Annotated in this window: 52 protein-coding genes and 1 pseudogene; 24 read left to right on the top strand and 29 right to left on the bottom strand. The window is 65.0% G+C overall.

The annotated features are described in order from the left end of the window. Positions 1 to 8 precede the first annotated feature (8 nt). The 11 genes and pseudogenes from E8E91_RS05390 to edd form a co-directional block, all read right to left on the bottom strand. Positions 9 to 1184 (bottom strand): annotated as a pseudogene (locus E8E91_RS05390) (IS3 family transposase). A gap of 148 nt (positions 1185 to 1332) precedes the next feature. Continuing rightward, positions 1333 to 2220, bottom strand: coding sequence for a D-hexose-6-phosphate mutarotase (locus tag E8E91_RS05395; RefSeq protein ID WP_280374993.1), 888 nt, complete (start codon positions 2218 to 2220; stop codon positions 1333 to 1335). Next, positions 2220 to 3353 carry a carbohydrate porin gene (locus E8E91_RS05400; RefSeq protein WP_280374994.1) on the bottom strand — a complete coding sequence of 378 codons (1134 nt, stop codon included), beginning with the start codon at positions 3351 to 3353 and terminating at the stop codon, positions 2220 to 2222. Before E8E91_RS05400 ends, E8E91_RS05395 begins: the two co-directional genes overlap by 1 nt. Positions 3354 to 3567: 214 nt before the next feature. Then, positions 3568 to 4716 (bottom strand): sn-glycerol-3-phosphate ABC transporter ATP-binding protein UgpC, encoded by a 1149-nt coding sequence (gene ugpC, locus E8E91_RS05405; protein WP_280374913.1) that lies wholly within the window; start codon positions 4714 to 4716, stop codon positions 3568 to 3570. Between the two features lie 23 nt (positions 4717 to 4739). Next, positions 4740 to 5585: a carbohydrate ABC transporter permease gene (locus tag E8E91_RS05410; protein WP_280372513.1), complete on the bottom strand. Its 846-nt coding sequence runs from the start codon at positions 5583 to 5585 to the stop codon at positions 4740 to 4742. Next, a complete protein-coding gene (locus tag E8E91_RS05415; protein WP_280374914.1) occupies positions 5578 to 6486 on the bottom strand; it encodes a sugar ABC transporter permease in 909 nt (302 codons plus the stop codon). The genes E8E91_RS05410 and E8E91_RS05415 overlap by 8 nt, the downstream gene beginning before the upstream one ends. Before the next feature lie 205 nt (positions 6487 to 6691). Further along, on the bottom strand, positions 6692 to 7945 hold the full coding sequence (locus tag E8E91_RS05420; protein ID WP_271470426.1) for an ABC transporter substrate-binding protein: 1254 nt from the start codon (positions 7943 to 7945) through the stop codon (positions 6692 to 6694). A gap of 278 nt (positions 7946 to 8223) precedes the next feature. Then, on the bottom strand, positions 8224 to 9663 hold the full coding sequence (locus E8E91_RS05425; RefSeq protein ID WP_280374915.1) for an ATP-binding protein: 1440 nt from the start codon (positions 9661 to 9663) through the stop codon (positions 8224 to 8226). After that, positions 9656 to 10387, bottom strand: a complete 732-nt coding sequence (locus tag E8E91_RS05430) for a response regulator (RefSeq protein WP_280374916.1) — start codon at positions 10385 to 10387, stop codon at positions 9656 to 9658. The genes E8E91_RS05425 and E8E91_RS05430 overlap by 8 nt, the downstream gene beginning before the upstream one ends. 87 nt (positions 10388 to 10474) lie before the next feature. Next, complete coding sequence (locus tag E8E91_RS05435; RefSeq protein WP_280374917.1) at positions 10475 to 11431, bottom strand: glucokinase; 957 nt, start codon at positions 11429 to 11431, stop codon at positions 10475 to 10477. Beyond that, the gene (edd, locus tag E8E91_RS05440) at positions 11428 to 13254 is read right to left on the bottom strand and encodes a phosphogluconate dehydratase (protein ID WP_280374918.1); all 1827 of its coding nucleotides are present in this window, start codon (positions 13252 to 13254) and stop codon (positions 11428 to 11430) included. Before edd ends, E8E91_RS05435 begins: the two co-directional genes overlap by 4 nt. Before the next feature lie 362 nt (positions 13255 to 13616). Between edd and E8E91_RS05445 the strand changes: the two genes are divergently transcribed. The 3 genes from E8E91_RS05445 to E8E91_RS05455 all read left to right on the top strand — a co-directional run bounded on the left by E8E91_RS05445 (position 13617) and on the right by E8E91_RS05455 (position 14800). Next, positions 13617 to 13745: a hypothetical protein gene (locus tag E8E91_RS05445; RefSeq protein WP_256873349.1), complete on the top strand. Its 129-nt coding sequence runs from the start codon at positions 13617 to 13619 to the stop codon at positions 13743 to 13745. 63 nt (positions 13746 to 13808) lie between these two features. Next, positions 13809 to 14234 (top strand): organic hydroperoxide resistance protein, encoded by a 426-nt coding sequence (locus E8E91_RS05450; protein WP_151132280.1) that lies wholly within the window; start codon positions 13809 to 13811, stop codon positions 14232 to 14234. Positions 14235 to 14482: 248 nt separating this feature from the next. Then, positions 14483 to 14800: a heavy metal-binding domain-containing protein gene (locus tag E8E91_RS05455; RefSeq protein ID WP_151132279.1), complete on the top strand. Its 318-nt coding sequence runs from the start codon at positions 14483 to 14485 to the stop codon at positions 14798 to 14800. A gap of 1 nt (position 14801) precedes the next feature. On the opposite strand, the gene E8E91_RS05460 is transcribed toward E8E91_RS05455, so the two are convergent. Then, on the bottom strand, positions 14802 to 16274 hold the full coding sequence (locus E8E91_RS05460; protein ID WP_280374919.1) for a lytic transglycosylase F: 1473 nt from the start codon (positions 16272 to 16274) through the stop codon (positions 14802 to 14804). A 33-nt stretch (positions 16275 to 16307) separates the two neighbouring features. Further along, positions 16308 to 17132 (bottom strand): polyphosphate kinase 2, encoded by an 825-nt coding sequence (gene ppk2, locus E8E91_RS05465; RefSeq protein ID WP_280374920.1) that lies wholly within the window; start codon positions 17130 to 17132, stop codon positions 16308 to 16310. A 691-nt stretch (positions 17133 to 17823) separates the two neighbouring features. Here ppk2 and E8E91_RS05470 point away from each other — a divergent pair. Continuing rightward, positions 17824 to 20553 carry a multicopper oxidase domain-containing protein gene (locus E8E91_RS05470; protein ID WP_348532203.1) on the top strand — a complete coding sequence of 910 codons (2730 nt, stop codon included), beginning with the start codon at positions 17824 to 17826 and terminating at the stop codon, positions 20551 to 20553. A 48-nt stretch (positions 20554 to 20601) separates the two neighbouring features. Beyond that, entirely contained in the window at positions 20602 to 21573 is a 972-nt protein-coding gene (locus tag E8E91_RS05475) for an SCO family protein (RefSeq protein WP_280374922.1), read from the top strand. 198 nt (positions 21574 to 21771) lie between these two features. Here the strand turns inward: E8E91_RS05475 and E8E91_RS05480 are convergent, their stop codons facing one another. Further along, a complete protein-coding gene (locus E8E91_RS05480) occupies positions 21772 to 22680 on the bottom strand; it encodes a LysR family transcriptional regulator (protein ID WP_280374923.1) in 909 nt (302 codons plus the stop codon). 160 nt (positions 22681 to 22840) lie between these two features. Between E8E91_RS05480 and E8E91_RS05485 the strand changes: the two genes are divergently transcribed. The 3 genes from E8E91_RS05485 to E8E91_RS05495 all read left to right on the top strand — a co-directional run bounded on the left by E8E91_RS05485 (position 22841) and on the right by E8E91_RS05495 (position 26101). Further along, entirely contained in the window at positions 22841 to 23485 is a 645-nt protein-coding gene (locus tag E8E91_RS05485; RefSeq protein ID WP_190827670.1) for a hydrolase, read from the top strand. A 65-nt stretch (positions 23486 to 23550) separates the two neighbouring features. Beyond that, entirely contained in the window at positions 23551 to 24108 is a 558-nt protein-coding gene (locus tag E8E91_RS05490) for an antibiotic biosynthesis monooxygenase (protein ID WP_280374924.1), read from the top strand. 154 nt (positions 24109 to 24262) lie between these two features. Then, positions 24263 to 26101, top strand: coding sequence for an amidohydrolase (locus E8E91_RS05495; protein ID WP_280374995.1), 1839 nt, complete (start codon positions 24263 to 24265; stop codon positions 26099 to 26101). A gap of 171 nt (positions 26102 to 26272) precedes the next feature. On the opposite strand, the gene E8E91_RS05500 is transcribed toward E8E91_RS05495, so the two are convergent. After that, on the bottom strand, positions 26273 to 27181 hold the full coding sequence (locus tag E8E91_RS05500; RefSeq protein WP_280374996.1) for a LysR family transcriptional regulator: 909 nt from the start codon (positions 27179 to 27181) through the stop codon (positions 26273 to 26275). Between the two features lie 96 nt (positions 27182 to 27277). Here E8E91_RS05500 and E8E91_RS05505 point away from each other — a divergent pair, with 96 nt between their 5' ends. The 5 genes from E8E91_RS05505 (at position 27278) to E8E91_RS05525 (ending at position 32569) form a co-directional block, all read left to right on the top strand. Then, the gene (locus E8E91_RS05505) at positions 27278 to 28144 is read left to right on the top strand and encodes a pirin family protein (RefSeq protein WP_280374925.1); all 867 of its coding nucleotides are present in this window, start codon (positions 27278 to 27280) and stop codon (positions 28142 to 28144) included. Between the two features lie 119 nt (positions 28145 to 28263). After that, entirely contained in the window at positions 28264 to 28950 is a 687-nt protein-coding gene (locus E8E91_RS05510; protein ID WP_280374926.1) for a hydrolase, read from the top strand. A gap of 56 nt (positions 28951 to 29006) precedes the next feature. Then, complete coding sequence (ycaC, locus tag E8E91_RS05515) at positions 29007 to 29627, top strand: isochorismate family cysteine hydrolase YcaC (protein WP_151132269.1); 621 nt, start codon at positions 29007 to 29009, stop codon at positions 29625 to 29627. A gap of 101 nt (positions 29628 to 29728) precedes the next feature. Further along, complete coding sequence (locus E8E91_RS05520) at positions 29729 to 31534, top strand: monovalent cation:proton antiporter-2 (CPA2) family protein (RefSeq protein ID WP_280374927.1); 1806 nt, start codon at positions 29729 to 29731, stop codon at positions 31532 to 31534. Positions 31535 to 31639: 105 nt separating this feature from the next. After that, positions 31640 to 32569 (top strand): LysR family transcriptional regulator, encoded by a 930-nt coding sequence (locus E8E91_RS05525; protein ID WP_280372549.1) that lies wholly within the window; start codon positions 31640 to 31642, stop codon positions 32567 to 32569. Here E8E91_RS05525 and E8E91_RS05530 read toward each other — a convergent pair. Together E8E91_RS05530 and E8E91_RS05535 are read right to left on the bottom strand one after the other, a co-directional pair. Beyond that, positions 32554 to 33072: a DinB family protein gene (locus E8E91_RS05530; RefSeq protein WP_280374928.1), complete on the bottom strand. Its 519-nt coding sequence runs from the start codon at positions 33070 to 33072 to the stop codon at positions 32554 to 32556. The genes E8E91_RS05525 and E8E91_RS05530 overlap by 16 nt on opposite strands. Before the next feature lie 90 nt (positions 33073 to 33162). Beyond that, positions 33163 to 34557, bottom strand: a complete 1395-nt coding sequence (locus tag E8E91_RS05535) for an EAL domain-containing protein (protein WP_280374929.1) — start codon at positions 34555 to 34557, stop codon at positions 33163 to 33165. 235 nt (positions 34558 to 34792) lie between these two features. Between E8E91_RS05535 and E8E91_RS05540 the strand changes: the two genes are divergently transcribed. Beyond that, the gene (locus E8E91_RS05540) at positions 34793 to 35257 is read left to right on the top strand and encodes a MarR family transcriptional regulator (protein WP_280374930.1); all 465 of its coding nucleotides are present in this window, start codon (positions 34793 to 34795) and stop codon (positions 35255 to 35257) included. Positions 35258 to 35277: 20 nt separating this feature from the next. Here E8E91_RS05540 and E8E91_RS05545 read toward each other — a convergent pair whose 3' ends face one another. Further along, positions 35278 to 36138, bottom strand: a complete 861-nt coding sequence (locus E8E91_RS05545; RefSeq protein WP_280374931.1) for a CAP domain-containing protein — start codon at positions 36136 to 36138, stop codon at positions 35278 to 35280. A gap of 330 nt (positions 36139 to 36468) precedes the next feature. Here E8E91_RS05545 and E8E91_RS05550 point away from each other — a divergent pair, with 330 nt between their 5' ends. The 9 genes from E8E91_RS05550 to E8E91_RS05590 all read left to right on the top strand — a co-directional run bounded on the left by E8E91_RS05550 (position 36469) and on the right by E8E91_RS05590 (position 45383). Then, positions 36469 to 36621: a PSPA7_2676 family Cys-rich small protein gene (locus E8E91_RS05550; protein ID WP_190827648.1), complete on the top strand. Its 153-nt coding sequence runs from the start codon at positions 36469 to 36471 to the stop codon at positions 36619 to 36621. 164 nt (positions 36622 to 36785) lie between these two features. Beyond that, positions 36786 to 37940, top strand: a complete 1155-nt coding sequence (locus E8E91_RS05555) for a methyl-accepting chemotaxis protein (RefSeq protein ID WP_280374932.1) — start codon at positions 36786 to 36788, stop codon at positions 37938 to 37940. Between the two features lie 178 nt (positions 37941 to 38118). Further along, positions 38119 to 38484 (top strand): response regulator, encoded by a 366-nt coding sequence (locus E8E91_RS05560; protein WP_280374933.1) that lies wholly within the window; start codon positions 38119 to 38121, stop codon positions 38482 to 38484. Positions 38485 to 38505: 21 nt separating this feature from the next. Beyond that, positions 38506 to 40332, top strand: coding sequence for a chemotaxis protein CheW (locus E8E91_RS05565; protein WP_280374934.1), 1827 nt, complete (start codon positions 38506 to 38508; stop codon positions 40330 to 40332). Then, positions 40319 to 40804, top strand: a complete 486-nt coding sequence (locus E8E91_RS05570; RefSeq protein WP_190827640.1) for a chemotaxis protein CheW — start codon at positions 40319 to 40321, stop codon at positions 40802 to 40804. The genes E8E91_RS05565 and E8E91_RS05570 overlap by 14 nt, the downstream gene beginning before the upstream one ends. Before the next feature lie 19 nt (positions 40805 to 40823). Further along, a complete protein-coding gene (locus E8E91_RS05575; protein WP_280374935.1) occupies positions 40824 to 42830 on the top strand; it encodes a methyl-accepting chemotaxis protein in 2007 nt (668 codons plus the stop codon). A gap of 48 nt (positions 42831 to 42878) precedes the next feature. Continuing rightward, positions 42879 to 43724, top strand: coding sequence for a CheR family methyltransferase (locus tag E8E91_RS05580; RefSeq protein ID WP_280374936.1), 846 nt, complete (start codon positions 42879 to 42881; stop codon positions 43722 to 43724). After that, positions 43721 to 44332 carry a chemotaxis protein CheD gene (locus E8E91_RS05585; protein WP_190827635.1) on the top strand — a complete coding sequence of 204 codons (612 nt, stop codon included), beginning with the start codon at positions 43721 to 43723 and terminating at the stop codon, positions 44330 to 44332. Before E8E91_RS05580 ends, E8E91_RS05585 begins: the two co-directional genes overlap by 4 nt. Positions 44333 to 44336: 4 nt before the next feature. Beyond that, complete coding sequence (locus E8E91_RS05590) at positions 44337 to 45383, top strand: chemotaxis response regulator protein-glutamate methylesterase (RefSeq protein WP_280374937.1); 1047 nt, start codon at positions 44337 to 44339, stop codon at positions 45381 to 45383. Between the two features lie 214 nt (positions 45384 to 45597). On the opposite strand, the gene dmpG is transcribed toward E8E91_RS05590, so the two are convergent. Genes dmpG through E8E91_RS05610 form a run of 4 tightly spaced genes read right to left on the bottom strand, consistent with a single transcriptional unit; the run spans position 45598 to position 49185 of the window. Beyond that, the gene (gene dmpG, locus E8E91_RS05595; protein WP_280374938.1) at positions 45598 to 46632 is read right to left on the bottom strand and encodes a 4-hydroxy-2-oxovalerate aldolase; all 1035 of its coding nucleotides are present in this window, start codon (positions 46630 to 46632) and stop codon (positions 45598 to 45600) included. Between the two features lie 13 nt (positions 46633 to 46645). Beyond that, complete coding sequence (locus E8E91_RS05600) at positions 46646 to 47554, bottom strand: acetaldehyde dehydrogenase (acetylating) (protein ID WP_190827629.1); 909 nt, start codon at positions 47552 to 47554, stop codon at positions 46646 to 46648. Positions 47555 to 47569: 15 nt separating this feature from the next. Further along, entirely contained in the window at positions 47570 to 48361 is a 792-nt protein-coding gene (locus E8E91_RS05605) for a fumarylacetoacetate hydrolase family protein (protein ID WP_280374939.1), read from the bottom strand. Beyond that, positions 48358 to 49185 (bottom strand): alpha/beta fold hydrolase, encoded by an 828-nt coding sequence (locus E8E91_RS05610; RefSeq protein WP_280374940.1) that lies wholly within the window; start codon positions 49183 to 49185, stop codon positions 48358 to 48360. The genes E8E91_RS05605 and E8E91_RS05610 overlap by 4 nt, the downstream gene beginning before the upstream one ends. Positions 49186 to 49482: 297 nt before the next feature. Between E8E91_RS05610 and E8E91_RS05615 the strand changes: the two genes are divergently transcribed. Then, entirely contained in the window at positions 49483 to 50256 is a 774-nt protein-coding gene (locus E8E91_RS05615; protein ID WP_280374941.1) for an SDR family oxidoreductase, read from the top strand. A 126-nt stretch (positions 50257 to 50382) separates the two neighbouring features. Here the strand turns inward: E8E91_RS05615 and E8E91_RS05620 are convergent, their stop codons facing one another. The 7 genes from E8E91_RS05620 to E8E91_RS05650 all read right to left on the bottom strand — a co-directional run bounded on the left by E8E91_RS05620 (position 50383) and on the right by E8E91_RS05650 (position 56174). Beyond that, the gene (locus E8E91_RS05620; RefSeq protein WP_280374942.1) at positions 50383 to 50841 is read right to left on the bottom strand and encodes a nuclear transport factor 2 family protein; all 459 of its coding nucleotides are present in this window, start codon (positions 50839 to 50841) and stop codon (positions 50383 to 50385) included. After that, positions 50838 to 51224: a nuclear transport factor 2 family protein gene (locus E8E91_RS05625; RefSeq protein ID WP_280374943.1), complete on the bottom strand. Its 387-nt coding sequence runs from the start codon at positions 51222 to 51224 to the stop codon at positions 50838 to 50840. Before E8E91_RS05625 ends, E8E91_RS05620 begins: the two co-directional genes overlap by 4 nt. A gap of 11 nt (positions 51225 to 51235) precedes the next feature. Beyond that, entirely contained in the window at positions 51236 to 52438 is a 1203-nt protein-coding gene (locus E8E91_RS05630) for an acetyl-CoA C-acyltransferase (RefSeq protein WP_280372566.1), read from the bottom strand. Positions 52439 to 52574: 136 nt separating this feature from the next. Continuing rightward, on the bottom strand, positions 52575 to 53033 hold the full coding sequence (locus E8E91_RS05635) for a MaoC family dehydratase (RefSeq protein WP_280374944.1): 459 nt from the start codon (positions 53031 to 53033) through the stop codon (positions 52575 to 52577). Between the two features lie 2 nt (positions 53034 to 53035). Next, positions 53036 to 53818 (bottom strand): SDR family oxidoreductase, encoded by a 783-nt coding sequence (locus E8E91_RS05640; protein WP_280374945.1) that lies wholly within the window; start codon positions 53816 to 53818, stop codon positions 53036 to 53038. A 14-nt stretch (positions 53819 to 53832) separates the two neighbouring features. After that, entirely contained in the window at positions 53833 to 55020 is a 1188-nt protein-coding gene (locus tag E8E91_RS05645; RefSeq protein ID WP_280374946.1) for an acyl-CoA dehydrogenase family protein, read from the bottom strand. After that, positions 55017 to 56174 (bottom strand): acyl-CoA dehydrogenase family protein, encoded by a 1158-nt coding sequence (locus tag E8E91_RS05650; RefSeq protein ID WP_280374947.1) that lies wholly within the window; start codon positions 56172 to 56174, stop codon positions 55017 to 55019. Before E8E91_RS05650 ends, E8E91_RS05645 begins: the two co-directional genes overlap by 4 nt. Positions 56175 to 56512: the final 338 nt, after the last annotated feature.

Below are 56512 nucleotides of genomic sequence, written 5' to 3' on the forward strand. Positions count from 1 at the left end.
TGAAGTGGTCAAGTAAAACTGGACACCGGTTTAGGTCTATCCAGCCAGCGCTTCGCGCTGTGCCGGTGTCTGGTAGCTGTTGTAGCTGTGTGGCCGTCGGTGGTTGTAGTAGTCGGTCAGGTAGCGCAGTACATCAGCCTCTGCTTCGGCTTGGCTGGCGTAACCCGAAGCCGGTATCCATTCGGATTTGAGGCTCCGGAAGAAACGCTCCATCGGGGCGTTGTCCCAGCAATTGCCGCGACGACTCATGCTCTGGCGGATTCGATGCCGCCAGAGCAATTGTCGAAATTCCTGACTGCTGTAGTGGCTGCCCTGGTCGGAGTGAAACAGCACGCCGGCGGGGCAACCGCGAGCCTCATAGGCCACGCGCAAAGCACGTCCGGTAAGCTGCGAGTCCGGACGATCGGACATTGCCCAACCCACAATCCGCCGCGCATACAGGTCCATGATCGCGGCCAAGTAGATCCAGCGCCCGCCGGCCCAGATGTACGTCACGTCACCGCACCACACCTGATTGGGGCCGTGGGTGCGGAATTGCCGGTCCAGTTCGTTCGACGCTTTGGCACTCTCACCCTCAGTTGGGCGGTAACGGTGTCGACGGCGTTGCGAGCTGAACAACTGGGCCTCTTTCATCAGACGGCCGGCCAGGAATCGACCCACTGCCCAGCCTTCCTGGCGCAAAGCCGCCGCGAGCGTCCGGGCGCCTGCCGAACGCCGACTCTGGACATGCAGCTCCACCAAGCGCTGTCGCAACCTGGCGTGCGGCTGATTACCGCGAGCTGCTGACTTAGCGGCGGCATAGACACTGCTGCGATTGATGCCGAACAGCCGGCAAAGCTCTGCCCGTGGATAGTGCTCACCCAATGACTCGACTAAGCGCACTAATCGAGGGCGTCTGACATCAAGAGAGCGGTAGCCTTTTTTAAGATCTCTTTCTCCCGCTCCAGCCGCCGCACCTGGGCCTCCAGCTCCTGGATTCGCCGCTGCTCCGGCGTCATGGCCTTGCTGTGCTCCGGCGTCTTGCCATGGCGCTCCAGGGTCAATTGCTCGACCCAGCGCCGCATGGCAGTTGGGCCTACCCCCATCGCCTTGCAGGCTGCCGGTATGGAATAGCCTTGATCGACCACCAGGCTGGCGGCCTCGAGTTTGAATTCCGGACTGAATGATCTTCTGCTCATGAACACCTCTTGCTTGGGCGCAGCTTAACGCCCTATCGGGGTGTCCAGAATCATTAGGCCACTTCAGGGGTGACTCGCGCCGGACAGCACAGAGTTACCGGATAGTTCGGACTGGCCCCCTCTCCCTTCAGGGAGAGGGTTGGGGTGAGGGCCCTCATCCAACCCACGCCTTCAAACCCAACCTCGCCTCCTCCCCCGCCACCAACTCCACACTGTCTTCCCCACAGGCCGCGCCCTGCACGGAGAGAAAGCCCAACCCCTCCGCCCAGCTCACTTCGGATAAAGGCCGGCTGCCGGGATGCCAGACCACGGTGTTCGGATTGTTCCCACCGTCGATGCACAAACGTCGCTGCCAACCGGCATCCTGAATCTTCACGCGACCGCCCTGCCGGAATACCCGGTGGCAACCATCGATCACGCGCAGTTCGCCCTCCTGCCGACAGGGTTCGCGGCTCAGCAGATCGCGCCCTTCGGCATCGTCCAGCCCGAGCAGGGCGACCCGCGCCACGTCGCTCACCCGCCAGTAGGCATGCAGCGCATGGCTGAGCACGCAGGGCTCGCTGTCGCGGTGGCGGGTGACCAGTTGCAGGCTCATGCGCTCGCCCAGTTCCGCCTCCAGTTCCACTTGCCAGTCGTGCAGATCGAGGCGCCAGGTCAGGCGCACGCCGTTGTCGTCGGCGGCCTTGTGGATAAGTCGCCAATCCGACAACCGCGCCCAACCGTGGTGGGGCCAGCCGCCTTCCATGGGGTGCCGGCCGAACCAGGGCCAGCACACCGGTACGCCGCCGCGAATGGCGCCAATGCGCGGCCAGCGCGTCGCGCACCAGAGCAACGGCCGCTCGCCGTTGGGCTGGAAGTGCAGCAACTGGCCGCCCTGGCGACTGAACACCGCCGAGCAGCGCGAATGCTCCACCAACAACAGCTCGCGGCCCTGGTGTTCGGCCCAGCGGAATGGCTGCCCGGCCGCCGGACGCAACAGGTCGGCAAAGGGATGGTCGACACCCTCCCCCGCCTTCACCCGATGCGGCCTGGCGCTGCGCATCACTTCCACCAGTACTCCAGCTGCACACCGAAGTTGGAGCCGTGCAGCGCGTCGCCGAAGGCACCGGTATCGGACAGCGCCGAACCTGCCGCCAGTTCGCTGGCCGCACGCTGGGCCGCTTCGTTCCAGCTGGCGTAGGTGTAATACAGGCGGATTTCCGGGCGCTGCCAGAAGCCGGGACCGGCCGGCGACCAGGTGGGCGCGATGGTGAACTTGGTCAGCTTGCGGGTGCCATCGGGTGCTTCCACCTGGTCCCGGCCGAGCTCGGTGACCAGCTTGAACTGCTCGGTGATGGCATAGACCGGACGCACGCCGACGGAGAGCCAGTTCTGGTCGTCGCCATCCGGGCGCTTGTCCTTCTGGTAGATCACCTCGAACTGGCCACCGAAGCGCGGCGTCACCTGCCAGTCGAAGAACTCCACCACGCGCCAGCTCTGGTTGCTGTTGTCCAGCGTGGGGTCGCCGGTGTAGCCAAGCGCGGTGCCCGGCCCACGGCCGTACTGCAGGGCGAAGGTGTTCACCCCGCCGAGGAATTCCTTCTGCTTGTGCTGCGCCGCCACCGACCAGCCGCTGTGGGCATCGGTGCTGTCTGGCTTGTCGAGGTAGCTGACGCCCAGCTCCACTTCGCCGCCGGGGTTGGTCTGGAAGCCGGCCACGTTGAAGTCGTGACGGTTGATGTAGGGGTCCTGGAAGACGTTGTCCTTGCGCGAGAACACGTAGCTGTACTTCAGGTCGCCAATGGCCACTTCGTCGAAGCCGAAGCCGGTGGCGCTCTGGTTCCAGTAGTAGTAGTCGGAGATGTGGATATCGTTCCGCTTGTAGAAGCGGCGCCCCGCCCAGAGGGAGCCGCCATTGAGCGCCGGCATGTTGCTCCACTCGGCGTACATCTGGTTCATCCGCGTGAAGCCGTGGTCACCGGTGAACTCGGGGGTGTGGCCGTATTCGTTGAACAGCTGCGCCATGCCCTCGACGCTGATCACCGAACCATCATCGAGCCTGGCGAGGTCCTGGCGCAGGTCCAGTTCGATGTATTGCTCGCACTCGTTCCCCAGACGGTACTTGGATTGCGCCCCCGGCAGCTGGAAGCAGGATTGCGTACCACCTTCGCTGGACCCACCGGCGCCGCTGCGCATGTAGCCGGTGAACTCCACCGCCTGCGCAACCCCCGAAAAAGCAAATAGCGCGCAGGGCAGTACCCACAAACCTTTGATCGTCGTGCTCATGTCCACTCCAGATTTTTATTGTTGTTGCGATGGATCGTTTCCGTGATGCCCGCGTAGGAGCGAGCTCTGCTCGCGAAAAAGCTCGGCTCCGTGCGCCCCCCCCCTTCGCGAGCAGAGCTCGCTCCTACAGGCCTTTCAGGCGCGCGACCCTGGCGGGCTCAGCCACGGCCGACTTTCCCGGCACACACAGCCGCTCGCCGCTCTGTGCGTCGAACAGCAGCACCTTGTCGGGCGCGAATTGCAGGTCGAGGGTGTCGCCCACGCGCGCTGGCGAATCGGGCGCCAGGCGGCAGCAGACCTTGGTCTGGTTGATCTCGACGAAGGCCAGGGTGTCCGGCCCGGTGGGCTCCAGCACCTGCACCTGCGCGCGAATCGCCGACAGGTCGCTGGCACCGACCAGCACCTGCTCCGGGCGGATGCCGAGGATCAGCTCGCGGCCTTCCAACTCACCGGCCACGTTGCCAAGGGGCAGTTCGCAATGGCCGTCGGCGCTGTCCAGCAGGCCCATCAGCCGACCGTCGCGGCGCTGCAGGCGCAGGGGGATGAAGTTCATCGGCGGCGAGCCCATGAAGCCGGCGACGAAGAGGTTGGCCGGGTCGTTGTAGATCTCTCGCGGGGTGCCGAACTGCTGGATGATGCCGTCCTTCATCACCGCCACCTTGTCGCCCAGGGTCATGGCCTCGATCTGGTCATGGGTGACGTAGACGGTGGTGGTCTTCAGCCGCTGGTGCATCAGCTTGATCTCGGTGCGCATCTCCACCCGCAGCTTGGCGTCGAGGTTCGACAGCGGCTCGTCGAACAGGTAGATCTTCGGCCGCCGCGCCAGGGCTCGCCCCATGGCCACGCGCTGCTGCTGGCCACCGGAGAGCTGGCTGGGCTTGCGCTGCAGCAGGTGCTCGATCTGCAGCAGCTTGGCCACGCGGGCGACCTCCGCATCGATCTCGGCCTGGGGCAGCTTGCGGATCTTCAGGCCGAAGGCGATGTTCTCGCGCACGCTCATGGTCGGGTACAGCGCGTAGGACTGGAACACCATGGCGATGTCCCGGTCCTTGGGGCTCATGCCGCTGATGTCCTGGCCGTCCACCATGATCGCGCCGCCGCTGATGCTCTCCAGACCGGCGATGCAATTCATCAGGGTGGACTTACCGCAGCCAGAAGGGCCGACGAGGATCAGGAACTCGCCGGAGTCGATGGACAGCTCGATGTTCTTCAGGGTGTCCGCCAGGCCGCTGCCGTAGGACTTGTTCACGTTGCGCAGTTCGAGGGTTGCCATGTCACTCTCCAATCTTGAGGGCGTCAGCCCTTGACCGCGCCAGCGGTGAGGCCGCGCAGGAAGTATTTGCCGGCGAATACGTAGACCAGCAGGGTGGGCAGGCCGGCGATCATCGCGGCAGCCATGTCGACGTTGTATTCCTTGACCCCGGTGCTGGTGTTCACCAGGTTGTTCAGGGCCACGGTGATGGGCTGGGTATCGCCACTGGCGAACACCACGCCGAAGAGGAAGTCGTTCCAGATCTGGGTGAACTGCCAGATCAGGCAGACCATGATGGTCGGCACCGACATCGGCAGCAGGATGCGCCCGAAGATGGTGAAGAACCCTGCTCCATCCAACCGTGCCGCCCGCACCAGGGCGTCCGGGATGCTCACGTAGAAGTTGCGGAAGAACAGCGTAGTGAAGGCCAGGCCGTAGACCACGTGCACCAGCACCAGGCCGCCGGTGGTATTGGCCAGGCCGAATTGGCCAAGGGTGAAGGACGCTGGCAGCAGCACCACCTGGAACGGCAGGAAGCAGCCGAACAGCAGCAGGCCGAAGAACAGCTGCGAGCCCCGGAAGCGCCACATGGACAGCACGTAGCCGTTCAGCGCGCCAAGCAGCGTGGAGATGATCACCGCCGGAACCGTGATCTTCACCGAGTTCCAGAAGTAGCCACCGACGCTGGCCCAGGCCTTGGCCCAGCCGATCACCGTGAACACGTCCGGAATCGACAGCAGGTTGCCGGTGCGGATGTCGTCGGGCGTCTTGAAGCTGGTCAGCAGCATCACCACCAGCGGCACCAGGTAGAGAGCACAGGCGAAGAACAGCGTGGCGTGGATGGCCAGGCGGCTGAAACTGAAGGCGGGTTTTCCGGCCAGGCTAGTCATGGCGCTTGTTCCTCAGTTCGGAATACAGGTAGGGCACGAGGATCGCCAGCACCGCGCCGAGCATGAGCATCGCGCTGGCGGCACCGAGGCCCATCTGGCCGCGGGTGAAGGTGTGGGCGTACATGAACATCGCCGGCAGGTCGGAGGCGTAGCCGGGGCCGCCGGCGGTCATGGCGGCGACCAGGTCGAAGCTCTTGATGGCGATGTGGGCGAGGATCATCAGTGCGCTGAAGAACACCGGGCGCAGGCTCGGCAGGACGATGCGCAGGTAGATGGTCGGCAGGCTCGCGCCATCCACCTGGGCGGCGCGGATGATCGACTGGTCCACGCCGCGCAGCCCGGCCAGGAACAGCGCCATGACAAAGCCCGAGGACTGCCACACGGCAGCGATCACCAGGCAGTAGACGACGCGGTCCGGGTCCACCAGCCAGTCGAGGCGAAAGCCCTCCCAGCCCCAGTCGCGCAGCAGCTTGTCCAGGCCGAGGCCAGGGTTGAGCAGCCACTTCCAGGCGGTGCCGGTGACGATCATCGACAGCGCCATGGGGTAGAGGTAGACGGTGCGGATGAAACCTTCGCGGCGAATGCGCTGGTCCAGCAGCACGGCCAGGAACACTCCGATCACCAGGCTGATGGCGATGAACAGTCCGCCGTAGACCAGCAAGTTGTGGCTGGCCACCCACCAGCGGTCGTTGTCCAGCAGGCGTTCGTACTGCTGCAACCCGACGAACTTGTAGCTGGGCATGAAGCGCGAGTTGGTGAAGGACAGCAGAAAGGTCCAGAGGATGTAGCCATAGAAGCCGACCAGCACGATCAGCACGCTGGGCGCCAGCACCAGCCGGGGTAGCCAGCGTTGCAGCGCGTCCAGCAGCGAGGCCTTGGCGAAGACTGCGGTTGAGCTCATGGGAGACTCCGTCATAGCGAGTTGCACGGATAACCCCCTCTCCCTTTGGAAGAGGGTTGGGGTGAGGGAAATCACCAGCGGTGCCGAACTACCCTCACCCCCCGCCCCTCTCCCAGAGGGAGAGGGGAGCAGATTGCGGCGCGGCCGATCCCGCGGCGCAGTCCTTGGAGACTGCACCGGCATAGGAATCAGGAGCCGGGGAGGCTTACTGCACCGCTTGGATCGCGGCGGCCAGTTGCTGCGCGGCCTTCTTCGGGTCGGCGGCTGAGTCGTTGAAGAAGTTGGTGACCACGTCGAACACCGCGCCCTGCACATAGCTGGAGGCGGCCATGCCGTGGGCCAGGCTCGGCTGCAGGCCATCACCCGCTGCGGCTTCCTTGAAGTCCTTCATGGACTGCTGGGCGCAGGCGTCGAAGCTCGACATGTCCTGGTCCAGGCGGACCGGAATGGAGCCCTTGTTCTGGTTGAAGAACTGCTGGAACTGCGGTTCGAGAACGGTGCGCGCCAGGTCGTTCTGCGCCTGGATGTTGGCCTCGTCCTTGAGCTTGAACATGGCCAGGGAGTCGATGTTGTAGGCAAAGCTGCCCTGGGTGCCGGGGAATGGCAGGCACTGGTAGTCCTTGCCCGCCACCTTGCCGGCGGCGGTCCACTCACTCTTGGCCCAGTCGCCCATGATCTGCATGCCGGCCTTGCCGTTGATGACCAGCCCCGTGGCGCTGTTCCAGTCGCGACCTGCGGCGTCCGGGTCGACATAGCCGTGCAGCTTCTTCAGCGCGGCGAAGACTTCCACCATCTTGTCGCTGGTGAGCGTGGCCTTGTCCTGCAGGACGAAGGCCTTGTGGTAGCCCTGCGGGCCCAGGATGCTGAGCACCAGGTCCTCGAACACGGTGCCGTCCTGCCAGGGCTGGCCACCGTGGGCGATCGGAATGTAGCCAGCGGCCTTGAGCTTGTCGGCGGCGGCGAAGAACTCATCGAGCGTGGTCGGCGGCGTCGCACCCGCCTTCTGGAACGCCTCGGGGTTTATCCACAGCCAGTTGACCCGGTGCACGTTGACCGGCACGGCCACGTAATGGCCGTCGTACTTCATGATGTTCGCCACCTGCGGGGAGAGCAGCGAATCCCACTTGCCCTCGGCGGACACGTCGTCCAGTTCGGCCAGCAGGCCCAGCTCGCCCCACTCCTGGATATCCGGCCCCTTGATCTGCGCGGCGGACGGCGGGTTGCCGGACACGGCGCGGGTCTTCAGCACAGTCATGGCCGCCTCGCCACCACCACCGGCAACGGCGAAGTCCTTCCAGGTATGGCCTTTCTCTTCGACGAGCTTCTGCAGGGTATCGGCGGCACGCTTCTCGCCACCGGAGGTCCACCAGTGCAGGACTTCCACTTCGCCGGCGAGGGCGGACAGCGGGAACAGGGAGGCGAGGGAAACGACAGCGGCCAGGCGGGAGATGGCATTCATGGATGGGGATACCTTCTTGTTTTTATGACTGTGCAAGTCGGTGCTTGCGCTTGCCTGCAGTCTAACCACGGCCTTCAAGCCCGCGGGTAACAAAGGGATAGTGGATGGTCACGGGGTGGTTACAAATGCCCTTGTAGGTTGGTGCTGAGCCTGCGAAGCCCAACAGGGAGCGCGCAGCGCTCCCCAGTTCCATTGGCGGAAACCTGGGGCCGGTTCTGCGAACCGGATGTTGGGCTTCGCTGCGCTCTGCACCAACCTACGAGACTCCCAGCGCTCGATTACCCAGCCTGCCTCGGCAACCACAGCGTCACCCGCAACCCGCCGTCGCGCAGGTTCTTCAGGCTCAGCTCGCCGCCATGGCTGTGGGCAAGGTTGCGCGCGATGCCCAGGCCCAGCCCATACCCCTGCTGATGCCCGGCAAGGCGGAAGTGGGGCTCGAACACCTGCTCCAGCTTCTGCTCCGGCACGCCGGGGCCTTCGTCGTCCACGTGCAGGACGAAGGCGTCGTCGCTGTCCTCGATCAGCAGGTGGGCGCGCTCTCCGTACTTCAGCGCGTTATCCACCAGGTTGCCGATGCAGCGGCGCAGCGCCAGGGGCTTGCCGGGATAGACGTCGGCCGCCTGGCCGTCAAGGGTCACTTGCCCGGTACCCAGGTAGGGCTCCACCAGGCCGTGCAGCAGGTGATTGAGGTCCACCTGCTCGATGTTCTCGTGGATGTCGGTGTCCTTCACGCACTGCAGCGCGCCTTTGACCAGCAGTTCCAGGTCGTCCAGGTCACGGCTGAACTTGGCTTGCGCGGCTTCGTCCTCCAGCAGCTCCACCCGCAGGCGCAGGCGGGTGATGGGGGTCCGCAGGTCGTGGGAGATGGCGCTGAACAGTTGGCTGCGTTCGTTGAGATAGCGACTGATGCGCTCGCGCATGCTGTTGAAGGCGCGGCTCACATCCGCCACTTCGCTGCCGCCGGCTTCGGGCAAGGGCTCCACTTCGGCCCCCAGGGACATTTCCCGCGCCGCCCGTGCCAGGCGCTTAAGCGGCCGGCTCTGCCAGTGCACCAGCAGGCCGATGAACAGCAGCAGGAAGCAACTGGTGAGGATGATGAACCACAGCTGCTGGGTCGGCAGGCCCTCGTCTTCCAGGCTGGCGTAGGGCTCGGGCATCAGCGAGGCGAGGTACAGCCACTCGCTGGGCCCGATCTGGATCTGGGTGACCAGGATGGGCGGATTCACCGGTTCCAGGGTCAGCGCGTAGTGGGCCCAGGAGCGCGGCAATTCATCGAGCTTGAGCCCGCTGTTGAAGATGCGCAGGTCGTTCGGATTGACGAAATGCAGGGACAGGTCCACCTGCTTGCCCAGCCGTTCGCGCAGCACCGATTCCACCTGCTCCAGCACCGCACGCTTGCGCGGGGTTTCCGGGAGCACGCGCATGTCCAGCGGTTTGTCGTTGAGGGAGACGAAGAAGCGCGTACCGCCCATGGAGCGCAACTGGTCCAGCACCATGGGGCGATAGCCGATCGGCAGCGAGCGGATGTAGCTGACGCTGGCGACCATGGATTGCGCCAGGCTGCGGGCGCTGGTGAGCAGGCCTTCCATCTGGCTGGCGCGCAGTTGCGAAACCCAGATGATGCTGGACAGTGCCTGGGCCAGCAGCACCACCAGCAGGGTGAGGAAGAGCATGCGCCCGAGCAGCGAGCGCGGGATCAGGCGCAGGCGGCTAGGCATGGTGGTGCGGCGTGACCTGGGCCGCCAACAGGTAGCCCGCGCCGCGCACGGTGCGGATCAGGCGCGGCGCCTTGCCGGTATCGCGCAGGCGCTGGCGCAGGCGGCTCACCGCCATGTCGACGATGCGTTCCAGGGGCATCACCTCGCGGCCACGGGTGGCGTTGGCGATGGTGTCGCGGTCGAGGATCTGTTGCGGGTGGTCGAGGAAGAGTTTCAACAAGGCGAAGTCGGCGCCGGAGAGGATCACTTCTTCGCCGTCGAGGTGGAACAGGCGGTGACTGATCATGTCCAGGCGCCAGTCGTCAAAGGCCAGTACCTCGACCACAGGGCGCTCCTGGCCGAAGCCGACGCGGCGCAGCAACGCCTTGATCCGTGCCAGCAGCTCGCGGGGGCTGAAGGGTTTGCCCAGGTAATCGTCGGCCCCCAGCTCCAGGCCGATCACCCGGTCGGCTTCGTCAGAGCTGGCGGTGAGCATGATGATCGGCACCTGGGACAGGCGCTGGTGCGCACGCACCCAGCGGCACAGGCTGAAGCCGTCTTCGTCGGGCAGCATCACATCGAGTATCACCAGGTCCGCCGCCTCCTCGGCCATGGCACGGCGGAAGCCCTCGCCATCGGCAACGCTGCGCACCTGGAAGCCGGCACGGCTCAGGTAGGTTTCAAGCAGTTCGCGAATTTCCTGGTCGTCGTCCACCAGGAGAATGGATTTTCCGGATTGGCTCACAGTGGCCGTCCTTTGTTGTTCTCTATCGCTTCGTAGGGTGCGCCATGCGCACCACGAACCTGGACGGTGCGCGCAGCGCACCCTACGTCATCGCGCGGTCTGCTGAAGGGCCACCCCCGCCCCTTCCAGACCTGGGTACTCGGCCGTCACCAGCCACACCGGAATCCCCTCGAAGTACCCGCTCATGCAGCCCTTGCTGGCGAAGTTGCGGGCGAAGCTGCTCTTCTGGAAGAACGCGGCGAAACGCGGCACCACGCCGCCGACTATATACACGCCGCCACGACCGCCAAGGGTCAGCACGTTGTTGCCGGCAACCCGGCCGAGCCAGCCGCAGAACAGCTCCAGCACTTCTTCGGCGAGCGGATCACCCGCCAGTGCCGCCGCGCTGACCTCGGCCGGCGACGCCAGGCGCGGAGCATGACCGTCCACGGCGCACACGGCACGATAGAGCTGCAGCAGGCCATTGCCGCTCAGCACATTCTCCGCACTGACATGGCCGAGCTGGTCATGGAGCTGCTGCCAGAGCGTCGCCTCGCGCAGGTTGCCCACGGGCAGGTCGACATGACCGCCCTCCCCCGGCAGCGCCTTCCAGCGTCCTTCACCCAGGGGCAGCAGGGTGCCGACGCCGAGGCCGGTGCCCGGCCCGATCACTACCGCCGGGCTGTCCGGGTCGGCAACGCCGGGGCAGATCTGCAGCTTTTCGTGCTCGCGCAGACGGGTCATCCCTAAGGCCATCGCGGAGAAGTCGTTGATCAGCAGCAGCTCGTCCACCTGCAGGGTGCGGCAGAACGCCGAGCGACTCAGCCGCCAGTGATTGTTGGTGAAGCGGAAATGCTCGCCACTCACCGGCCCTGCCACCGCCAGGCAGACAGCGCCCAGGCTGCCCACCGCCAGGCCAAGGCCGGCGAGGTAGTGACCGATGGCCTGCTCGGGACCGGCGAAGTCGGCCGTGGCCAGCACCCGTACCGACTCCAGTTTCTCGTCGCGCCAGAGCGCGAAGCGCGCGTTGGTACCACCGATATCCCCAACCAGCGCCAGCTTCACTTCAGGCTCTCCAGGTTGCGGGTGAAAGCGCTGGCGCCCTGCTCCGCCGTACTGAAGGACTCGCGCATGAAGGCGAAGAGCTCGCGGCCGGTGCCGACATTGGGCTCAAGGTCCCATTGCGCCGGTTCACGGGCATCGAACTCTACGGCGTCCACCAGCACTTCCAGGGTGCCGGTGGTGCCGTCCACGCGCACCAGGTCGCCGTCGCGCACCCGTGCCAGCGGCCCGCCGTCAAAAGCTTCCGGGCAGACGTGAATGGCTGCGGGAATCTTGCCCGAGGCGCCGGACATGCGCCCATCAGTGACCAGGGCCACCTTGAAGCCACGATCCTGCAGCACGCCGAGGAAGGGGGTCATCTTGTGCAGCTCGGGCATGCCATTGCTGCGCGGGCCCTGGAAGCGCATCACGGCCACCAGGTCGCGCTCCAGCTCGCCGGCCTTGAAGGCGTCGGCCAGGGTCTGCTGGTCATGGAAGACACGCGCCGGCGCTTCCACCACCTGATGCTCGGGGGCCACGGCGGATACCTTCATCACGCCACGGCCCAGGTTGCCCTTCATCACCCGCAAACCGCCCTCCGGCGAGAAGGGCCGCGCCACCGGGCGCAGGATGCTTTCGTCGAGGCTCGCTGCCGGACCGTCGCGCCAGACCAGCTTGCCGTCGTCGAGGAAAGGTTCGCGGGTGTAGTGGCGCAGGCCACGACCCATGACGGTGTTGACGTCCTCATGGAGCAGCCCGGCATCGAGCAGTTCGCGCACCAGGAAGGCCACGCCGCCGGCGGCCTGGAAGTGATTGATGTCGGCCTTGCCGTTGGGATAGACGTGGACCAGGGTCGGCACCACTTCGGAGAGGTCGGCCATGTCCTGCCAGGTGAGCTGGATACCCGCCGCCTGGGCGATGGCCGGCATGTGCAGGGTGTGGTTGGTGGAACCGCCGGTGGCGTGCAGGGCGACGATCGAGTTGATCAGCACGCGCTCGTCGACGATCTCGCCGATGGGCAGGAACTGCCCGCTCTGCCGGGTCAGGCGCGTGACCTGGTGCGCCGCCTCCACGTTGAGCGCCTCGCGCAACGGGGTGTTCGGATTGACGAAGGAAGCGCCCGGCAAGTGCAGGCCCATCACTTCCATGAGCATCTGGTTGGTGTTGGCGGTGCCGTAGAAGGTGCAGGTGCCGGGGCTGTGGTAGGCCTTCATTTCCGACTCCAGCAGCTCGTCACGGCTGGCCTTGCCTTCGGCATAGCGCTGACGCACCTCGGCCTTTTCCTTGTTGGAAAGACCGGAAGGCATGGGGCCGGCGGGGACGAAGATCGACGGCAGGTGGCCGAAGCGCAGCGCCCCCATCATCAGGCCGGGGACGATCTTGTCGCAGATGCCGAGGAACAGCGCGGCATCGAACATGTTGTGGGAAAGCGCCACGGCGGTAGACATGGCGATCACCTCGCGGCTGGCGATGCCCAGCTCCATACCCGGCTCGCCCTGGGTGACGCCGTCGCACATGGCCGGCACGCCACCGGCCACCTGCCCCACCGAGCCGATGTCGCGCAGGGCCTGGCGAATCTTTTCCGGGTAGTTCTCGTAGGGCTGGTGGGCCGAGAGCATGTCGTTATAGGCGGTGACGATGGCCACGTTGGCCGAATCCATCAGGCGCAGGCGCTGTTTGTCGCCACCTCCGCAGCCGGCCACGCCGTGGGCGAAGTTGGCGCACTGCAGCTTGCCGCGCTGGGGCCCGTCACTGGCCGCCTTGTGGATCATCGCCAGGTAGCGCTCGCGAGTTGCGCGGCTGCGCTCCACCAGACGCTCGGTTACCTCAAGTACGCGGGGATGCATGGGTTCAGCTCCAGGTAGCGGGTGAATTTGTTTTTATATAAACCACAATACTGCCATTACGATCAAAAATTCACTAGACAACGCAAAATATTTTGTTATTACAACAACAAAATCAAAAGAACCCGCTTCCATTCATATAGACCACCCGGAACGGTGGCGGCACGCAGCATAACCCCGCCCCCGCACCACCACCTATTCCACTCATGGTGCATTCCAGAGCCTTATGACCAGAACAACAGAGAGCTAGTGCGAAATGCTCTAAGAAATAACTTGCGCGCAAAATAACTCAGCAGTAACTTCTGCCTCACCAACTTACTTAGCGCACAAAACATTAACGAACAAACCAACACCGGAGACTCGCCATGAAAGCCCTGATCACCTTCACCGCCGTCCTCGCGTTTTCCTCCGCCAGCTTCGCCGACACCGGCAAGCCGGACAGCCGCCGCAGCGGCGCGCTGTACCCGGAATGGCTGATCAACCACGACGGCTGATCCACACAACCCGACCACCCACGCACACCACGCACTCCAAAACTGACTGAAAAGGAAACCATCATGAGCATCGAAAACGTTCTGTACCGCGCCTACGCAGAAGCCACCGGCGGCCGTGACGGCCGCGCCATCTCCTCCGACGGCGTACTCGACGTCAGCCTGACCACCCCGCGTGAACTGGGCGGCGCCGGCGGCGAAGGCACCAACCCCGAGCAACTGTTCGCAGCCGGCTACTCCGCCTGCTTCCTCGGCGCGCTGAAGTTCGTCGCCGCCCGCGACAAGCACAAGCTGCCGGCTGATACCTCCATCGAAGGCATCGTGGGCATCGGCGCCATCCCCACCGGCTTCGGCATCGAAGTGGAACTGCGCATCGACATCCCCGGCCTGGACCGTGAGGAAGCCCGCGCCATCGTGGACAAGGCCCACATCGTGTGCCCGTACTCCAACGCCACCCGCGGCAACATCGACGTGACCCTGACCCTGGTCTGAGTCGCGCAATCGACAAGGGCGGGCATCCCGAAAGGGGTGCCCGCCCTTTTTCATTGGTTGGAAATCCAGTTGTAGGAGCGAGCTTGCTCGCGAAAGATCGAGCGCAGGCTGTTCCCTGTAGGGGCGAATTCATTCGCCAGGCAGGCCGAAGGTCTGCCTTACAAGTCCGCGGGGGGCAGCTACGCTGCCCTTGGCGATTGAAATCGCCCCTACAGCCGGTCTCTATCAACAATGCCAAGGAGCGCAACATGATCCTTTCCACCACCCCCACCCTCGAAGGCCGTGCCATCCGCGAATACAAGGGCATCGTGGTCGGTGAGGCCATTCTCGGTGCCAATGTGTTCCGCGATCTGTTCGCCGGCATTCGCGACATCATCGGCGGACGTTCCGGTGCCTATGAAAAGGAACTGGCCAAGGCGCGGGAAATCGCTTTCGAGGAGCTGTCCGAGCACGCCGAGAAGCTCGGCGCCAACGCGGTGGTCGGCATCGACATCGATTACGAGGTGGTCGGGCAGAACGGCAGCATGCTGATGGTGAGCATCAGCGGCACCGCCGTGGTGATCTGATTCAGCCGCCCGTGGCCCTTCGCACCTGCTTGTCCCGCGCCAGCTTGTAGGCCACGTAGTACTTGTAGATGTTGCCCACGTAGTCGACCGTCTCGCGCCCGACCAGGCGCGCGGCGGCGTGCTCGACGTTGCCGAACCAGATGTTCTTGTCCAGGCCCGACTTCTCCGCCAGGCGGCGGAATTTGCGCAGGTTGCCTGGCCCTGCGTTGTAGGCGGCGAAGGTCATCAGGGTGCGGTTCAGCGGCGTCAGCTCGGGGTCGTTCAGGTACTTGTCGGCCAGCAGCCTCATGTACTTGCTACCGGCCTCGATGTTGCGGTCAGCGTCCTTGTCGATCTCCGCGATCCCCACGCTGGGATCGGCAGCGGTGCTGGGCAGCAGTTGCATTATGCCCACCGCGCCGCGATGGCTGCGGGCGCTCTGGTTGAGCTGGGATTCCTGGTACCCCTGGGCCATCAGCATCAGGTAGTCGAAGTCGTAAGTGCTGGCGTGCTTCTCGAAGAACCCCACCAGTTCGGCGAAGCGCTTCATCTCCTCTTCGTCGGTGGCGTCGTAGAGCTCCTTGCTGTTCTTCACGTACTTGTTGCGGATGGTGTTGCCGAAGGTCGTGCCCAACTTGTGGCCCTTGGCGAACTGCGCCAGCACCTTGAGCAGTTGTGGGCTGCCTTTGCGCACGGCCCAGGCGATCTGCGTGTCGTCACGGATCGGAAAGTCTTCGTGTATGACCAGGTTCGTGAGCATCGCCTTCCAGGTTTCGGCGATGTAGCGGTCCACCACGATGGCGTTGATCAATCCGGCATTGACCATTTCCAGCAAGTCTTCGGACTCCAGGTTCTCGTCGGCCGGTTTGATGACGATAGGCTCCAGCCCCTTTTGTCTGAAGCTCGTGTTGAGCTCGATGAGATGCTCGTAGTAGCTGCTGGAGGGCCGAACCATGACTTCCTTGCCGGCCAGGTCCTCCAGTTTGCTTATCTGCATGCTCTTCGGCCCGGTCACCACCACTTCGCGAATCCCACTGGCAAAGGGTTCGGAGAAATCCACCTGGGCCTGGCGCCTGTGGGTAACTGCCAAACCGCCCGCAGCAATGTCCCCTACTCCTTCGTTCAGCTTGGGAATCAGCTCGTCACGGCCGACAGGAATGAACAGCACCCGCCACTGCAGGGACTTGTTCTTGAAGCGGTACTGCTTGTTCAGCCACTGTTCGAGGCCTTTGCCGATCTCGTAGCTGATCCCACGCTGGCGCCCCCGGTCCACGGCGAAGAAAGTTTTGCTGTAGGGCACCAGGATGCGCACCAGGCGCCGCTCACGCATTCCCTCGAAGTCGCCCGTCCAGGCGGAGGGGACGGGCAGCACCATCGAATCCACTTCCGCCTCTTCCGCCGCGCTCAGCTCGACACTGGGCAGATCCTCCGCCCAACCTCCCCGTGCCAGCAGGACCACCGCCAGCACCAGCAGGAGGAAACGCACCGATTTCATGGGAACCGCCTTCGCCGCCCTGGGGCGGCGCGATCAGAAGATCTCTTCGACCTGCCGGAACGGATAAGACGCGGGCTTGTACTTGCCGAGCTTGCCGCGCTTGGGCAGCTCCACCTTCTGGTCGCGGGTCAGGTCCTTGTAGGGGATCTGCTTGAGCAGGTGACTGATGATGTTCAGCCGCACTCGCCGTTTGTCTTCCGAATGCGCCATGTACCAGGGCGCCCAGGACGAATCGGTGGCGGCGAACATTTCATCGCGGGCGCGGGTGTAGTCGTCCCAGCGGGCATATGACTTTAGGTCCATGGGCGACAACTTCCAGATCTTGCGCCCATCGTTGATGCGGTCCTTGAGGCGGCGGGTCTGCTCCTCGGCACTCACCTCCAGCCAGTATTTGACCAGGATGATTCCGGACTCGACCATCATCTTCTCGAACAGCGGCGTGACCGTGAGGAACTTGTGCGCTTGCTCCTCAGAACAGAAGCCCATGACCCGCTCGACACCGGCGCGGTTGTACCAGCTGCGGTCGAAGATCACGATTTCACCGGCCGCCGGCATATGGGCCAGATAGCGCTGGATGTACATCTGGGATTTTTCCCGCTCGGTGGGCGCCGGCAGCGCCACCACCCGGAACACGCGGGGGCTGACCCGCTCGGTGATGGCCTTGATGGTCCCGCCCTTGCCGGCGCCGTCGCGGCCTTCGAAAACGATGCAGACCTTGAGCCCCTGATCCACGACCCATTGCTGGAGCTTCACCAGCTCTACGTGGAGACGCTTGAGCTCGCTGTCGTACTCCTTGCGACCAAGTTCCACCTGCCCTGCCTTGTCTTCACTGGCCGACTTTTTCTTGCCTTTCGCCATGACCCGCTCCTTTGTGTGGGAATCCGATCATTACAAGCTAGCTGAGCATTGGCGCCTTGCAGGGCCATCCAGCAGCGCGTCGATCAATTCCCTGCGCAAGTGAGCAAAACGCCCTGTTCTGCTGGGCGGGACGCCCCCTCACCCCAACCCTCTCCCGAGGGGAGAGAAGTGTTCTTCCTGTAGGGGCGATTTCAATCGCCAAGGGCTGCGCAGCAGCCCCTCTCTGAACCCACTCCGTTCCTGTCGGCTTTCCCAACACACCGCCGGAATCCCGTCACAGGCAAAAACCGACGCCAAGTGATCGCCCCATAAAATCTTCAAATGCCCTGCAACCCCCAATCCTGGGGGTTCTACCGCTTGTGCCGACCTTTTGACCACTCGCCAAACGAGATTCATTCGACTCATTGACACACCTTGTTACACAGAAAAGGATTACCCCCGAGGCCTGCGTGCCACTACAGCCTCGCACCCGATGTCGCGTGCCGCGGCGCGGCCGTTTTACAACAGCATCGCCGACGACCTCCGCCCCACCCCGTGCCTCTATCCAGTGGCCCGACTCCTCTTTTCGGTGTGTTCCTCTCTCTTCGATAGCGAGGTGGGTATGTCTGCCCGGAATGCGCGTGCGATCTCGATCGCCCTGAACAGGGTGCCGAAGATCTTCAAATCCTCCGGCTTGTTCATTGGTGCGCTGATGGCGCTGGATCTCTACGCCGCGGTCGCCGTTCCCCTGGATCTGTTCGGGCCGCCACCGGCGGACGATCCGTCGCACTTCACGGGCCCACCGAAGAATCCTCAGGCGGCCCTGGACGCACTGGAAACCGCCGCACCGGCCAACTCCGGCGCCATCGAACTGCCCAACGGCGTGATCGGCGACCGCGATGCCACCCGCGTCGATAACGTGCTGCCACCGGCACGGCAGACCTCGTTCAACTACCCCACCAACGGCAAGCCGAGCCCGCTGTACGGCGCCCAGCCCTTCACCCAGCAGATGATGCTGTTCGAAGTGTTCGGCCTGGAGAAACTCGACCCCACCGCGCCGCAGCAATCCATCTCCTTCCCCGAACCGGGCATTGGTTCGGCCCCCGAGCAGGACCCGGGGGACGCCTCGCGCAGCGGCCCGTCCGGTGAAGACCTCGATGCCTTCCTCGGCCAACCGGGCCTGTCGCCCTTCCCGACCCAGTACGCCGACACCCTGGACCGCAACCCCTGGAGCACGAAGATCGAGGATTTCCTGCATCGGCAGATAGCCGGCTCCGCTGAGGGTCGCCCGCCGGGCATGGGCTGGTCGCATCAGCGCTGGAACGAGTTCTACCCGCAAGTGGAGATCAAGACGGCCCAGGCCGGAGCCCGGGTCAATGGAGGTGTCCGCGACCAGTATCAACGCCACGGCTACAACGAAGGTGAGTTCGGCCCCGGCGGCCTCTACTACAACACAGCCGGCCTGCCCTTCACCAACGGCACCACGCGCGGCATCCAGCCACGCTTCCACCCCAACATGCCGGTGCAGGACCACAACGCCCTGTGGACCTTCGATGGCACCTTCCCGCCCAAGCTGATGATGGTCCGCTACGGCCAGCCGGTGCTGTTCCGCCACTACAACGCGCTGCCCATCGACCCGGCGGCCAACCGTGGTTTCGGCCTGCACACCATCACCACCCATGAACACAACGGCCACACGCCGGCCGAGAGCGATGGCTACGCCAACGCCTTCTTCTTCCCCGGCCAGTTCTACGACTACCGCTGGCCGATCCAGCTGGCCGGCTACGACACCATCAACACCACCGCCAGCGACCCGCGCGCAGCCTTCCCCTGCGATGACGGCGAGACCCTCTGGGTGAACGACGCCCATCCGGGCATGAAGACCTGCCAGAACGGCAAGATCCAGATTCGCGGCGACTGGCGCGAAACCATGAGCACCCACTGGTTCCACGACCACATGCTCGATTTCACCGCGCAGAACGTCTACAAGGGCAACGCCGCGATGATGAACTACTACAGCGCGGTGGACCGGGGTAACGAGGCCTTCGACGACGGCGTCAACCTGCGCTTCCCCAGCGGCACGGCCGAATCCTGGGGCAACCGCGACTACGACGTGAACCTGCTGGTCGCCGACAAGGCCTGGGATCAGCAGGGCCAGCTCTGGTTCAACCCCTTCAATACCGACGGCTTCCTCGGCGACCAGGTGCTGGTCAACTGGCAGTACAAGCCGTGGTTCGACGTGCGCGCCCGCAGCTACCGCTTCCGCATCCTCAACGGCTCGGTATCGCGTTACCTGAAGCTGGCCGTGGTGCGTGAAATCAAGGGCACCAGCGGCGAGTTCCAGGGGCCCAAGGGCTCAGGCGTCTCCTATGCGCGGGTGCCGTTCCACATGATCGCCAACGACGGCAACGTCATGGAGCACGCCGTGCCCTTCGACGGCACGCTGGACCTGGACCACGACGGCAACCTCAAGGACCACTTCGGCGTCCTGCCCATCCAGGGCATCGCCGAGCGTTACGACATCATCGTCAACTTCGCCAAGAGCGGGATCAAAGCCGGGGACAAGCTGTACTTCGTCAACGTCCTCGAACATGAAACCGGCAAGGGCGCCAAGCAGGAGATAGCCCTCGCCGACATCCTCTCCGAGAAGTACAAGGCGGTGATCAAGCAGACCAGTAACGGCCCCGCCTGGGACAAGGGCGATCCGGGCGTCGGCAAGTTCCTCCAACTGCGGGTGCAGGCCTACAGCGGCCAGGACCTGGCGATGAACCCGGCCGACTACGAGCCGGCCAAGCCGGGCAAGGCCGAAGGCAAGGTGATGATCCCGCTGACCCTGCACGCCGATAACCCCAACGACCGCCAGCTGCTGAGCCAGGCACGCCACCGCAGCTTCGAGTTCGGCCGCTCCAACGGTACCGACGAGACGCCCTGGACCATCCGCACCGACGGCGGCCAGGGCTTAAACATGGACCCGCGGCGCCTCTCCGCCGCCCCGCAACTGGCCAATGGCCCGACGCCGGCCGGCTACAGCGGTGCAGGCACCCTGGAAATCTGGAAGATCAAGAACGGTGGCGGGGGCTGGTCGCACCCGGTCCATGTGCACTTCGAGGAAGGCATCGTCCTCAGCCGCGGCGGCCTGCCACCGCCGGAATGGGAGAAGTGGGCACGCAAGGACGTCTACCGCATCGGCGAAGACAGCGAGAGCCAGCAGAGCGTGGAAATGGCCGTGCACTTCCGCGAGTTCGCCGGGACCTACATGGAGCACTGTCACAACACCCAGCATGAGGACAACTCCATGCTGCTGCGCTGGGACATCGAGCACCCCGGCCAGGTCCAGCTGATGCCCACGCCCCTGCCCAGTTGGGATGGCGTGAGCTATGTGGACTCGGTCGCCCTGCCCACTTTCCGTACCGGCGACGGCACCGGCCAGACCAGCCGCTGACCCCAAGCGGGACGGGGCCGGCGCGGCCCCATCCCAGGGAGAGAGCCCATGCGCATTCCAGGCATTCATTGGTTGGCCCTCACCCTGCTGGCACTGGCCACCGTCTGTGCCGGCATCTGGCTGGCACCGGCCGGCCAACCCGCCGCAGCCGCCCCCTGGGGCCGCGACTACTTTCCCAACAGCGAGCTGATCGACCAGGACGGCCAGCACCTGCGCTTCTTCGACGACCTGATCGAAGGCAAGGTGGTGGCGATCAACTTCATCTTCACCAGCTGCGGCGATAGCTGCCCACTGGAAACCGCGCGCCTGCGCCAGGTGCAGAAACTGCTGGGCGACCAGGTCGGGCGTGACATCCACTTCTACTCCATCAGCATCGACCCCACTCACGACACGCCGGAAGTGCTCAAGGCCTATGCGACGAAGTTCCAGGTGGCGCCGGGCTGGCAGTTCCTCACCGGCGACTACGACGAGATCACCCGGCTGCGGGAAAAGCTCGGCCTGCTGGTGCCGGTGGATGATCCGGGCAACCTCAAGCAGCACAACCTGAGCCTGGTGGTGGGCAACCAGGCCACCGGCGAATGGATGAAGGTCTCGCCCTTCGAGAATCCCTACATCCTCGCCGACAAGCTCGGCAACGGCCTGCAGAACTGGCGCAAGGCCAATCCCACCAGCCGCAGCTACGCGGATGCCCCGATCATCCGCCCGCCGTCCAGCGGCGAGCAGGTGTTCCGCACCCGCTGCAGCGCCTGCCACACCCTTGGTCCGCAGGACGGCGAACTGGGCGACCTGCGCAGCGTCGGCCCCGACCTGCTCGGTGTAACCCGCCAGCGCGATCGCCAATGGCTGGCCCGCTGGCTCAAGGAACCCGACCGCATGCTCGCCGAGCAAGACCCGCTGGCGACGAGCCTCTTCCGCCAGTTCAACCAGGTGGCCATGCCCAACCTGCAACTGGGCGAGCAGGACATCCAGGCGCTGATGCAGTACATGGATGATGAAACATTGCGGCAGGCGAAGCGGTGAGGAATTGGCCGTCGAATGTAATGCCCTTGTAGGGACGAATTCATTCGCCAAGGACAACGCAGTTGCCCCCTGCAAACTCGTTGGGCAGACCTTCGGCCTGCTTGGCGATTGAAATCGCCCCTACAGGGAACGCATTCCTCTTGTGGGAGCGAATTCATTCGCGAATAAATTCGCTCCCACAATTGTTGTGCACACCCACTAAGGGCAGGCCACCCGTTCATTCGCCCTGCTCATCTCCTCCACCAGGAAATCGATGAAGGCTCGGGTCTTCTGTGGCATGCGGCGGGCGGAGGGGTAGACGGCGTTGATGCTGATGGGCGGCGCCTGCCATTTGCACAGCACCGCCACCAGCCGGCCGGCGGCCAGGGCTTCGTCGACGATGAAGCTCGGCAATAGGGCGATGCCCATGCCAGCCTCAGCCACCTGGGCGAGGAAGTCGCCGTTGTTGGCCTGGAGCGGACCGTTCAACTGCACGCGCCGGGTCTCCTCGCCGTTGCTCAATGCCAGGCTGACGCCGCTCTGGAGATAGCCGTAGCCAAGGAACGCATGATTGGCAAGGTCCTCCGGCGACTGCGGCATGCCGGCCTTTTCCAGGTAAGCGGGCGAGGCCACCAGGTAACGCGGCGCCGGCGCGATGGTGCGCGCCACCATGGACGAGTCCGCCAGGCTGGCAATGCGGATGGTCACGTCGAAGCCGCCGCGCACCGGGTCCACCTGCTGGTCGCTGAGCACCAGCTGCAGTTCGATCTGCGGGTGCCGCTCATGGAACAGCGGGATCAGCGGCCCCAGCTTGCGCAGGCCGAAGGACATGGGCGCGTTCACCCGCAGCACACCGCGCAACTCCCCTACTCCATCCCGCGCCCGCTGCTCGGCCTCGTCGAGGGCCGCCAGCAGGTCCCGCGCCGACTCGAAGTACTCCGTTCCCGCCTCGGTCAGGTGCAGGCTGCGCGTGGTGCGCACCAGCAGTTGCACGCCAATTGCCTCTTCCAGCGCCTGGACCTGCTTGCTCACGGTGGAGCGCGGCAGATCCAGCGCCCGCGCCGCCGCGGCGAAGCCATTGCTGCGCACGGTTTCGATAAAGGCGCGCATGCACTCGACCCTGTCCATCAATGTCTCCAAATCAGAATCAATGAAGTTCAATTATGCCTAATTGTTTCTCTCAATGGGCGAGCACAAAATTCATCCCAAGTCGGAACCAAACAGCCTCCAGCGCGGAGGCACCGGCCAGGAAGAAAACCAAAATCCCACTGCTCCAAGGAGAAATGCCATGTCCATCCGCGAACTGCTGAATCCGACCAATTCCGCCCTGATCCTGATCGACCACCAGCCGCAAATGGCCTTCGGCGTGCAGTCCATCGATCGCCAGCAACTGAAGAACAACACCGTGGGCCTGGCCAAGAGCGCCAAGATCTTCAACGTCCCGACCATCCTCACCAGCGTCGAAACCGAAAGCTTCAGCGGCTACATCTGGCCGGAACTGCTGAGCGTGTTCCCGGATCAACAGCCCATCGAACGCACCTCGATGAACTCCTGGGAAGACGAGAAATTCGTCGCCGCCGTAAAAGCCACTGGCCGCAAGAAACTGATCATCGCCGCGCTGTGGACCGAAGTCTGCCTGACCTTCCCCGCCCTGGAAGCCATGGAAGCCGGCTACGAGGTGTACATCGTCACCGACGCTTCCGGCGGCACCTCCCAGGAAGCCCATGACATGGCGGTGCAGCGCATGATCCAGGCCGGCGCCATTCCGGTGACCTGGCAGCAGGTTCTGCTCGAGTACCAGCGCGACTGGTCGAAACGCGACAGCTACGACGCGGTGATGGACCTGGTGCGCGAACACAGCGGCGCCTACGGCATGGGCGTGGACTACGCCTACACCATGGTGCACAAGGCGCCCCAGCGTCAGGTGAAGTAAGCCGCAAGGCCGGAGGCGACCAACGCCTCCGGCCTTCTTCCACGCCTTGCACGGAGCACCTCGCCATGACCACCGACGATATCGTCACCCTGCTGATCCGCCACCGGGTCAAGGAAGGCCGGGAACAGGAATACGAAGGCTGGCTGCGCCGCATCATCGGCATCGCCAAGGGTTATCCGGGCCACCTCGGCATCGATGTGGTACGGGATCGCAAGGACGGCTTGCACCTGTTCACCTGCGTCCTGCGCTTCGCCAGCACGTCCCAGCTCCAGGCCTGGCTGGATTCCACCGAGCGTCGCCAACTGGTGGAAGAAGTCAGCCATCTGCTGGCCGATGGCGACCAGGTGGAAATCAATCCCGAGCGGGAATTCTGGTTCACCCCGATGCCGGCCGACGTGCCGCAACCGCCCCGCTGGAAACAGGCCTGTATCACTTTCCTGGTGATCCTGCCGCTGGCGCTGCTGGTGCCGCTGCTCTGGCAGCCGCTGTTCAAGCTGCAGCCTTGGCTAGGCGGTTACGTGGCAAGCAACGTGGTGATCACCGCCAGCATCGTGCTGCTGGTTGTCTATCTTTTCATGCCGCCGGTGACACGTTTTTTCGCCGGCTGGCTGAACCGACCCTAAGTCCAAGGAGGGTTCCATGAGCGAAGACCCAACCAACAACAGCCGCCGCCAGTTCCTCGCCGCCAGCACGGTGCTTGGCGCCGCTGGCGCACTCTGGTCCGCACTGCCCTTCGCCGGCGCCGCAGGCGTCGCCCATGCCACCCCAGGGGGTTCCATGTCCGCTGACCTGATCCTGTTCAACGGCCGCTTCCACACGGTCGACCGCGAGAAACCCAACGCCAGCGCCGTGGCCATCAAGGACGGCCGCTTCCTCGCCGTCGGCACCGATGCCGAAGCCATGGCTCTGCGCGGCGACGCCACCCAGGTCATCGACCTCAAGCAGCGCACCGTCATCCCCGGCCTCAACGACTCACACCTGCATCTGATCCGGGGTGGCCTCAACTACAACCTCGAACTGCGCTGGGAAGGCGTGCCCTCCCTGGCCGATGCCCTGCGCATGCTGAAGGACCAGGCCGAGCGCACCCCCAGCCCGCAGTGGGTGCGGGTGGTCGGTGGCTGGAACGAATTCCAGTTCGCCGAGAAGCGCATGCCGACCCTCGAAGAGATCAATCGCGCGGCGCCTGACACCCCGGTGTTCATCCTGCATCTGTATGACCGCGCGCTGCTCAACCGCGCCGCGCTGAAGGCGGTCGGCTACACCAAGGACACCCCCAATCCGCCCGGCGGCGAAATCCAGCGTGACGGCAACGGCAACCCCACCGGCATGCTCATCGCGCGGCCCAACGCCACCATTCTCTACGCCACCCTGGCCAAGGGCCCGAAGCTGCCGCTGGAGTACCAGGTCAACTCCACCCGCCAGTTCATGCGCGAACTCAATCGCCTCGGCCTGACCAGCGCCATCGACGCCGGCGGCGGCTACCAGAACTACCCGGACGACTACCAGGTGATCCAGGAACTGGCCAACAAGGGTCAGCTGAGCGTGCGTATTGCCTACAACCTGTTCACCCAGAAGCCCAAGGAAGAGCTAACCGACTTCAAGAACTGGAGCAAGGTGGTGAAACCGGGCGACGGCACCGACTTCTTCCGCCACAACGGCGCCGGCGAGATGCTGGTGTTCTCCGCCGCCGACTTCGAGGACTTCCTCGAACCGCGCCCGGACCTCGCACCGAGCATGGAGCAGGAGCTGGAGCCGGTAGTCCGTCACCTGGTGGAACAGCGCTGGCCGTTCCGCCTGCACGCCACCTACGACGAATCCATCTCGCGCATGCTCGACGTGTTCGAGAAGGTCAACCGCGACATCCCGTTCAACGGCCTGCCCTGGTTCTTCGACCACGCCGAAACCATCAGCCCGAAGAACATCGAGCGGGTCCGTGCCCTCGGCGGCGGCATCGCCATCCAGGACCGCATGGCCTTCCAGGGCGAATACTTCGTCGACCGCTACGGCGCAAAAGCCGCCGAGAAGACCCCGCCGATCCAGCGCATGCTCGCCGAAGGCGTGCCCGTGGGTGCCGGCACCGACGCCACCCGGGTGTCCAGCTACAACCCCTGGACTTCGCTGTACTGGCTGGTCAGCGGCAGGACCGTCGGCGGCCTGGAGCTTTATCCACAGGGCCTGTCCCGCGCCACCGCGCTGGAACTCTTCACCCACGGCAGCGCCTGGTTCTCCAGCGAGCAGGGCAAGAAAGGACAGATCAAGGTGGGCCAGCTGGCAGATGTGGCTGCACTGTCGGCGGACTTTTTCAGTGTCGAAGAGGAAGCGATCAAGTGGATCGAGTCCGTGCTGACCATCGTCGACGGCAAGGTGGTTTACGCCGCCGGCGAGTTCGACAAGCTTGGCCCTCCGCAGGTCCCGGTGCTGCCCGAGTGGTCGCCGGTAGCCAAGGTGCCGGGCCACTGGAAGCCCACCGCCCCGCTCGTCGCCCAGGTGCACCAGTGCGTCGGCGCCTGCGCCGTGCATGCCCACAGCCACGAACGGGCGCGCCAGTCGAGTGTGCCGGTGAGTGATTTCCAGGGTTTCTGGGGGGCACTGGGCTGTTCCTGCTTCGCCTTCTGAGGCAGGTCCTTCTGTGGGAGCGATTTCAATCGCGAAAGCAGGCCGCAGGCCTGCCCCTTGATCGCGAATGAATTCGCTCCCACACCTGTAGGGGCGAATTCATTCGCCAAGGGCAACGCAGTTGCCCCGGCCATTCAGCAGGGCAGACCTCGGTCTGTAGCTGGAGGCAGCTCATATCATCCCGCTTTCCTTGAACTCCTCCGCCAGGAAGTCGATCAGGGTCCGTACCGAGGGCAACAGGCCGCGCCGGGACGGGAAAACGGCATGCACGATGCCGGTTCTCGGCGCCCAGTCAGGCGTTACCTGTACCAATCGGCCGCTGGCCAGTTCTTCCCGTGCCACCACCCACGGAAGGTGCACCACCCCTACCCCCGCTTCCGCTGCCTGGCGCAGCACCAGCAGGTCGTCGGTGACCAGTCGGGGATGATGGCGGACGGCAGCGCTGGCGCCGTCGGGGCCATCCAGTTGCCAGATGTATTCGCGAAGCGGCGTGCCCCAATGCAGGCTTGGCAGGCTCGCCAGGTCCGCGGGCACCAGGAGATGCGGAATGGTCTCCAGCAGTCTCGGGCTGGCCACCAGGCACTGGGTGCTGTTGGCCAGCACCTTCATCACCAGATCGGTGCTTTCCAGCGGCGGGAAGCGCACCCGCAGGGCGATGTCGATGCCTTCCTGGATGAGGTCCACCTGGCGGTTGGTGCTGTCGATGTGCAAGTGCACCAGCGGGAACTTCACCATGAACCGGCTCAGTATCGGCCCCACCCAGAAGTCCAGCAGCGCCGTCGGGCAACTGATGCGCACCACGCCCTGGGGCTCCGAGCGGTTGCGCTCGATCACCTCGGCGGCGCCCTCGGCCTCCACCATCATCGCCACGCATTGGCGGTAGTACTCCTGGCCGATCTCGGTGACCGAGAAGTGCCGTGTCGAACGCTGGATCAGGCGCACGCCGAGGCGTTCCTCCAGGTTGGCGATGCGCCGGCTCAGCTTGGACTTGGGCATGTCCAGCGCCCGTCCGGCCGGGGCGAAGCCGCCGTGCTCCACCACCTGGGCGAAGTAGTAGAGGTCGTTGAGGTCTTCCACCAGCGTTCTCCAAATAGGACTCTGAGGTCAATTTAGCCCGTCTACCGGAGTCAGTGTTGCAGTTTCAAGATGTGCCCCATGCACTACAGGAGGCACACCATGAAAAAGATCCGTGGCATCTACACCAGCCCCAGGCCCCATTGGGTGGGCGACGGCTTCCCGGTTCGCACGCTGTTTTCCTACGACAGCCTGGGCAAGCACATCAGCCCCTTCCTGCTGCTGGATTACGCCGGCCCCGCCGAGTTCGCCCCGGCCGAGCGCCCGCGTGGCGTTGGCCAGCACCCGCACCGGGGATTCGAGACGGTGACCATCGTCTACCAGGGCGAACTGGAACACCGGGACTCCACCGGCGCCGGTGGCCTGATCGGCCCCGGTGACGTGCAATGGATGACCGCGGCCTCGGGCATCCTCCACGAGGAGTTCCACTCCCCGGCCTTCACCCGCAGCGGCGGCACCCTGGAGATGGTCCAGCTCTGGGTCAACCTGCCGGCCCGCGACAAGCTGGCCGCGCCGGGCTACCAGACCCTCCTGGATGCCGACATCCCCAATCTGCCCCTGCCTGAGCAGGCCGGCAGCCTGCGCCTGATCGCCGGCGAGTTCGACGGCCAGCGCGGCTCGGCGCGCACCTTCACCGGCATGGACGTGTGGGATATCCGCCTGAACCCCGGCAAGCCGGTGACCCTGGACCTGCACCCCGGCCGCAACACCGCGTTGGTGGTACTGCGCGGCACCCTGCTGGTGAACGGTGAGGAACTGGTGCGCGAAGGCCAACTGGCGCTGTTCGAACAAGCAGGCGATGAGCTGCTGCTGGAGGCCAATGGCCAAGCCCTGGTGCTGCTGCTTTCCGGCGAGCCCATCGAGGAACCGATCGTCGGCTACGGCCCCTTCGTGATGAACAGCGAAACCGAGATACGCCAGGCGATCCAGGACTTCCAGTCCGGCCGCTTCGGCCAGATGACCGACTGACGGTCACATGCCAGGCCGGGCCTTTGCCCGGTCTGCTCAATCCCCCACGTCGGATGCGTGGGCCGGCGGGCAACCGCAGCGGCCAGGACGGCCTTCACCCGGAGAAAAAGGTAAACGCCATGAACAACTTCGCCCAAGTCGCCAACTTCAACGGCCAGATTCCGCGAATCGATCCGGATGACGCCGCGATGCTGCTGATCGATCACCAGAGCGGCCTGTTCCAGACGGTCAAGGACATGCCCATGACCGAGCTGCGCTCCAACGCCATCACCCTGGCCAAGGTCGCCACCCTCGCGAAGATGCCGGTGATCACGACGGCCTCCGTGCCCCAGGGGCCCAACGGCCCACTGATTCCGGAAATCCACGAAGCCGCACCCCACGCCCGCTACGTGGCACGCAAGGGTGAGATCAACGCCTGGGACAACCCCGAGTTCGTCGCCGCGGTGGAAGCCACCGGCCGCAAGACCCTGATCATCGCCGGCACCATCACCAGCGTGTGCATGGCCTTCCCCAGCATCAGCGCGGTCAATGCCGGCTATCGGGTATTCGCTGTCATCGACGCGTCAGGCACCTACTCCAAGATGGCCCAGGAAATCACCCTGGCGCGCGTCGTCCAGGCCGGTGTGGTGCCCATGGATACCGCCGCCGTCTGCTCCGAGGTGCAGCGCACCTGGAACCGCCCCGACGCCGCCGAGTGGGCCGCCGCCTATAGTCATGTATTCCCGCACTACCAACTGCTGATCGAGAGCTACGGAAAGGCCCAGCAGGTGGTCAGGGACAACGAAGTGCTGGATTCGCAACGCTGAGAAATTCCTGCGCCTGCCCCACAAGGGCGGACGCTCAACCAAGCGAGGAAAATGCCATGTCTTTCCAATACAAGCGTCTGGACAAGAACAACGCCGCCGTCCTGCTGGTCGACCACCAGGCCGGTCTGCTCTCCCTGGTACGGGACATCGACCCGGACAAATTCAAGAACAACGTGCTGGCCCTGGGTGACCTGGCCAAGTACTTCAAGCTGCCGACCATCCTCACCACCAGCTTCGAGACCGGCCCCAACGGCCCGCTGGTGCCCGAGCTGAAGGAGCAGTTCCCCGACGCCCCGTACATCGCCCGCCCCGGCAACATCAATGCCTGGGACAACGAGGACTTCGTCAAGGCGGTGAAGGCCACCGGCAAGAAGCAGCTGATCATCGCCGGCGTGGTGACCGAGGTCTGCGTGGCCTTCCCGGCCCTGTCGGCACTGGAAGAAGGCTTCGATGTCTTCGTGGTCGCCGACGCCTCGGGCACCTTCAATGAAGTGACCCGCGACGCCGCCTGGCGCCGCATGGAAGCCGCCGGCGCCCAGCTGATGACCTGGTTCGGCGTGGCCTGCGAACTGCACCGCGACTGGCGCAACGACATCGAAGGCCTGGCCGCACTGTTCTCCAACCACATCCCCGACTACCGCAACCTGATCACCGCCTACAACACCCTCACCAAGTGAGCCATCCAGGGGCCGCGTCGAAATGGCGCGGCCCCTGCGTCGGTGCCCCGCTCTGCTCTAGAATGCCGCCCCCTTCAAGACGTCAGACCAAGGAGAGATGCATGCACCACGAAGGCAGCCTGCTGCAGGCAGCAGTGGTATTCCTGTTTGCAGCCGTATTCACCGTTCCCCTGGCCAAGCGCCTGCAACTGGGGGCGGTGCTGGGCTACCTGCTGGCCGGGGTGCTGATCGGACCGTCAGTACTGGGGCTGGTCACCGACCCGGAAAGCGTCGCACGCGTCTCCGAACTGGGTGTGGTGCTGCTGCTCTTCATCATCGGGCTGGAACTCTCGCCGCGCCGCCTCTGGGTGATGCGCCGCTCGGTGTTCGGCGTGGGCCTGGCCCAGGTGCTGCTTACCGCCCTGGCCATTGGCCTGGTGGCCTGGCTGGTCTTTGCCAAGTCGCTGAATACCGCTGCCGTGCTGGGCTTCGGCCTGGCCCTGTCCTCCACCGCCTTCGGCCTGCAGATACTCGCCGAACGCAAGGAACTCACCAGCCCCCACGGCCGACTGGCCTTCGCCATCCTGCTGTTCCAGGACATCGCAGCCATTCCGCTGATCGCCCTGCTGCCCTTGCTCAGCGGCGCCGGACACCTGGACGCGGACGAAGTCGACCCGCAGGCCATCCTTCTGGCAGTGGGCAGCATCGGTGCGGTGATCATCGGCGGCCGCTACCTGCTGCGCCCGGTGTTCCGCGTCGTCGCCAGGACCAAGCTGCTGGAAGTCTCCACCGCCACCGCCCTGCTGGTGGTCATGGGCACCGCCTGGCTGATGGAGCTGGCGGGTGTGTCCATGGCCCTGGGCGCCTTCATCGCCGGCCTACTGCTCGCCGACTCGGAGTACCGCCACGAGCTGGAAGCCCAGATCGAGCCATTCAAGGGCCTGCTGCTGGGCCTGTTCTTCATGAGCGTGGGCATGAGCGCCGACCTCAGCCTGCTGCTGAACGAGCCCTTCGCGGTGCTGGTGCTGACCGTGCTGCTGCTGATGTTCAAGCTGCCCCTGCTTTACCTGGTGGGCCGCTATGCCGGCGGTCTGGACCGCGCCCATGCGCTGCGCCTGGGCATCATCCTGGCCGCGGGCGGCGAGTTCGCCTTCGTGGTGTTCAAGGTGGCCCACGAGCAGGGCATGCTCGACGCCCGCCTGCACAGCCTGCTGGTGCTCAGCATCACCCTGTCCATGGCGGTCACGCCGCTGCTGGTGCTGGCCCTGTTCCGCCGCCTCGTGTCCGCGCCTACGCCGGTGGACGTGCCGGCGGAGTACAAGCGCATCGACAGCGACGAACCGCGCGTGGTGGTCGCCGGCATGGGCCGCATGGGCCAGATCATCGCGCGGGTGCTGCGCGCCCAGCAGGTTCCCTTCGTTGCCCTGGACACTGCCGTAGACATGATCGAGTACGGCCGCAGCCTGGGCCGCATGCCCATCTACTACGGCGACCCGCTGCGCCCGGAAATCCTCCGTGCGGCCAAGGTGGACAGGGCCGAGTACCTCATCATTGCCACCGATGACCCGGATACCAACCTGAAGATCACCGAACTGGTGAAGCGCCTCTACCCGAACCTCAAGGTCATCGCCCGCGCACGCAACCGCCAGCACGTCCATCGCCTGCTGGACCTGGGCGCCGTGCCCGTGCGCGAGACCTTCCACTCCGCCCTGGAAATGAGCCGCCAGGCATTGCTCGGCCTGGGGCTGGACGAAGACCAGGCCAATGCCCGCATCCGTCGCTTCCAGCGCCATGACGAGGAAGTCCTGGCCGCCCAGCACAAGGTCTATGACGACGACGCCGCGGTGATCCAGACCGCCCGCGAGGCCCGTTCGGAACTGGAGCACCTGTTCGACGCCGACCTGATCGAGGACAAGGCAGTCAAGTAACCAGCAGCGACCAGCGGGGCCGAGTCGACCGCGCCTGGCATTGCAATTGCCAGGTGCAGACAAGGAGCTTCAATCAATTCAGCCAAAGCCTGTGGGAGACGCCGGATGAACCGGAACGATCTGCGACGTGTAGACCTGAACCTGCTGGTGGTTTTCGAAACCCTGATGTACGAGAAGAACCTCACCCGGGCATCGGAAAAGCTCTTCCTCGGCCAACCCGCCGTCAGCGCCGCCCTGGCGCGCCTGCGTGACCTGTTCGACGACCCGCTGCTGGTGCGCAATGGCCGCGTCTTCGAACCCACCAAGCGCGCGCTGGAAATCCTCGAAGAGTTGCAACCGGCGCTGGACGCTATCTCCGGTGCCGTCAGCCGGGCGAAGGACTTCACCCCGGCGACCTACCGCAACACCTTCCGCATCGGTCTCTCGGACGACGTCGAGTTCGGCCTGTTTCCACCGTTGCTCGCCCAGCTCCGCGAGGAAGCCCCCGAGGCCATAGTCGTGGTTCGCCGGGTCAACTTCCTGCTCATGTCGGCAATGCTCGCTTCCGGGGAGATATCGGTCGGCGTCAGCTTCACCACGGAACTGCCGGCCAATGCCAAGCGCAAGCGGTTGCGCAACCTGCGCTGCAAGATCCTGCGCGGCGACGACCGCCCCGGCGCGCTGACGCTGGACGATTACTGCTCGCGCCCCCATGCGCTGATTTCGTTCTCCGGCGACCTGAGCGGCAACATCGACAACGACCTCGCGCGGGTTGGCCGGAGCCGCCGCGTGGTGCTGGCGGTGCCGCAGTTCGGCAGCCTGCGCTCGATCCTGGCAGGGACCGAACTGCTCGCCACGGTCCCGGACTACGCGGCTGACGCGCTGATCGACGGTAGCGGCCTGCGCGCCGACGACCCGCCCTTCCCCATCTACACCTCGGAGCTGTCCATGGTGTGGAGCAGCGGCACCGACAACGATCCCGCCGAACGCTGGCTGCGTGACCTGATCATGCAGCACATGTCCGCACCGCCGATGCCCAATCAGCCCGCCGCGTAGCGGGGATGGGTCTCGCGCAGGAACACGGGGAGGTCGGTGATGGGCGGTTTCGCCGGAATCTCGGCGTACATCTGGATCACGCTGCCCCGGTGATAGGACGCGTGATTGACCACGTGCATCAGCATGGCGCCAGCCATCATCACGCCGGGGTCGCCGGAGCAGAAGACGAACTCCACCGGCTCGGCCAGCGAGGCGTCCGTCTGTCCGGCACTCCATGAAATGAACCAGTCGTCCATGGACGCCTGGGCCTCCCGGAGTTCGGTCAATTCAGGGTGCGGCACTTCCAGCCGCGTCTTGTAAGGGTGCGACTTGCCCTCCAGGTGGGCACGCCAGATGCAATCGATCACATAGATGTGATTGAGCGTGCCGATGATGCTCTTGCACAGGGAGACACGCTCCTTGCCGACTTCGCCCGGCGGCAACCCGGCCAGGTCATCGAATAGCCGTTCATCGACCCATTGTTTGTAGTGGGCAAGCATCCTGGCCGTTTGAGCGTTGATCATCAGGGGCCCTCCTTCGGAAAGTCGGATCCGGTGCGCAGGGTGGGAGAGGCGAGAGCAAAACGGCCCGACAAGTGTAGGCGCGGCCTGGCGCTATGGAGCCCCGACCGTCACCTCCTCCGCACGGGGCAGGTTGCAGCGCCAGACGAACTCGACGAACTCCGCCAGCGGCAAGGGCCGACTGAACAGATAGCCCTGGAATTGCCCACAGCCATTGCTGGCCAGGAAACGCTGCTGGGCCTCGTTCTCGACCCCTTCGGCGATCACGGTCATGCCCATGCTCTGCCCCAGGGCGATGACCGTCCGCACGATGGTTTCGCTGCTGGCATCGGTCAGCACGTCGCAGATGAAGGAGCGGTCGATCTTCAGCGTGTTCAAGGGCAGCCGCTTGAGGTGGCTGAGCGAGGAAAACCCGGTGCCGAAATCATCCAGGGAGAAACGCACGCCCTGCGCCACCAGCGCCACCATCTTCCGCGTCAGGTCCTCGATGTCCTGCACGATCAGGGTTTCGGTCAACTCCAGTTCGAGCCGGTGCGCTTCGATGCCATGGCCCTCGATCATGGCCAGCACGTCATTCACGAAGGTGGCCTGGCGGAACTGGTTCTGGCTGATGTTTACCGCCAGGCCAATATCCGCCAGCGCCGGCACGGCCTTCCACTGCCGCAACTGGGCACAGGTCTGCTGCAACACCCACTGGCCGATGGGAATGATCATCCCGGTCTTCTCGGCGTGGTCGATGAACTCGGCGGGTGGCAACAGCCCGCGCTGTGGATGCTGCCAGCGGATCAGCACCTCCGCGCCCACCACCCGCCGGGCGCGGTCCAGTTGCGGCTGGAAGTAGAGGACGAACTGTTCGTCCCGCAGGGCCGTGCGCAGGTCGTGATCCAGCTCCGAACGCTCGGCGGCGTCGGTCTGCAGGATGTGCAGCAGCATGAAGAACATCGACACCGAGGCTATGCCCTGTACCCAGGAGCCGATCACCCGCACCTCATCCGGCAGGCTGTAACCCGTGATGGGGCTCCAGCTCGTCGCAGACAGGCCGGTGAACAACGCCAGGCAGAGCAAGGTGACGCCGTAGCGCAGCCATCTGTGATCGTCGCGAAAGGCCATCAACGCGGCCACGGCGAGTGGCAGGAGGTACAGGTGCGTCGCGCGCGGCGCCGCTGGCGTGGGCACGTCCAGCACCAGGGTCGAGACGAGGATGACCACCATCAGCAGGCCGAACAGCAACAGATTGGCGCTACGCGCCTGATTGCGCAGGGTCAGGACGAACACGCCGAGCCCGCAGAGGATCAGCGCCAGGTCCATCAGCACGATGCCCCAGGCCCCCCGCTGCACGAAGTAAACGCCCCAGAACAGCCCCATGAACACCATGAGCCCGCTGGCCAGCAGCCGCATGCGTCGCTCGCGACGCTGGCCGATCAGAGCCAGGTCATGGGACTGCCAGAGCTGCTGGACTCGCCTGAGGAATGCAGAGATGGGGGTCATGGAAAATCCCTTTGCCGACCCTATTCATTCTTGAGGGTGATCGCGTGATTGCAAATTGGCATTGGATTGAAGGACGACGCGCAGGGGCCAGCGGTCAAGTCCAGAGAGCACCGGTCGGGGATTTGCATGGGGACTGTCTACGTAGCGAGTTGAAATCCGGCCCTTCCGACTAACTCGCATGCGATCTATAGTCGTTCCTTTCGGGACATGAGCCCAATGGCCAACGAGGAAGCAAATGAAGCCCGTCGGAAAAAACCCCAGCAGCAAACCGGCACCGCTCTCGGATTTCCTGTGTTTTGCGGTGTATTCAGCAAACCTCGCCTTCGGCAGGGTCTACAAGCCGGTCCTCGAACAGCTCGGGCTGACCTACACACAGTTCATCGCCATCGTGGCGCTGTGGGATGAAGACAATCAGACCGTTGGCAGCCTGGGCGAAAAGCTGTTCCTGGAATCGAACACCCTCACACCGATGCTGAAGAAGCTGGAAGCACTGGGCCTCCTCCAGCGCCAGCGCGACCCCGAAGACGAACGCCAGGTGCGTGTCAGCCTGACCCCGGCAGGCCGGAGCCTGCGGGAGCAGAGCCTGGAAGCCAGCCTCAACGACTCGACCGGTCTCTCGCCGGAAGAGTTCGTGCAGATGCAGAAGGCCGTTGCCAGGCTGCGCGACAACCTCCTGAAGTCACCGAAGCGCGAGGAATGAGCCCCTTTCGGCCTCCCGGATCAGGGGGCGCCGAACGTCATGGTCCAGTAGATGCCGTTTTCGCTGCGCACCTGTGAGGCGTAGGCCGCGCCGACCTGGGTGAATTTCGGGTTCATCAGGTTGGCGCAATGGCCGGGGCTGGCCAGCCAGCTGTCCATGGCCGCGCGGGGCGAGCCCTGGCCGGCGGCGATGTTTTCACCCACCTGTCGTCCTCGAAAACCCGCATCGCGCGCCCGGTCGAAGGGCGAGTCGCCGTCCGGGCCCTGGTGGGAGAAGTAGTCACGGTTGGCCATGGAGCGGCTGTGCTGCTGGGCGGCATTGGCCAAGGCGGAACTCCAGCTCAACGGCCGGGCAGCGGCAAAGCGTTTGCTGCCGCACATGCGCGGCTTGGCCCGCGCGGCGTTGACCTGGGCCAGCAAGGCCTGCCCCGCCGAGCGGGAATCACCCAGCTGTGCACTGGCCATGGGTCGGGCCAGCACAAGGCGCCACTGGTTGCCGCTGCGGCTGATGCCGACATCGGAAACCTGGCTGTCGAGCAAGTCCTCACAGTAGTCGTCGCGCAGCATGGCGAAGGCCGACCTGGCATCCCGCGCCCCGGCCAGGCGGATGGTGCGCACCTCCGCCGCCTGGTAGCCGGCATCGCGCAAGCCGCGCCGCAATTCTCCCGAATACCCCACCGGCAGTGCCAGGTTCGATTTCAGCAGCAGCGGCGGAGCGCCCCGCATCGTGCTCCATTCGCAGCGCTGGCTTTGGGTTCGATAGTCATTGATGGCGGCCAGCAGCTGTCGCTCATCGCCAGCATGGGCGGGGATGGCGAACAGCGATGTCAGGGCGACGGGCAGCAAAGGAAGCAGGCGAAGGGATCGACGGATCGGGTGCATGAATGGGCGTGTGGATAAGTGTGAGGGAAAGGGCCGGGGTAAGACTGCGGCGCTGGTATCAAGGTTCAGGAGGCTCGGTGAATTCTCCATATCGATAGTCGGAGGCAGCCAAATGCCCCACACCCGACTCGACGCGGTGCGCACGGCGCACCCTACTTCCCCCTCCCCTGCCCCGACCAACGGTCACCCCGTTCGCCGCATTAGGTTGCCGGTTCTAGGGCGGTCGAACGATCCTCGCGGCGACCCATGCCTCCAACAAGAACAAGGCGAGTGCAGTTCCAACCACTACTGCCGGATCGAACCGAGGGGGTACGCCCCCGGGGAGGAGCCATGCGTATTCGTTGTTTCCTGCTCGGTTGCCAATGGACCGAGGGTTTTCGCACCGACGTGGGTGCCGTGCCGATGATTTGCCAGCGTTGCCTGCGCTGCGGCGCCCATCGCTATCTCAGCCCCCCGGAAGAGGAGGCGGAAACGGCGGGATGATCGACGTCTCAAGTCGATAGATAGCGATTTGACAGCAGACGAGCGGCCTCTAGCTTTAAGCAGCGTTGCCGATGGCCTTTTACAGGCTGAGTGAAAACGTCACAGCGTCGTTTTCACTCAGCCTGGGGCCGCCGTCCGGTCATTCATCCTGCTGGGAGTGCTCCATGCCGCATCCGTCGCCTGCCAACCCAATCAAGGGCCTGGCCCTGCATTCCCTGACCTGGCTGGCGTGCGCCGGCATGGTCGCCGTCGGCCTGCCGGTGTGGCTGGTCCTCGGCGGAGGCTGGCTGGCCAGTCTGCTGCTGGTCTGGCTGCAGCTCGATGCGCGCCCCCGTGGCACGCCAGCCGATGCACAGCCCACGGTGGAGGCTCCCGACTGGCAGCGGGCGCAGCATGCGGTGGACGAACACCTCGGCACCCTGCAGGCCCATGCCGGGCAGGTGGACGGGTTGCTGCAGGACGCCATCGGCCGCCTCAGCGACAGCTTCCAGGGCCTTGCAGCGCGCATCGACCAGCAGCGCGCCCATTCCCATTCCCTGATCGAGCGCTACGGCAACCAGGGAAGCGACGACGAAGGGATGAACTTCCAGGAATTCATCGCCACCACCCGCAACACCCTGGGCCTGTTCGTCGAGGCCACGCTGGAAACCAGCCAGACCTCCCAGGACCTGGTGAAGCGCATGGACCGGGTGACGCAAAAAATCGCCGATATCCTGAAATCCACCCACGATATGGACGCCATCGCCAAGCAGACCAACCTGCTGGCGCTGAATGCCGCCATCGAGGCGGCGCGCGCCGGGGAAAGCGGCCGGGGCTTTGCCGTGGTGGCCGATGAAGTGCGCGCCCTGTCCACCCGTTCCACCGGTTTCTCCGAGCAGATCCGCGAGCACGTGGACGTGGTCTACCGGGAAATCCGGGACGCCGAGTCGGCCATTTCCCAACTGGCGGACAAGGACATGGGCTTCGCCCTGGATTCCAAGCAGCAGCTGCACCACATGCTGGAAGACCTGGAAGGCATGAACCGCCATACGCTGAAGGTGATCCAGGAACTGGATCGGATTTCGCTGGAGGTGGGCTCGGGCGTCGACCGGGCCATCACTGCCCTGCAATTCCAGGACATGAGCAGCCAGTTGATCGGGCAGATGCGCAAACACTTCGCCAAGCTCGGTGGATTCGCCGCCGGCCTTGGCGCCCTGCGCACCGTGGCGCCGGAGCACTGGGCGCAACAGGTGGACCAGGAAACCGCCGAGCTGCGCAAACCCATCTCCAACCCGGTCAGCCAGAGCAGCGTGAGCGCGGGTGAGATCGAGCTGTTCTGAACGATTGATGACAACCGTCGGCCACTCATCAAAGCGACGAATGGCTGACGCCAGTAGCTGGACGCTCCCCCGGCGCCCATCTACACCTAACCATGGCCACTGGCCAGCCGCCAAAAGAAGAAGAGTGTTGCAAGAAGCGTCCAACTAGAAGAAAGAACGGCAAGGGAGAGCGGCACTGATGAGCAAGCAGATCCTGATAGTCGACGATTCGGCATCCATCCGACAGATGCTGAGCTTTACCCTCAAGGCCGCCGGCTACGTCGTGGACGAGGCCGTCGATGGCAAGGACGGCCTCGGCAAGGCACAGAGCAAGACATACAACCTGGTATTCACTGACCAGAACATGCCCAACATGGACGGCCTCAGCCTGATCCGCAGCCTGCGCGGCCTGCCCGGCTATCGCGCCACCCCCATCCTCATGCTGACCACCGAGTCCAGCGACGCCATGAAACAGCAGGGCAAGTCAGCCGGCGCCACCGGCTGGCTGGTCAAGCCCTTCGATCCGCCAAAGCTGCTGGAAGTCACCCGCAAGGTCCTCCCCTGACTCCAGCACAAGGCGCTTCCCATGAGCGACGGGATGAATCAGTTCCTCCAGGTGTTCTTCGAGGAAACCGAGGAACACCTGGCCAACCTCGAACTGCTGCTGCTCGGTCTCGACCTGCAGCAGCCTGACGCGGAAGAACTCAACGGCATCTTCCGCGCCGCCCACTCCATCAAGGGCTCGGCCGGCATGTTCGGCTTCGATGACCTGACCGCCGTGACCCACGAACTGGAAACCCTGCTCGACCGCATCCGCAGCGGCCAGATGGCCCTGCGCGCGGAAATGGTCGACCTCTTCCTGCAAGCCCGTGACGTGCTGATGCGCCTGCTGGACGCCCACCGCCGGCAGGCGCCAGACCCGAGCGTGCCGGTGGAAGCGACCGTGGCCCGCCTGCGCGAGCTGCTGGGCTCCACGCCAGCAGCGGAGGCAGATGCGGGCTTCGGTTTCTTCGATGAAGCGCCGGGCTCACCGGAAGCGGCCGCCGATGAAGACTTCGGCTTCTTCGACGATGCGCCCGGCATGCCCGCCCAATCCGACTCAGCCGCCTTCGGCTTCTTCGATGAAGCCCCCGGCGCCCCCACCCCGGTGGCCGCCGAGCCGCCCAAACCGGTGCCCGCACCAGCACCGGTCGCCAGCAAGCCGGCCAGCGCCGAGGCGGAATCCAGCTCCATCCGCGTCAGCGTCGAGAAGATCGACAGCCTGATCAACCTGGTGGGCGAGCTGGTCATCACCCAGGCCATGCTCGGCCAGCTCGGCAACGCGTTGGACCCGAGCGTCCACGAGCGCATCCACCAGGCCCTGGCGCAGCTGGAACACAACACCCGCGACCTGCAGGAATCGGTGATGTCGATCCGCATGTTGCCCATCAGCTTCATCTTCAGCCGCTTCCCGCGCCTGGTGCGCGACACCTCGGCACGCCTCGGCAAGCAGGTGGAACTGGTGCTGCAGGGCGAGCAGACCGAGCTGGACAAGGGCGTGATCGAGCGCTTGAGCGACCCGCTCACCCACATCGTGCGCAACAGCATCGACCACGGCATCGAGCAACCCGAAACACGCCTGGCCGCCGGCAAACCCGCCAGCGGCACCGTACGCCTGGGCGCCTTCCACCAGGGCGGCAGCATAGTCGTGGAAATCAGTGACGACGGCCGTGGCCTGAATCGCGAGCGCATCCTGGCCAAGGCCCGCGAGAAGAACCTCGCCGTGCACGATGGCATGAGCGATGCCGAAGTCTGGCAACTGATCTTCATGCCCGGCTTCTCCACCGCCGAAGTGGTCACCGACCTCTCCGGACGCGGCGTCGGCATGGACGTGGTCAAGCGCAACATCCAGGCCATGGGTGGACGCATCGACATCGACTCGGCCGCTGGCCTGGGCACCCGCATCAGCATCCGCCTGCCGCTGACCCTGGCCATCCTCGATGGCCTGATCGTCGCCGTGGCGCGCACCCACTACGTGATCCCGCTGACCTACATCGTCGAATCGCTGCAGCCCAAGGCCGCCGACATCCGTGGCCTGGGTGGCGAGGAAGGCGCGGTGATCCGCGTACGCGGCGAATACCTGCCGCTGCTCTCGCTGCACGACCTGCTGGGGGAAATCGCCCCGCCGCTGCCGCCCGAGCAGTCCATCGTGGTCATCCTCGAAGCCGACGGGCGCCACTTCGCCCTGCTGGTGGACGACCTGGTGGGGCAACAGCAAGTGGTGATCAAGAGCCTGGAACAGAACTTCCGCCGGGTCGATGGCATCGCCGGCGCCACCATCATGGGCGACGGCAGCGTCGCCCTGATCCTCGATGTCGACGCCCTGCCGGCCCTGGCACAACAACAAGGAGCAGCCCTGCATGAACTCCCTTAGTGCGGAACAGGCCGGGCAACCGGCCCAGGAGTACCTGACCTTCACCCTCGGTCGCGAGGAGTACGCCATCGACATACTCCGGGTGCAGGAAATTCGCGGCTATGACCAGGTGACCACCATCGCCAACAGCCCGGCCTTCATCAAAGGCGTGATCAACCTGCGCGGCGCCATCGTTCCCATCGTCGACCTGCGCATCAAGTTCAACCTCGCCGACGTCACCTACGACCCCTTCACCGTGGTGATCATCCTCAACATCGGCCGGCGCATCGTCGGCGTGGTGGTGGATTCGGTGTCCGACGTGATCGCCCTGTCGGGCGAAGAGATCAAGCCGCCGCCGGAATTCGGCGCCAGCTTCGATACCGAATACCTGCTGGGCCTAGCCACCGTGGCCGAGCGGATGTTGATCCTGGTGGATATCGAGAAGCTGATGACCAGCCGCGAAATGGCCCTGGTCGAAGCAGCCGCAGCCTGACACGCAAGGGGATTAGCCAATGGGTCTGTTCAACGGAAAAGCACAAGCTCAGCTTCGCGCGCAACACCTGGCCAGCCTGATCCAGGGCCTGGCGGAAGGGAATCTCGACCAATCCATCGGCGCCGGCGACGACCCGATCTGGACGCCGGTCTACGACAGCCTCGCCCGCTTGCAGAAGAGTCTGCGCCAGCAGCAGGCGGAGAGCGCCAGCACCGAGGTGCTGGACAAGGCACTGGTGGAAATGACCCGCCAGCACACGGAAGGTTGGATCGACCAGGTCATCCCGGAGGACCGATTCAGTGGCACCCACGCGCGCCTGGCGAAAGGCATCAACGAACTGGTGGCCGCCCATATCGCGGTGAAGATGCAGGTCGTGGGCGTGGTCACCGCCTACGGTCGCGGCGACTTCAGCAAGGACATGGAACGCCTGCCGGGCAAGAAGGCGCAGATCACCGAAGCCATCGACGGCGTGCGCGACCGCCTCAAGTCCGCGGCCCAGGCTGCCGGTGAAAACATCCGCATCAAGAGCGCGCTGGACAACTGCAGCACCAACGTGATGATCGCCGACGGCGACCGCAACATCATCTACATGAACAAGACCGTCACCAGCATGCTGCAAAACGCCGAGGCCGACCTGCGCAAGGCGCTGCCGTCGTTCTCCGTGAGCAAGCTGCTGGGTGGTTCGATCGACCAGTTCCACAAGAACCCCGAGCACCAGAAGCGCCTGCTCGCCACCTTCACCAGTACCTTCCGCACCCAGATCGACGTGGGCGGACGCACCTTCGGCCTGGTGGCCAACCCGGTCATCAGCGATGCCGGCGAGCGCCTCGGCTCGGTGGTGGAATGGGCCGACCGGACGCTGGAAGTGCAGGTCGAGCGTGAAGTCGCCGCGCTGGTCGGCGCAGCCGCTGCCGGTGACTTCTCCAAGCGCATCGACGAAACGGGCAAGACCGGCTTCATCCTCAACCTGGCCACCGGCCTGAACAGCCTGGTGGACACCGCCGACAAAGGCCTCAAGGACGTTTCGCGGATGCTCGGCGCACTCGCCCAGGGCGACCTCTCGCAAAGCATCAGCGCCGACTACCAGGGCACCTTCGGCGAGCTCAAGGACTACTCCAACGAAACTGCACAGAGCCTGTCGCGCATGCTCGGGCAGATCCGCGAGTCCGCCGACACCATCAACACCGCCGCCAGCGAAATCGCCAGCGGCAATGCCGAGCTGTCCACCCGCACCGAGCAGCAGGCGTCCAGCCTGGAAGAAACCGCTTCCAGCATGGAAGAGCTGACCAGCACGGTGAAACTCAACGCCGAGAACGCGCGCCAGGCCAACTCCCTGGCGGTGAACGCCTCGGAAGTGGCCACCGAAGGCGGCAACGTGGTGCAGAAGGTGGTCAGCACCATGACCGCCATCAACGACTCGGCGCGGAAGATCTCCGACATCATCGGCGTCATCGACGGCATCGCCTTCCAGACCAACATCCTCGCCCTCAACGCCGCAGTGGAAGCGGCGCGGGCCGGTGAACAGGGCCGTGGTTTCGCCGTGGTGGCCGCCGAAGTACGCACCCTGGCACAGCGTTCGGCGGCGGCGGCCAAGGAGATCAAGACGCTGATTTCCGACTCAGTGAGCAAGGTCGAGAACGGCAACACCCTGGTGGCCCAAGCCGGCCAGACCATGAGCGACATCGTGATCGCCATCAAACGGGTCACCGACATCATGGCCGAGATCGCCGCCGCCTCCACCGAACAGAGCCGTGGCATCGAGGAGGTCAACGGCGCGGTCAGCCAGATGGACGAGATGACCCAGCAGAACGCCGCCCTGGTGGAAGAAGCCGCCGCAGCCGCCGAAGCCCTGCAGGAACAGGCCGGGCTGATGGCCCAGTCGGTGGCCGTGTTCAAGCTGGACCCGGCCCACGCCGGACAACCCGGTACCCCGCGCAATGCCTCGCGCAAGACGCCGTCGGCGAAGTCGCCTCGCGGTGCCGGCCGCGCGGCGCGGAGCAAGGAAGAGGAATGGGAAGAGTTCTAGTCCCAACCCACCCCGGCGCCCTGCGCCGGGGGTTCTTGAGGTAATGCAATGAATGCGCAGGTGCTGGGCGAACACGAGTTCGGCTACAACGACCACGACTTCGAGCAGGTACGTGAGCGGCTGTATCGCCGTGCCGGCATCAGCCTCGCCACCAGCAAGCAGCAGATGGTCTACAGCCGCCTGGCGCGCCGTCTGCGCCAGCTGGAACTGCGCACCTTTTCCGCCTACCTGGCCTACCTCGACCAACACTCCGAGGAATGGCAACCCTTCATCAATGCGCTGACCACCAACATCACCGCCTTCTTCCGCGAGCGGCACCACTTCGACCAACTCGTCGCGCTGGCCAGGGAACCCCAGCGCCGGGGCCGGCCACTGCGCTTCTGGTCGGCCGCGTCCAGCACCGGGGAAGAGCCCTACTCCATGGCCATCGCCCTGCACCAGGCGTTGGGTGAGCGGGCCCAGGGAATACAGATCATCGCCTCCGACATCGACACCGGCGTGCTGGAGACCGCGCGCCGGGGCGTGTACCCGGTTGAGCGGCTCGCGCAGCTGGACCCGGCCCTGAGGAAGCGCTACTTCCAGCGCGGCACCGGCAGCAACGACGGGTTGGCGCGGGTGGTGCCGGAGCTGCAGCAGATGGTGGAATTTCGCCGCATCAACCTGCTGGACAAGGACTGGCGGCTCAGCGGCGGCCTGGACGCGATCTTCTGCCGCAACGTGATGATCTACTTCGACAAGCCCACCCAGGTGCGCCTGCTGGAACGCATGGTGCGCCTGCTGCGGCCGGATGGCCTGTTCTTCGCCGGCCACTCGGAAAGCTTCGTGCAGGCCAACCACGTGGTGAAACTGGTGAGCCGCACCGTCTACCAGCCTGTGCCGGGAGCCTCGACATGAAAGGAGAAACCGCAGGCGCCATCGCCGCCACCCGCTACTTCGACCCGGACATCCAGTTGCCGGCGGTGAAGGTGCTGCCCGGCGAGTTCTACGCCACCACCGAGGACCAGGTGCTGGTGTCGGTGCTGGGCAGTTGCGTAGCGGTCTGCCTGTTCGACCTGCAGCGCGGCATCGGCGGCATGAACCAGTTCCTCCTGCCCGAACCCGGCCCCGGCAGCGGCCTGGCCAGCGCCGCCACCCACCATGGCGTGCGCATGATGGAACAGCTCAGTGAAGAGATGTTGCGCCAGGGCGCACGCCGCCACCAGTTGCAAGCCAAGGTGTTCGGCGCCGGCAACCTGCCCAACGACCTGCTGCGCTTCGACACCACCCTGCGCACCGTGGAGTTCGTCCACAGCTACCTGGATACCGAAGGCATTCCCCTGCTGGCCGAAGACGTGATGGGCGCCGAAGCGCGCAAGGTCTATATCTTCCCCACCAGCGGCACGGTACGGGTGAAGAAACTGAAGAACCTGCACAACGACACCATCCTGCAGCGCGAGCTGGAATACATCCTCTACCTCAAGCGCGGGGAAGCGCTGGGGCCCTACGACCTGTTCAAGGAGTGAGGCCGTGCCGATCAAGGTTCTGGTGGTGGATGATTCGGCGCTCATCCGCAGCCTGCTCAGCGAAATCGTCCGCGCCGACAACGAATTGCACCTCGTGGGCGTGGCGCCCGACGCCTATGTCGCCCGCGACCTGATCAAACAGCACTCGCCCGACGTCATCACCCTGGACGTGGAAATGCCGCGCATGGACGGCCTGACCTTCCTCGACAAACTGATGAAGGGCCGCCCCACGCCGGTGGTGATGATTTCTTCCCTCACCGAACGCGGCTCCGAGGCGACCCTGCGTGCACTGGAGCTGGGCGCCATCGACTTCGTTGCCAAGCCCAAGCTGGGCATCGCCGAGGGCATGCAGGCCTACGCCGAGGAAATCCGCGCCAAGCTCAAGGTGGCGGCACGCGCGCGGATGATCCGTCGCACAGCGGTCGAACGCCCGGTCGAACGCGGCCTGCCCATCGTCGGCACCGAGAAACTGATCGCCATCGGCGCCTCCACTGGCGGCACCGAAGCCATCAAGGAAGTGCTGCTGGGCCTGCCAGCAGACAGCCCAGGCGTGGTCATCACCCAGCACATGCCGGCCGGTTTCACCCGCTCCTTCGCCGCCCGCCTGGACAAGCTCTGCCGCATCAGCGTCAGCGAAGCCCGCGACGGCGACCGCATCCTCCCCGGCACCGCCCTCCTCGCCCCCGGCGGCCTGCACATGGAAGTGGCGCGGTCCGGCGCCAACTATGTCGCGCGCCTGTCCGAGGCGCCCCCGGTGAACGGTCATCGGCCGGCGGTGGACGTGATGTTCAACAGCGCCGCCCGCTGCGCCGGCCGCAACCTCATCGCCGCCCTGCTCACCGGCATGGGCAAGGACGGCGCACGCGGCCTGCTGGAAATCCGCGAAGCCGGCGGCTACACCGTCGCCCAGGACGAAGCCAGCTGCGTGGTCTACGGAATGCCTCGGGAAGCGGCGGAGATTGGCGCGGCGGAAGAGGTGTTGCCGCTGGAAGAGATAGGCCCCGCGCTGCTGGCACAGGCGCGGAGACGGGGGAGTGGGAATAGGGTGTGAGGGTCCGCGCGGGGTTCAACTCCCCTCACCCCCGGCCCCTCTCCCGGGGGGAGAGGGGTGACTCGCGCCGGCTGGCTCGAAACCATCCGGATGCACCGACTAGCTCCCTCTCCCTCTGGGAGAGGGCTGGGGTGAGGGAATCTAGGCCAGACTCAGACCACCCCGTAGGTTGGTCCGAGCTACGCGAGGCCCAACGAACGGCGTCGAACCCAACTTACGTCGGCATCACCCCACGCTGCCGCGACATCGTCAGCGCCAGGTCTTCGATCATGTCTTCCTGGCCGCCCACCGTGCCACGACGTCCCAGTTCCACCAGCAGCTCGCGGGCCTGGATGCCGTACTTCTTCTCGGCGCGCTTGGCGAACAGCAGGAAGGAGCTGTACACCCCGGCGTAGCCCAGGGTCAGGGCGTCGCGGTCGACGCGGATCGGCTGGTCCATCATCGGCACCACCAGGTCCTCGGCAACGTCCATGATCTTGTACAGGTCGATGCCGGTCTCCACGCCCATGCGCGCCAGCACGGCGACGAACACTTCCAGCGGCGTGTTGCCGGCGCCGGCGCCCAGGCCCGCTACCGAGCCGTCGATGCGTGCAGCACCCGCCTCGATGGCGGCCAGGGAGTTGGCGATGGCCATGCCCATGTTGTGGTGGCCATGGAAGCCGACCTCGGTGTTCGCGTTCAGGCCATTGCGCAGCACGCTGATCTTCTCGGTCACCTCATCCGGCAGCATGTAGCCGGCCGAGTCGGTGCAGTAGATGCAGTTGGCGCCGTAGCTCTCCATCAGCTTCGCCTGCTCCAGCAGTTTTTCGGCGCTGACCATGTGCGCCATCATCAGGAAGCCAACGGTATCCAGGCCCATCTTCGCGGCCATGCCGATGTGCTGGCCGGAGACGTCCGCCTCGGTGCAATGGGTGGCGACGCGAATGGTGGAGACGCCCATGTCGTGAGCCATCTTCAGGTGGTCGACGGTGCCGATACCCGGCAGCAGCAGGGCCGAGACCTTGGCCTGCTTGAGCTTGGGGATCACCGCGTCGAAATATTCCTCGTCCGAGTGGGCCGGGAAGCCATAGTTCAGCGAGGAACCGCCCAGGCCGTCGCCGTGGGTGATTTCGATCAGCGGCACGCCTGCGGCGTCGAGGCCGGTGGCCACGGCCACCATCTCGTCCAGGCTGATCTGGTGGCGCTTGGCGTGCATGCCGTCGCGCAGGCTCATGTCGTGCAGGCGCACGCGCTTACCTTGCAGGTTCATGTTGTTTCTCCACTCAACGGGCAGGCAGTTGCAGGGCGCCCTTATGGGCCTCTTCGGCGAACATTTCCGCGGTGCGCAGGCCGGCGGCGGTCATGATGTCCAGGTTGCCGGCGGACTTGGGCAGGAAATCTCCCAGCCCTTCCACTTCGATGAAGATCGACACCTTGCGGCCATCGAATACCGGGCCGTTGATCAGCTTGTAGCCCGGCACGTAGCGCTGCACTTCCTTGACCATGTGCAGCACCGAAGCGCGGATTTCCGCCTGGTCGGGCTCACCTTCGGTGAGGCAATGGATGGTGTCGCGCATCATCAGCGGCGGCTCGGCCGGGTTGATGACGATGATCGCCTTGCCACGCTTGGCGCCACCGATCTTCTCCACAGCACCGGCAGTGGTGCGGGTGAACTCGTCGATGTTCTGCCGGGTGCCCGGCCCCACGGAGCGGGAGGACACGGTGGCGACGATCTCGCCGTACTCCACCGGCTGCACGCGGGACACTGCCGCCACCATGGGAATGGTGGCCTGGCCGCCGCAGGTGACCATGTTGACGTTAAGCGCCAGCTTCTCGGCGTGCTCCTTGAGGTTCACCGGCGGTACGCAGTACGGGCCGATGGCCGCCGGGGTGAGGTCGATCATGATCACGCCCAGCTCATTGAGCTTGCGGCTGTTTTCGGCATGGACGTAGGCCGAGGTGGCATCGAAGGCGATGCGGATATCGTCGTCCAGCACGTGGGGCAGCAGGCCGTCGACGCCTTCTGCGGTGGTCTTCAGGCCGAATTCGGCGGCGCGTTTCAGGCCCTCGGAAGTCGGGTCGACGCCCACCATCCACACCGGTTCGATCCATTCGGAACGGCGCATCTTGATCAACAGGTCGGTGCCGATATTGCCCGGCCCGATGATGGCCGCCTTGAGTTTCTTGCTCATGCTCTTTCCCCGGAGTCAGTCGCGGAAGGACACCCGGGCGCTGCCCAGGCCGTCGATGGTCAGTTCGAAGTGGTCGCCGGCACGCGCCGGCTCCAGCGGTACCAGGGAGCCGGAGAGGATGATTTCCCCGGCCTTGAACGGGATGCCGAAGGCTCCCAGGGTGTTGGCCAGCCAGGCCACGGCGGTAAGCGGGTTGCCCTGCACCGCCGAGCCCAGGCCCTCGCTGATCTGCGTGCCGTTCTTGAACACGGTCATGCGCAGGTTGGGCAGGTCCAGCTCGCGTGGGTCCACCTGCTCGCGGCCGAGCACGAAGACACCGCAGGAGGCGTTGTCGGCCACGGTGTCCTGGATGCGGATCTTCCAGTCGTGAATGCGCGAATCGACGATCTCGAAGCAGGGAATCACGCATTCGGTGGCGTCGAGCACGTCCTGCTCGGTAACGCCGGGCCCTACCAGGTCATGCTTCAGCTTGAAGGCGATCTCGCCCTCGGCGCGCGGCTGGATCAGGCGGTTGCCGGACAGGGAAATGCTGTCGCCGTCGTCGAACCACATGTCTCGGGTAATGAAGCCGAAGTCCGGCTGGTGCACGTTGAGCATGCGTTGCACGGCTGCGGAGGTGACGCCGATCTTCTTGCCGACGATGGCATCGCCTGCCGCCACGCGGCGCTCGATGCTGTAGAGGGAGATGCGGTAGGCGTCTTCGATCGTGATCTCTGGCCAGCGCTCGGTCAGCGGCGCCAGGGTGCGACCGGCGAGCAGGGCCTGATAGAGCTCCTCGCCGTATGCGCGCTGCAGGATTTCACTCATGACCGGCCCTCCGCGAGGAAGTCCAGGCAGGTGCGGTTGAACAGCTCGCGGTGCTCCACCATCACCCAGTGACCGCACTCGCTGAGCATCACGAAGCGGATGTTTGTGCAGTTCTCCAGCATGGTCTGGGCGCCGGAAGACGGGCAGAACTTGTCGTTCATGCCCCAGAAACCGAGGATCGGGCAGGACAGCTCGGACAGGCGCGCCGCCATGTTCGGCACCTGCATGGTGCTCAGCACGCAACGCGGTTGCTGCTGCACCACGGCGACCCGCTCGTTGACGGTCTCGTCGCTGATCAGCGAGGCGTCGTAGAGCTGCAGGGACAGCAGCCGGCGCATGCCGTCGGCGTCGTTCAGCTCGCCATTGGCAAAGGCGGCGCCCATCTTCTGGATGCCTTCCATCTGCAGGTAGTACTGCTCCTTCTCCATCAGGCCACCCGGCGCCATCAGCACCAGACGGCTGACGCGGCTCGGCGCATCCAGCGCCAGCTTGATGGCGATGGCGCCGCCCAGGGAGTTGCCCACCAGTACGCAGCGCTCGATATCCAGGGAATCCAGCAGACCGGTCAGGGCGGAGACGAAGAAGTCGAGGCTGTAAGTGGTTTCCGGTTTGTCGGAAAGGCCGTAGCCCGGCAGGTCGGGGACTATCACCCGATAGCCGAATTTCTCGAACACCGGGTAGTTCTGCTTGAAGTTGCTGTGGCCGCTGGCGCCAGGGCCGCTGCCGTGAATGAACACCACCGGCTCGCCTTCGCCAGCATCCAGGTAGTGCAGTCGCAGACCATCGGGCAGCGTGACGAAACGCCCTTGCGGTAGCGCGCCCATGGGACTCTCCTCGGCTTGTTGTTTGGCCGGATTATTCGGCGCGCCCCGGTGGGCAACATCGTCCGAGAGGACTAGCAGGGAGAGAGATGCTCCTTGTAGCTCTTTTGTGGGAGCGAATTCATTCGCGATGCAGGCCGCAGGCCTGTTCCTCGGAATCCTGGGCCGCTTCGCAGCCTTTCGCGAATGAATTCGCTCCTACAGAGAAATCTCCCAGCGGCGAATAGTCCTCCCGGACGTAGGCACCCCGCCTTGCTCGCCCTAGCCTCTGCCCATCGACAACCGACAGACGAGGCAGCCATGGGCGATGCATTGGATTTCAGCGGCAAGGTGGTACTGGTGACCGGAGGCGGCAAGGGCGTGGGCCGGGGCATCAGCCAGCGCTTTCTCGCCTGCGGCGCCGAGGTGGTGATCTGTGGCCGCAATGCCCCCGACCAATTGCCTGTCCACGCTGGCCGCGCGGCGCACTTCCTGCCTTGCGACGTGCGTGACATCGAGCAGAGCCAGCAGCTGGTGGATGCCATCGTCGACCGCTTCGGCCGTCTCGACGTGCTGGTGAACAACGCCGGCGGCGCGCCCCATGCCGAGGCCGCCACAGCATCGCCACGCTTCTCCGAATCCATCATCCGTCTCAACCTGCTGGCACCGCTCAACCTCTGCCAACTCGCCAACCGGGTGATGCAGAAGCAGCCGGGCGGCGGCGCCATCGTCAACATCTGCAGCGTCAGCGCCACCCGCCCCTCTCCCGGCACCGCCGCCTACGGCGCAGCCAAGGCTGGCTTGCTCAACCTGACCCGTTCCCTCGCAGTGGAATGGGCGCCGAAGGTCCGGGTGAATGCGGTAACGGCGGGGCTGATCCTCACCGAGCAGGCGGAGCTGCACTACGGCGATGCCGAGGGCGTGGCGCGGGTGGCGGCGGGGATTCCCCTGCAGCGCATGGCCAGCCCGGAGGATATCGGCGATGCCTGCCTGTACCTGGCATCACCGCTGGCCAGCTATGTGAGCGGCGCGGATATCTGCGTGCATGGGGGTGGGGAGAAGCCGGTGTTTCTGGAGGCGGCGGGGGTGAACTGATAGCGCCGGAGTCCCTCTCCCCCAGCCCCTCTCCCTGAAGGGAGAGGGGAGCTTATTCGTGCCCCAGACAAACGCTGCGTGTCCGGCAAGCCGAAGGACGTCAGGCGCGAGTTACCCCTCTCCACTTCAGGGAGAGGGGACGGGGGTGAGGGCTTTGCCGTCCACCATCGAATGCGCCCTGAACACCGTCTCGACGATCTTCCAGCGCCCATCGATGCACCGATAACGGTCCTGATAAATCCCACCCAGTTGCCGCGTGGCCCCAGTCTCGGCGTCGAGGTTGAAGTAGTAGAGCGCCCAGCGCCCAATCGCTTCGCCCTCCCCCGCCAGTTCGATTTCCGGGTTGGCGCCATGGTGCAGGTCGATCACCCGCTCGTTGCAGGCCAGGGACTGGTACAGCGCGACAAAGCTGTCGCGATCCTGGAAGCAGCCGACGGGACCGTAGTCGATAGCGATTTCACCCTCGGCGAAGCAATCGCGGATCACCTCGATCTCCTTCAGGTCGCAGGCGTTGAAATAGCGGTGCTTGAGCTCGCGGATGGCCTCGACGGCTTCAAGGCGGGCAATGCGCTGTTCCAGGGTCATGGCTGTTCCCTCGCGATCATGTTGGCTTCGCCCCAAAAGGCTTTCATCGAACGGATGCGACCTTCGGCATCGAACTCCATCACGTCGATAACTTCGATGGAGCGGGCCTGGCCGCCCCAGTCCAGGTCAACGCAGAAGGGCACGGCGCCACAGCCACGGGTGGCGCGGATGGAGCCGTCCAGCCGCGCGCTGGCGTTCAGGCGCCCCAGGCCTTCGCGGTAAAAGCGCGAGATGGCCTCGATGCCCACGTAGGGCGGCTTGCCCACCGGGTCCTCGACGACCGCATCTTCGGCATAAAGCGCGAGGATGCCGTCGATATCCACGGCGTCCACCAGTTCGATATAACGGGCGAGCTTCGCCCGTACCTGCTGCTCATCAATCATGGAGTCGTCCCTCATGCCACTTCGAACAGAGCGGCGGCACCCATGCCACCACCGATGCACATGCTCACCACGACGTAGCGCAGTCCCCGGCGTTTGCCCTCGATCAGCGCATGGCCAACCATCCGCGCGCCGGACATGCCGAAGGGATGGCCGATGGAAATGGCACCGCCGTTGACGTTCAGTCGCTCGTCGGGAATCCCCAGGGTGTCGCGGCAGTGGATGACCTGGCAGGCGAACGCCTCGTTCAGCTCCCACAGGCCGATGTGGTCCATGGAAAGTCCGTGGCGCTTGAGCAGCTTGGGAATGGCGAACACCGGACCGATGCCCATCTCATCGGAATCGCAGCCGGCCACCGCCAGGCCGCGGTAGATGCCCAGGGGCTCCAGGCCCCGGCGGGCGGCCTCTTGCGCGCTCATCAGCACCGAAGCGCTGGCGCCGTCGGAAAGCTGCGAGGCGTTGCCGGCCGTGATGAAGCGACCGGCACCGCTCCACTGTCCGCCCTGCCACACGGGCTCCAGGGCGCGCAGGCTTTCGCGGGTGGTATCGGCACGGTTGCATTCGTCGCGGGTCAGGGTCACGGATTCGTGGCGGCTTTCGCCGGTGGCCTTGTCCGTCACCAGCTTGCGTGCGGTCAGCGGCGCCAGTTCGGTATCGAAGAGTCCGGCGCTTTGCGCCAGGGCGGTGCGCATCTGGCTCTGGTAGCTGTATTCGTCCTGAGCCTCGCGGGAGATGCCGTAGCGCTCGGCGACGATTTCCGCCGTCTCGATCATCGGGATATAGGCGCGCGGGTCCTGCGCCAGTACGGCTTCGGACTGGTTGCGGTAGCTGTTCTTGTGCTTGTTCTGCACCAGGGAGATGGACTCCAGGCCACCGGCAACGGCGATGTCGATCTCGTTGCACATGATGCTCTTGGCGGCCAGAGCGATGCTCATCAGACCGGAAGAACACTGACGCTCCACCGCCATGCCGGCCACACTGGACGGCAGCCCGGCGGCCACCGCGCAGAGTCGGCCGAGGTTATAGGCCTGGGTGCCCTGCTGGGCGGCTGCGCCCATGATCACATCGTCCACCTCGCCCCCTTCGACACCGGCACGACGCAGTGCTTCGCGCACCACATGGCCGCCCATCAGCGGCGCTTCGGTGTCGTTGAAGGCACCCCGGAAGGCCTTGCCGATGGGGGTGCGGGCGGTGGATACGATTACGGCTTCTTTCATTGGTGACTCCAGAATTATTCAGTGCCTGTAGGGGCGAATTCATTCGCCAAGGGCAGCGCAGCTGCCCCATCGGGCCTTGCAGGGCAGACCTGCGGCCTGCTTGGCGAATGAATTCGCCCCTACAAGGAAATCGCCCTCACTCGGGGTAGTAACGACTGATGGTGTCCACCACACAGCCCGGCCGCTCCTCGCCTTCGATCTCCACGCTGACGCGGATGGTGGCCTGGATGCCGCCCTTCACTTCTTCGGCGGCGACCAGTTGGGCGCTGCCGCGCACGCGGCTGCCGGCGCGGACGACGCTGGGGAAGCGCACCCTCTCGCAGCCGTAGTTCACCCCCATGGAGATGCCGCGCACCTCGACAATCTGCGGCAGGAAGAGGTTGACCAGGGCGAGTGTCAGGTAGCCGTGGGCGATGCAGGCGCCGAAGGGGCCGCTGGCGGCGCGGGCCGGGTCCACATGAATCCACTGGTGGTCGCCGGTGGCTTCGGCGAACTGGTCGATGCGCGATTGCTCGACGCTGATCCAGTCGCTCACGCCCAGCTGTTCACCAACGTGCTCCAGCAAGGCGGCCGGTGTTGCGAAGATCGTCGCCATGCTCAGGCCCTCTGGCTGGAGACCGACAGCACTTCGCCGGTCATGTAGGAGCTGTAGTCGCTGGCCAGAAACATCATCACGTTGGCCACTTCCCAGACTTCCGCCGCGCGGCCGAAGGCCTCGCGGGAGGCGAGCTGGTCCAGCAGTTCCTTGGGTGCGGATTTCTTCAGGAAGTCGTGCAGGGCGATGCTCGGACTCACCGCGTTGATGCGGATGCCATGCTCGGCCGCTTCCACCGCTGCGCAGCGGGTCAGCGCCATGACGCCGGCCTTGGCCGCGGCGTAGTGGCTCTGCTCCTTCTGTGCACGCCAACCGAGAACCGAGGCGTTGTTGACGATCACGCCGCGACCGCGATCCATCATCTTCGGCAGCATGGCGCGGGTCATGCGCATGGTGCCGGTGAGGGTCACGTCGAGGACGCGATTCCACTCCTCATCGCCCATCTCCACCAGCAGGCGAGAACCGCCGAGGCCGGCGTTGTTGATCAGCACATCGACGCCGTCCAGTTCGCGCTCGGCGGCGGCCACCAGGGCCTGCACCTGCTCCTCGTTGGTGACGTTGCACACGCAGGTATGGACGCGATCAAGCCCAGTGGCTTCGCGGATCTTTGCTGCCGCTTCCTGCAGGCGGCCTTCATGGATATCGCTGATCATCAGCGCGCGGCAGCCTTCCTCGGCGGCACGCAGGGCGGCGGAGAAACCGATACCGGCACCAGCGGCGGCGGTGATCAGCACCGACTTGCCGCGCAGCAGGCCGTGGCCGGGAACGTAGGTGGGAGTGCTCATGCAAGGTCCTCGGGTCAGACGCGCACGCGCGGCTCGCGGGGCATGCCCAGCGCGCGTTCGGCGATGATGTTGCGTTGGATTTCGTTGGTGCCGCCGTAGATGGTGTCGGAGCGGCTGAAGAGGAACATCGACTGCAGTCGGCCGAGTTGGTACGGCCCGTCTTCCAGCAGTTCGGCGTCGGGGCCGAGCACGTCCATGGCCAGCTTGCCCAGCTCGACGTGCCAGTTGGCCCAGCACAGCTTGTAGATCATCGCCTCGCGGCGCAGCGAGCCGTCCTGCGCGCCGGAAAGCATGCGCAGGGAGTTGTAGCGCAGGATGCGCAGCCCGCCCCAGGCTTCGGCGATGCGCTGGCGCAGCAGCGGGTCGCGAGCGGCGCCATTCTCCCGTGCGATGCGGATGATCTCTTCCAGCTCGTTCTGGAACTGCATCTGCTGGCCGAGGGTGGACACGCCACGCTCGAAGCCCAGCAAGGCCATGGCGATCTTCCAGCCATCCCCCGGCGCGCCGAGAAGGTTGGCCTCGTCGGTCACGGCTTCGTCGAAGAACACTTCGTTGAACTCCGAGGTGCCGGTGAGCTGCTCGATGGGCCGCACGGTGATGCCCGGCTGGTCCATGGGCACCAGCAGGAAGGACAGGCCCTTGTGACCCACGCTGCCCGGCTCGGTACGGGCGATGACGAAGCACCATTCGGATTCGTGCGCGAGCGAGGTCCAGACCTTCTGCCCGCTGATGCGCCATTGCCCGTTCTCCAGCACAGCACGGGTTTTCACATTGGCGAGGTCCGAGCCGGCACCCGGCTCGGAGTAACCCTGGCACCAGAATTCGGTGCCGGCGACGATACCCGGCAGCAGGCGGCGCTTCTGCTCTTCCGTGCCGAAGGCGGCGATGGTCGGGCCGGCCAGGCCTTCGCCGATGTGCCCCATGCGACCGGGGCCACCGGCGCGGGCGTACTCTTCGTGGAAGATCACCTGCTGGCTGATGGACAGGCCACGGCCGCCGTGCTCGGGCGCCCAGCCCACGCAGGTCCAGCCGCCCTCGGCCAGCTTGCGTTCCCAGGCTTTGCGCTCCTCGGGGAAGCTGTGTTCGTCCCCCGGCCCGCCACGAAAGCGCAGCTGTTCGAACTCGCCACCCAGGTTGTCGGCCAGCCAGCCGGCCACATCGCGGCGGAAGGCTTCGTCCGCCTCACTGAAACTGATCTTCATGCGTATTCCCCCAGGAGGGCGGTGGCGATGCGCTCGCGGTGCCAGGACGGCGCGCCGAACAGGGCCTCACTGGCCCGGGCGCGCTTGAAGTAGAGGTGCGGGTCGTACTCCCAGGTGAAGCCGACACCGCCGTGCAACTGGATGGATTCCGCGGCGCAGTGGAAGAAGGCTTCCGAGCAGCGCGACTTGGCCAGGGCGGCGGCCAGCGGCAGCTCAGCGGCGACGCCCTTGTCGCCATTGGCCGCGAGGACCTCTTCGGCCACACAGGCGGCGTACCAGGCCGCCGAACGCGCGCACTCCACCTCCAGCATCATGTCGGCGGCGCGGTGCTTGATGGCCTGGAAGCTGGCGATGGCGCGACCGAACTGCTGGCGCTCGGCGGTGTAGGCCAGGGTCAGGTCCAGGGACTGCTGGGCGCCGCCGGTCTGCTCGGCAGCCAGGGCGATGCAGGCCAGTTGCAGCACTTTTTCCAGCAGCTCACCACCCTGCCCCGGCGTGCCCAGCGCGGCATCGGCATCGACGTAAACATGGTTGAGTTCGACTTCGGCCAGTTTGCGGGTCTGATCCAGGGTCGGTACCAGTTTGCGACTGATGCCGGGCGTGTCTGCCGGAATCACGAACAGGCCGATGCCCTCGCTACCGCGCGCCGCCACGATCAACAGGTTGGCGTTGTGGCCGTCGACCACCTGGCGCAACTTGCCGTCGAGGACGAAGCCCTTGCCCTCTTCGCGCACGTTGGCCTGTACCGAGTCCAGGCCGTTGCGGCTGTTGCTGGCGTAAGCCAGGGTGCCCGTCAGGCTGCCATCAGCCAGCTGCGGCAGCCATTTGGCTTTCTGCGCCTCGCTCCCACCCAGCAGCAACGCCGGGGTGGCCAGGCAGGCGCTGGCGAAGAAAGGCGAGCAGAACAGGCGACGGCCCATCTGCTCCAGCAGGATCGCCAGCTCGACGAAGCCCAGGCCCAGGCCGCCATATTCTTCGGGGATGTGGATGGCCGGCCAGACCATCTCGCTGCATACGCGCTGCCAGAGCTCGGGGTCATGGCCCAGCTCGGAGACCATGGCCGCCCGCACGGCGGCGGAATCGGAAACGTCCGCGAGAAAGCTCTCGGCGGACTCGCGGATCATCTCCTGCTCATCGCTGAACGCGAATTCCATAAGGCTGCCTTCTTGTGATTCTCGGGGCGAGCGCCCCTGGTACGAAGGAGTCTGGCGAGTTGCGCAGGAGGGGGAATCGTCCGGATGGACGACGAGGGAAATGGCTGTTGTGGCGGGATAAATGTGTAGGGGCGAATGAATTAGCCCCTACAAGGTGTGTGCACTCAAAGCTGCTTGGCAGCCGTAGGTTGGGTAGAGCGCAGCGAAACCCAACGCGGGGCCAGCAAGTAAGGACGGCTTACTGGCTTGCACGGTGGATATGCCCCCGGACGGGGCATTTATTGATGTGCAAGGAGACGGGTTGGATCGACTTGGCTGCTAGGTCGGGGGACTGTCTT

The sequence above is a fragment of the Pseudomonas sp. BN515 genome (genome assembly GCF_029873155.1).
In the GTDB taxonomy this organism is placed as follows: Bacteria; Pseudomonadota; Gammaproteobacteria; order Pseudomonadales; family Pseudomonadaceae; genus Metapseudomonas.

Coding starts and splice junctions, on each gene's coding strand:
- E8E91_RS05450 (WP_151132280.1), top strand. CDS start 13,809: ATGAGCATCGAAAACGTTCTGTACCGCGCCTACGCAGAAGCCACCGGC.
- E8E91_RS05605 (WP_280374939.1), bottom strand. CDS start 48,361: ATGAGTGAAATCCTGCAGCGCGCATACGGCGAGGAGCTCTATCAGGCC.
- E8E91_RS05580 (WP_280374936.1), top strand. CDS start 42,879: ATGAATGCGCAGGTGCTGGGCGAACACGAGTTCGGCTACAACGACCAC.
- edd (WP_280374918.1), bottom strand. CDS start 13,254: ATGCATCCCCGCGTACTTGAGGTAACCGAGCGTCTGGTGGAGCGCAGC.
- E8E91_RS05575 (WP_280374935.1), top strand. CDS start 40,824: ATGGGTCTGTTCAACGGAAAAGCACAAGCTCAGCTTCGCGCGCAACAC.
- E8E91_RS05525 (WP_280372549.1), top strand. CDS start 31,640: ATGAACCGGAACGATCTGCGACGTGTAGACCTGAACCTGCTGGTGGTT.
- E8E91_RS05630 (WP_280372566.1), bottom strand. CDS start 52,438: ATGAAAGAAGCCGTAATCGTATCCACCGCCCGCACCCCCATCGGCAAG.
- E8E91_RS05570 (WP_190827640.1), top strand. CDS start 40,319: ATGAACTCCCTTAGTGCGGAACAGGCCGGGCAACCGGCCCAGGAGTAC.
- E8E91_RS05490 (WP_280374924.1), top strand. CDS start 23,551: ATGACCACCGACGATATCGTCACCCTGCTGATCCGCCACCGGGTCAAG.
- E8E91_RS05470 (WP_348532203.1), top strand. CDS start 17,824: ATGGCGCTGGATCTCTACGCCGCGGTCGCCGTTCCCCTGGATCTGTTC.
- E8E91_RS05475 (WP_280374922.1), top strand. CDS start 20,602: ATGCGCATTCCAGGCATTCATTGGTTGGCCCTCACCCTGCTGGCACTG.
- E8E91_RS05530 (WP_280374928.1), bottom strand. CDS start 33,072: ATGATCAACGCTCAAACGGCCAGGATGCTTGCCCACTACAAACAATGG.
- E8E91_RS05425 (WP_280374915.1), bottom strand. CDS start 9,663: ATGCCTAGCCGCCTGCGCCTGATCCCGCGCTCGCTGCTCGGGCGCATG.
- E8E91_RS05445 (WP_256873349.1), top strand. CDS start 13,617: ATGAAAGCCCTGATCACCTTCACCGCCGTCCTCGCGTTTTCCTCCGCC.
- E8E91_RS05545 (WP_280374931.1), bottom strand. CDS start 36,138: ATGCACCCGATCCGTCGATCCCTTCGCCTGCTTCCTTTGCTGCCCGTC.
- E8E91_RS05505 (WP_280374925.1), top strand. CDS start 27,278: ATGAAAAAGATCCGTGGCATCTACACCAGCCCCAGGCCCCATTGGGTG.
- E8E91_RS05650 (WP_280374947.1), bottom strand. CDS start 56,174: ATGGAATTCGCGTTCAGCGATGAGCAGGAGATGATCCGCGAGTCCGCC.
- E8E91_RS05495 (WP_280374995.1), top strand. CDS start 24,263: ATGTCCGCTGACCTGATCCTGTTCAACGGCCGCTTCCACACGGTCGAC.
- E8E91_RS05640 (WP_280374945.1), bottom strand. CDS start 53,818: ATGAGCACTCCCACCTACGTTCCCGGCCACGGCCTGCTGCGCGGCAAG.
- E8E91_RS05455 (WP_151132279.1), top strand. CDS start 14,483: ATGATCCTTTCCACCACCCCCACCCTCGAAGGCCGTGCCATCCGCGAA.
- ugpC (WP_280374913.1), bottom strand. CDS start 4,716: ATGGCAACCCTCGAACTGCGCAACGTGAACAAGTCCTACGGCAGCGGC.
- E8E91_RS05510 (WP_280374926.1), top strand. CDS start 28,264: ATGAACAACTTCGCCCAAGTCGCCAACTTCAACGGCCAGATTCCGCGA.
- E8E91_RS05535 (WP_280374929.1), bottom strand. CDS start 34,557: ATGACCCCCATCTCTGCATTCCTCAGGCGAGTCCAGCAGCTCTGGCAG.
- E8E91_RS05625 (WP_280374943.1), bottom strand. CDS start 51,224: ATGATTGATGAGCAGCAGGTACGGGCGAAGCTCGCCCGTTATATCGAA.
- E8E91_RS05635 (WP_280374944.1), bottom strand. CDS start 53,033: ATGGCGACGATCTTCGCAACACCGGCCGCCTTGCTGGAGCACGTTGGT.
- dmpG (WP_280374938.1), bottom strand. CDS start 46,632: ATGAACCTGCAAGGTAAGCGCGTGCGCCTGCACGACATGAGCCTGCGC.
- E8E91_RS05485 (WP_190827670.1), top strand. CDS start 22,841: ATGTCCATCCGCGAACTGCTGAATCCGACCAATTCCGCCCTGATCCTG.
- E8E91_RS05555 (WP_280374932.1), top strand. CDS start 36,786: ATGCCGCATCCGTCGCCTGCCAACCCAATCAAGGGCCTGGCCCTGCAT.
- E8E91_RS05610 (WP_280374940.1), bottom strand. CDS start 49,185: ATGGGCGCGCTACCGCAAGGGCGTTTCGTCACGCTGCCCGATGGTCTG.
- E8E91_RS05585 (WP_190827635.1), top strand. CDS start 43,721: ATGAAAGGAGAAACCGCAGGCGCCATCGCCGCCACCCGCTACTTCGAC.
- E8E91_RS05600 (WP_190827629.1), bottom strand. CDS start 47,554: ATGAGCAAGAAACTCAAGGCGGCCATCATCGGGCCGGGCAATATCGGC.
- E8E91_RS05540 (WP_280374930.1), top strand. CDS start 34,793: ATGAAGCCCGTCGGAAAAAACCCCAGCAGCAAACCGGCACCGCTCTCG.
- E8E91_RS05395 (WP_280374993.1), bottom strand. CDS start 2,220: ATGCGCAGCGCCAGGCCGCATCGGGTGAAGGCGGGGGAGGGTGTCGAC.
- E8E91_RS05565 (WP_280374934.1), top strand. CDS start 38,506: ATGAGCGACGGGATGAATCAGTTCCTCCAGGTGTTCTTCGAGGAAACC.
- E8E91_RS05420 (WP_271470426.1), bottom strand. CDS start 7,945: ATGAATGCCATCTCCCGCCTGGCCGCTGTCGTTTCCCTCGCCTCCCTG.
- E8E91_RS05550 (WP_190827648.1), top strand. CDS start 36,469: ATGCGTATTCGTTGTTTCCTGCTCGGTTGCCAATGGACCGAGGGTTTT.
- E8E91_RS05480 (WP_280374923.1), bottom strand. CDS start 22,680: ATGGACAGGGTCGAGTGCATGCGCGCCTTTATCGAAACCGTGCGCAGC.
- E8E91_RS05410 (WP_280372513.1), bottom strand. CDS start 5,585: ATGACTAGCCTGGCCGGAAAACCCGCCTTCAGTTTCAGCCGCCTGGCC.
- ycaC (WP_151132269.1), top strand. CDS start 29,007: ATGTCTTTCCAATACAAGCGTCTGGACAAGAACAACGCCGCCGTCCTG.
- E8E91_RS05460 (WP_280374919.1), bottom strand. CDS start 16,274: ATGAAATCGGTGCGTTTCCTCCTGCTGGTGCTGGCGGTGGTCCTGCTG.
- ppk2 (WP_280374920.1), bottom strand. CDS start 17,132: ATGGCGAAAGGCAAGAAAAAGTCGGCCAGTGAAGACAAGGCAGGGCAG.
- E8E91_RS05620 (WP_280374942.1), bottom strand. CDS start 50,841: ATGACCCTGGAACAGCGCATTGCCCGCCTTGAAGCCGTCGAGGCCATC.
- E8E91_RS05560 (WP_280374933.1), top strand. CDS start 38,119: ATGAGCAAGCAGATCCTGATAGTCGACGATTCGGCATCCATCCGACAG.
- E8E91_RS05520 (WP_280374927.1), top strand. CDS start 29,729: ATGCACCACGAAGGCAGCCTGCTGCAGGCAGCAGTGGTATTCCTGTTT.
- E8E91_RS05415 (WP_280374914.1), bottom strand. CDS start 6,486: ATGAGCTCAACCGCAGTCTTCGCCAAGGCCTCGCTGCTGGACGCGCTG.
- E8E91_RS05645 (WP_280374946.1), bottom strand. CDS start 55,020: ATGAAGATCAGTTTCAGTGAGGCGGACGAAGCCTTCCGCCGCGATGTG.
- E8E91_RS05400 (WP_280374994.1), bottom strand. CDS start 3,353: ATGCGCAGCGGCGCCGGTGGGTCCAGCGAAGGTGGTACGCAATCCTGC.
- E8E91_RS05615 (WP_280374941.1), top strand. CDS start 49,483: ATGGGCGATGCATTGGATTTCAGCGGCAAGGTGGTACTGGTGACCGGA.